At 64.5% G+C, this 56,475-nt stretch carries 52 protein-coding genes (2 of these 52 cut by a window edge); 27 read left to right on the forward strand and 25 right to left on the reverse strand.

What is annotated here, in order from left to right:
• Positions 1-782, forward strand: the 3' portion of a protein-coding gene (locus tag ABNP31_RS20300) for a formate/nitrite transporter family protein (RefSeq protein ID WP_350012704.1). It extends 115 nt beyond the left edge of the window; the window shows 782 of its 897 coding nt (coding positions 116-897); the start codon falls outside the window, past its left edge; its stop codon occupies positions 780-782.
• A 3-nt stretch (positions 783-785) separates the two neighbouring features.
• On the opposite strand, the gene ABNP31_RS20305 is transcribed toward ABNP31_RS20300, so the two are convergent.
• On the reverse strand, positions 786-1,877 hold the full coding sequence (locus ABNP31_RS20305; protein WP_085590165.1) for an MBL fold metallo-hydrolase: 1,092 nt from the start codon (positions 1,875-1,877) through the stop codon (positions 786-788).
• Between the two features lie 130 nt (positions 1,878-2,007).
• Here ABNP31_RS20305 and ABNP31_RS20310 point away from each other — a divergent pair, with 130 nt between their 5' ends.
• Positions 2,008-3,081: a diguanylate cyclase gene (locus ABNP31_RS20310; RefSeq protein ID WP_085665472.1), complete on the forward strand. Its 1,074-nt coding sequence runs from the start codon at positions 2,008-2,010 to the stop codon at positions 3,079-3,081.
• A gap of 51 nt (positions 3,082-3,132) precedes the next feature.
• Positions 3,133-5,718, forward strand: a complete 2,586-nt coding sequence (locus tag ABNP31_RS20315) for a bifunctional diguanylate cyclase/phosphodiesterase (protein ID WP_350012705.1) — start codon at positions 3,133-3,135, stop codon at positions 5,716-5,718.
• 179 nt (positions 5,719-5,897) lie between these two features.
• Here ABNP31_RS20315 and ABNP31_RS20320 read toward each other — a convergent pair whose 3' ends face one another.
• The gene (locus tag ABNP31_RS20320) at positions 5,898-6,233 is read right to left on the reverse strand and encodes a DUF2025 family protein (protein WP_238066850.1); all 336 of its coding nucleotides are present in this window, start codon (positions 6,231-6,233) and stop codon (positions 5,898-5,900) included.
• A 122-nt stretch (positions 6,234-6,355) separates the two neighbouring features.
• A complete protein-coding gene (locus ABNP31_RS20325) occupies positions 6,356-7,264 on the reverse strand; it encodes a LysR family transcriptional regulator (RefSeq protein WP_085614173.1) in 909 nt (302 codons plus the stop codon).
• A 111-nt stretch (positions 7,265-7,375) separates the two neighbouring features.
• On the opposite strand from ABNP31_RS20325, the gene ABNP31_RS20330 reads away from it, so the two are divergent.
• Positions 7,376-8,134 (forward strand): SDR family NAD(P)-dependent oxidoreductase, encoded by a 759-nt coding sequence (locus ABNP31_RS20330; RefSeq protein WP_085665469.1) that lies wholly within the window; start codon positions 7,376-7,378, stop codon positions 8,132-8,134.
• A gap of 141 nt (positions 8,135-8,275) precedes the next feature.
• On the opposite strand, the gene ABNP31_RS20335 is transcribed toward ABNP31_RS20330, so the two are convergent.
• The 7 genes from ABNP31_RS20335 to ABNP31_RS20365 form a co-directional block, all read right to left on the reverse strand.
• A complete protein-coding gene (locus tag ABNP31_RS20335; RefSeq protein ID WP_085665468.1) occupies positions 8,276-9,145 on the reverse strand; it encodes an efflux RND transporter periplasmic adaptor subunit in 870 nt (289 codons plus the stop codon).
• A 12-nt stretch (positions 9,146-9,157) separates the two neighbouring features.
• Complete coding sequence (locus ABNP31_RS20340; protein WP_046614712.1) at positions 9,158-9,364, reverse strand: DUF1656 domain-containing protein; 207 nt, start codon at positions 9,362-9,364, stop codon at positions 9,158-9,160.
• Positions 9,351-11,339, reverse strand: coding sequence for an FUSC family protein (locus ABNP31_RS20345; protein WP_085665467.1), 1,989 nt, complete (start codon positions 11,337-11,339; stop codon positions 9,351-9,353). Before ABNP31_RS20345 ends, ABNP31_RS20340 begins: the two co-directional genes overlap by 14 nt.
• A 295-nt stretch (positions 11,340-11,634) precedes the next feature.
• Positions 11,635-11,751 carry a cytochrome c oxidase subunit CcoM gene (gene ccoM / locus ABNP31_RS20350; RefSeq protein WP_025340347.1) on the reverse strand — a complete coding sequence of 39 codons (117 nt, stop codon included), beginning with the start codon at positions 11,749-11,751 and terminating at the stop codon, positions 11,635-11,637.
• A gap of 135 nt (positions 11,752-11,886) precedes the next feature.
• On the reverse strand, positions 11,887-12,048 hold the full coding sequence (locus tag ABNP31_RS20355; RefSeq protein WP_075046112.1) for a hypothetical protein: 162 nt from the start codon (positions 12,046-12,048) through the stop codon (positions 11,887-11,889).
• Between the two features lie 67 nt (positions 12,049-12,115).
• Positions 12,116-12,445 (reverse strand): aspartate-semialdehyde dehydrogenase, encoded by a 330-nt coding sequence (locus ABNP31_RS20360; protein WP_085590175.1) that lies wholly within the window; start codon positions 12,443-12,445, stop codon positions 12,116-12,118.
• A 63-nt stretch (positions 12,446-12,508) separates the two neighbouring features.
• Positions 12,509-13,204, reverse strand: coding sequence for a M949_RS01915 family surface polysaccharide biosynthesis protein (locus ABNP31_RS20365; protein WP_025340349.1), 696 nt, complete (start codon positions 13,202-13,204; stop codon positions 12,509-12,511).
• Between the two features lie 161 nt (positions 13,205-13,365).
• Between ABNP31_RS20365 and rapA the strand changes: the two genes are divergently transcribed.
• A complete protein-coding gene (rapA, locus tag ABNP31_RS20370) occupies positions 13,366-16,212 on the forward strand; it encodes an RNA polymerase-associated protein RapA (RefSeq protein ID WP_085665466.1) in 2,847 nt (948 codons plus the stop codon).
• A gap of 320 nt (positions 16,213-16,532) precedes the next feature.
• Positions 16,533-18,797, forward strand: coding sequence for a putative bifunctional diguanylate cyclase/phosphodiesterase (locus tag ABNP31_RS20375; protein ID WP_350013427.1), 2,265 nt, complete (start codon positions 16,533-16,535; stop codon positions 18,795-18,797).
• Here ABNP31_RS20375 and ABNP31_RS20380 read toward each other — a convergent pair.
• Entirely contained in the window at positions 18,697-19,584 is an 888-nt protein-coding gene (locus ABNP31_RS20380) for an NAD(P)-dependent oxidoreductase (RefSeq protein ID WP_075046117.1), read from the reverse strand. The two genes, ABNP31_RS20375 and ABNP31_RS20380, sit on opposite strands and share 101 nt — an antisense overlap.
• A gap of 264 nt (positions 19,585-19,848) precedes the next feature.
• Positions 19,849-20,160 (reverse strand): DUF2288 domain-containing protein, encoded by a 312-nt coding sequence (locus ABNP31_RS20385; RefSeq protein ID WP_025340353.1) that lies wholly within the window; start codon positions 20,158-20,160, stop codon positions 19,849-19,851.
• A 359-nt stretch (positions 20,161-20,519) separates the two neighbouring features.
• On the opposite strand from ABNP31_RS20385, the gene ABNP31_RS20390 reads away from it, so the two are divergent.
• The 8 genes from ABNP31_RS20390 (at position 20,520) to nhaA (ending at position 29,576) form a co-directional block, all read left to right on the forward strand.
• Positions 20,520-21,635 carry a branched-chain amino acid ABC transporter substrate-binding protein gene (locus ABNP31_RS20390; protein ID WP_085665462.1) on the forward strand — a complete coding sequence of 372 codons (1,116 nt, stop codon included), beginning with the start codon at positions 20,520-20,522 and terminating at the stop codon, positions 21,633-21,635.
• 185 nt (positions 21,636-21,820) lie between these two features.
• Positions 21,821-22,744 (forward strand): high-affinity branched-chain amino acid ABC transporter permease LivH, encoded by a 924-nt coding sequence (gene livH / locus ABNP31_RS20395; RefSeq protein ID WP_025340356.1) that lies wholly within the window; start codon positions 21,821-21,823, stop codon positions 22,742-22,744.
• Positions 22,741-23,997, forward strand: coding sequence for a high-affinity branched-chain amino acid ABC transporter permease LivM (locus tag ABNP31_RS20400; RefSeq protein ID WP_025340357.1), 1,257 nt, complete (start codon positions 22,741-22,743; stop codon positions 23,995-23,997). Before livH ends, ABNP31_RS20400 begins: the two co-directional genes overlap by 4 nt.
• Positions 23,994-24,761, forward strand: coding sequence for a high-affinity branched-chain amino acid ABC transporter ATP-binding protein LivG (gene livG / locus ABNP31_RS20405; RefSeq protein ID WP_025340358.1), 768 nt, complete (start codon positions 23,994-23,996; stop codon positions 24,759-24,761). Before ABNP31_RS20400 ends, livG begins: the two co-directional genes overlap by 4 nt.
• Positions 24,762-25,463: an ABC transporter ATP-binding protein gene (locus ABNP31_RS20410; RefSeq protein ID WP_013973921.1), complete on the forward strand. Its 702-nt coding sequence runs from the start codon at positions 24,762-24,764 to the stop codon at positions 25,461-25,463. It abuts the gene before it with no gap.
• Positions 25,464-25,702: 239 nt separating this feature from the next.
• Positions 25,703-26,377, forward strand: a complete 675-nt coding sequence (locus ABNP31_RS20415; RefSeq protein WP_350012706.1) for a COG3650 family protein — start codon at positions 25,703-25,705, stop codon at positions 26,375-26,377.
• Positions 26,378-26,480: 103 nt separating this feature from the next.
• A complete protein-coding gene (locus tag ABNP31_RS20420) occupies positions 26,481-28,088 on the forward strand; it encodes an NAD(P)/FAD-dependent oxidoreductase (RefSeq protein ID WP_046614721.1) in 1,608 nt (535 codons plus the stop codon).
• Positions 28,089-28,400: 312 nt separating this feature from the next.
• Positions 28,401-29,576: a Na+/H+ antiporter NhaA gene (gene nhaA, locus ABNP31_RS20425; protein WP_350012707.1), complete on the forward strand. Its 1,176-nt coding sequence runs from the start codon at positions 28,401-28,403 to the stop codon at positions 29,574-29,576.
• A gap of 69 nt (positions 29,577-29,645) precedes the next feature.
• Here nhaA and ABNP31_RS20430 read toward each other — a convergent pair whose 3' ends face one another.
• Positions 29,646-30,110: a glycine zipper 2TM domain-containing protein gene (locus ABNP31_RS20430; protein WP_013973925.1), complete on the reverse strand. Its 465-nt coding sequence runs from the start codon at positions 30,108-30,110 to the stop codon at positions 29,646-29,648.
• A 146-nt stretch (positions 30,111-30,256) separates the two neighbouring features.
• Between ABNP31_RS20430 and ABNP31_RS20435 the strand changes: the two genes are divergently transcribed.
• Positions 30,257-30,490, forward strand: coding sequence for a hypothetical protein (locus tag ABNP31_RS20435; protein ID WP_075046122.1), 234 nt, complete (start codon positions 30,257-30,259; stop codon positions 30,488-30,490).
• 143 nt (positions 30,491-30,633) lie between these two features.
• Here ABNP31_RS20435 and pdxH read toward each other — a convergent pair whose 3' ends face one another.
• The 5 genes from pdxH to dinG form a co-directional block, all read right to left on the reverse strand.
• Entirely contained in the window at positions 30,634-31,281 is a 648-nt protein-coding gene (gene pdxH, locus ABNP31_RS20440) for a pyridoxamine 5'-phosphate oxidase (RefSeq protein ID WP_085665460.1), read from the reverse strand.
• An 18-nt stretch (positions 31,282-31,299) separates the two neighbouring features.
• Positions 31,300-32,277, reverse strand: a complete 978-nt coding sequence (locus tag ABNP31_RS20445; protein WP_085614187.1) for an OmpA family protein — start codon at positions 32,275-32,277, stop codon at positions 31,300-31,302.
• A 99-nt stretch (positions 32,278-32,376) separates the two neighbouring features.
• On the reverse strand, positions 32,377-33,522 hold the full coding sequence (locus ABNP31_RS20450) for an EstA family serine hydrolase (protein WP_025340366.1): 1,146 nt from the start codon (positions 33,520-33,522) through the stop codon (positions 32,377-32,379).
• Between the two features lie 257 nt (positions 33,523-33,779).
• Entirely contained in the window at positions 33,780-36,014 is a 2,235-nt protein-coding gene (locus tag ABNP31_RS20455; RefSeq protein ID WP_085665459.1) for a beta-galactosidase, read from the reverse strand.
• 81 nt (positions 36,015-36,095) lie between these two features.
• Positions 36,096-38,240 (reverse strand): ATP-dependent DNA helicase DinG, encoded by a 2,145-nt coding sequence (dinG, locus tag ABNP31_RS20460; RefSeq protein ID WP_013973931.1) that lies wholly within the window; start codon positions 38,238-38,240, stop codon positions 36,096-36,098.
• A 98-nt stretch (positions 38,241-38,338) separates the two neighbouring features.
• On the opposite strand from dinG, the gene ABNP31_RS20465 reads away from it, so the two are divergent.
• Positions 38,339-38,803 carry a CopD family protein gene (locus tag ABNP31_RS20465; RefSeq protein WP_003258897.1) on the forward strand — a complete coding sequence of 155 codons (465 nt, stop codon included), beginning with the start codon at positions 38,339-38,341 and terminating at the stop codon, positions 38,801-38,803.
• Positions 38,804-38,953: 150 nt separating this feature from the next.
• On the opposite strand, the gene ABNP31_RS20470 is transcribed toward ABNP31_RS20465, so the two are convergent.
• The 4 genes from ABNP31_RS20470 to ABNP31_RS20485 all read right to left on the reverse strand — a co-directional run bounded on the left by ABNP31_RS20470 (position 38,954) and on the right by ABNP31_RS20485 (position 41,580).
• On the reverse strand, positions 38,954-39,712 hold the full coding sequence (locus tag ABNP31_RS20470; protein ID WP_075046127.1) for a collagen-like triple helix repeat-containing protein: 759 nt from the start codon (positions 39,710-39,712) through the stop codon (positions 38,954-38,956).
• Complete coding sequence (locus ABNP31_RS20475; RefSeq protein WP_023663398.1) at positions 39,705-39,980, reverse strand: DUF1145 domain-containing protein; 276 nt, start codon at positions 39,978-39,980, stop codon at positions 39,705-39,707. Before ABNP31_RS20475 ends, ABNP31_RS20470 begins: the two co-directional genes overlap by 8 nt.
• 98 nt (positions 39,981-40,078) lie before the next feature.
• Complete coding sequence (locus tag ABNP31_RS20480; protein WP_350012708.1) at positions 40,079-40,798, reverse strand: OmpA family protein; 720 nt, start codon at positions 40,796-40,798, stop codon at positions 40,079-40,081.
• 89 nt (positions 40,799-40,887) lie between these two features.
• Positions 40,888-41,580 carry an OmpA family protein gene (locus ABNP31_RS20485; protein ID WP_025340371.1) on the reverse strand — a complete coding sequence of 231 codons (693 nt, stop codon included), beginning with the start codon at positions 41,578-41,580 and terminating at the stop codon, positions 40,888-40,890.
• Between the two features lie 159 nt (positions 41,581-41,739).
• Between ABNP31_RS20485 and ABNP31_RS20490 the strand changes: the two genes are divergently transcribed.
• From ABNP31_RS20490 to ABNP31_RS20505, 4 genes are read left to right on the forward strand one after another with little or no spacing between them, the layout of a single operon-like run.
• Positions 41,740-42,234, forward strand: a complete 495-nt coding sequence (locus ABNP31_RS20490; RefSeq protein WP_025340372.1) for a DUF6231 family protein — start codon at positions 41,740-41,742, stop codon at positions 42,232-42,234.
• A gap of 2 nt (positions 42,235-42,236) precedes the next feature.
• Positions 42,237-42,713 (forward strand): YchJ family protein, encoded by a 477-nt coding sequence (locus ABNP31_RS20495; RefSeq protein WP_015271542.1) that lies wholly within the window; start codon positions 42,237-42,239, stop codon positions 42,711-42,713.
• A 2-nt stretch (positions 42,714-42,715) separates the two neighbouring features.
• Positions 42,716-43,201: an LEA type 2 family protein gene (locus ABNP31_RS20500; protein ID WP_013973937.1), complete on the forward strand. Its 486-nt coding sequence runs from the start codon at positions 42,716-42,718 to the stop codon at positions 43,199-43,201.
• Positions 43,202-43,208: 7 nt separating this feature from the next.
• Positions 43,209-43,406 (forward strand): SEC-C metal-binding domain-containing protein, encoded by a 198-nt coding sequence (locus ABNP31_RS20505; protein WP_003258907.1) that lies wholly within the window; start codon positions 43,209-43,211, stop codon positions 43,404-43,406.
• A gap of 54 nt (positions 43,407-43,460) precedes the next feature.
• Here the strand turns inward: ABNP31_RS20505 and ABNP31_RS20510 are convergent, their stop codons facing one another.
• A complete protein-coding gene (locus ABNP31_RS20510; protein WP_085614193.1) occupies positions 43,461-44,657 on the reverse strand; it encodes an MFS transporter in 1,197 nt (398 codons plus the stop codon).
• 155 nt (positions 44,658-44,812) lie between these two features.
• Between ABNP31_RS20510 and ABNP31_RS20515 the strand changes: the two genes are divergently transcribed.
• From ABNP31_RS20515 to pdeM, 7 genes are all read left to right on the forward strand, one after another.
• On the forward strand, positions 44,813-46,153 hold the full coding sequence (locus tag ABNP31_RS20515; RefSeq protein WP_085614194.1) for a PLP-dependent aminotransferase family protein: 1,341 nt from the start codon (positions 44,813-44,815) through the stop codon (positions 46,151-46,153).
• 103 nt (positions 46,154-46,256) lie between these two features.
• Positions 46,257-48,698: a penicillin acylase family protein gene (locus tag ABNP31_RS20520; RefSeq protein WP_350012709.1), complete on the forward strand. Its 2,442-nt coding sequence runs from the start codon at positions 46,257-46,259 to the stop codon at positions 48,696-48,698.
• Between the two features lie 106 nt (positions 48,699-48,804).
• The gene (locus tag ABNP31_RS20525; RefSeq protein ID WP_025340379.1) at positions 48,805-49,821 is read left to right on the forward strand and encodes a ligase-associated DNA damage response exonuclease; all 1,017 of its coding nucleotides are present in this window, start codon (positions 48,805-48,807) and stop codon (positions 49,819-49,821) included.
• On the forward strand, positions 49,818-51,476 hold the full coding sequence (locus tag ABNP31_RS20530) for an ATP-dependent DNA ligase (RefSeq protein WP_085665457.1): 1,659 nt from the start codon (positions 49,818-49,820) through the stop codon (positions 51,474-51,476). Before ABNP31_RS20525 ends, ABNP31_RS20530 begins: the two co-directional genes overlap by 4 nt.
• Positions 51,477-51,699: 223 nt before the next feature.
• Positions 51,700-52,815, forward strand: coding sequence for a succinylglutamate desuccinylase/aspartoacylase family protein (locus tag ABNP31_RS20535; RefSeq protein WP_350012710.1), 1,116 nt, complete (start codon positions 51,700-51,702; stop codon positions 52,813-52,815).
• Between the two features lie 67 nt (positions 52,816-52,882).
• The gene (locus tag ABNP31_RS20540) at positions 52,883-55,336 is read left to right on the forward strand and encodes a ligase-associated DNA damage response DEXH box helicase (protein ID WP_085665455.1); all 2,454 of its coding nucleotides are present in this window, start codon (positions 52,883-52,885) and stop codon (positions 55,334-55,336) included.
• A complete protein-coding gene (pdeM, locus tag ABNP31_RS20545) occupies positions 55,333-55,986 on the forward strand; it encodes a ligase-associated DNA damage response endonuclease PdeM (RefSeq protein WP_025340383.1) in 654 nt (217 codons plus the stop codon). The genes ABNP31_RS20540 and pdeM overlap by 4 nt, the downstream gene beginning before the upstream one ends.
• A 10-nt stretch (positions 55,987-55,996) precedes the next feature.
• On the opposite strand, the gene ABNP31_RS20550 is transcribed toward pdeM, so the two are convergent.
• Together ABNP31_RS20550 and dcd are read right to left on the reverse strand one after the other, a co-directional pair.
• Positions 55,997-56,224: a hypothetical protein gene (locus ABNP31_RS20550; protein WP_046614742.1), complete on the reverse strand. Its 228-nt coding sequence runs from the start codon at positions 56,222-56,224 to the stop codon at positions 55,997-55,999.
• A 93-nt stretch (positions 56,225-56,317) separates the two neighbouring features.
• Positions 56,318-56,475, reverse strand: the 3' portion of a protein-coding gene (gene dcd, locus ABNP31_RS20555; protein ID WP_003258001.1) for a dCTP deaminase. 409 nt of this gene lie beyond the right edge of the window; only the last 158 of its 567 coding nucleotides appear in the window; its start codon lies off the right edge, out of view — the gene reads right to left on this strand; it ends in the stop codon at positions 56,318-56,320.

The following is a 56,475-nucleotide window of genomic DNA, read 5'->3' on the forward strand; positions in this document are numbered from 1 at the left end:
GCGACCAGGAACTGGAACGTACACTCGCCGCACTGTGGTGGTCGGCACTGGCCGCAGGCTTGTCCATGGGGCTGTCGCTCATGGCCATGGGCCTGTTCTACGCTCGCCTGCCGGAGGGGGACAGTGCCCAGGTGGTCGCCAGCATCGGCTACAGCGCTGGCTTCCTTGCAGTGATACTGGCGCGTCAGCAGTTGTTCACCGAAAACACCCTGACCGCCGTGTTGCCGGTAATGACCGCCCCTACCCTGGCCAACTTCGGGCGCCTGCTGCGCCTTTGGGGCGTTGTACTGCTTGGCAACCTCGCCGGCACCTTGCTGGTGGCCTGGGTAATGCTGGAACTGCCGATCTTCGACAGCAAGACCGACGTGGCCTTCCTGGAGGTGGGCCGCAAGGTCATGAAGAACGATATCAGCCAGATGTTCGCCAAAGGCATCGTATCGGGGTGGATGATCGCCACGATGGTCTGGATGATCCCGTCGATGGAACACGCCAAGATCTGGATCATCCTGATGATCACCTACCTGATGGCCCTGGGCGACTTCACCCATATCGTGGTCGGCTCGGTCGAGGTGTCCTATCTGGTCTGGGCCGGCGATGAAACCTGGAGCAGCTTCTGGCTGGAGTTCGCGCTGCCGACACTGTCGGGCAACATCATCGGCGGCAGCTTCATCTTCGGCTTGATCAGCCATGCACAGGTGCGCAGCGACAGCGGCAAACCGCCCTCACGGCTACTGAAAGAGGACCGGCCACCCTCCCCGCGCCGCAACAACGGCAACAAATGAACTTCAGCGTGCCGCCACCACGCGCTCGTTCGCCTGGCCGCGCTGACGCACAGGCCGCGGCTGCCACCAGTTCTGCCCGGCGTGCGGAGAGTCGAGGCTGACCCGCTCCCCCATCTGCGGCGTGCTCAGGCGCACCTGTGCCTGGTTGGCCAACGCCAGGATGCGCTCGAACGGCTCCTGCCAGCCATGCATGGACAGGTCGAAGGTGCCGTTGTGAATCGGCAACAGCCAGCGCCCGCGTAGATCCAGATGGGCCTGCAGGCTCTGCTCCGGCTGCATGTGCACATCGGGCCAGGCGACGTTGTAGGCCCCGGTCTCGATCAGGGTCAGGTCGAACGGCCCGAAGCGCTCGCCAATCTGCTTGAACCCATCGAAGTAGCCGGTATCGCCACTGAAGAATACCCGCACATCCTCGTCGACGATCACCCACGACGCCCACAAGGTCCGGTTGCTGTCCAGCAGCCCACGCCCTGAAAAGTGCTGAGCCGGGGTGGCGACAAAGCGCACACCCTCGACCTCGCTTTCCTGCCACCAGTCCAGCTGCCGCACCTTTGCCGGTGCTACGCCCCAGGTCATCAGCAGGTTGCCTACGCCAAGCGGCGCCAGGAACACACTGGTGCGCGGTGCAAGTTGGCGAATCGCCTGTTCGTCAAGATGATCGAAGTGATCGTGGGACAGTACCACCGCAGCCAACGGCGGCAACTGGTCCAGCGCCAGGGGCGGCGCATGGAAGCGCAGTGGGCCGGCCCACTGCACCGGCGAGGCGCGCTCGGCGAATACCGGGTCGGTAATAAAGAAGCGCCCGCGCAGCTTGAGCAGTACCGTGGAATGGCCCAGGCGCCAAAGGCTGCGGTCGGGCGCATCGAGCACCTGCTGGCGGGTCATGGGCTGGAGGCTGACCGGGGTGGCCGGCCGGGTTTCCGGCGGTTTGCGCAGGAACAGGTACTTGAGCCCGATGCGCAGCTTCTTCAATACGCCATCCTGTGGCAACGACGCCTGATTGTGAAAGCGCCCTTCCCGCTGAGGCGCCGGCTCGCCGGCAGGGTTGGCCAAAGGGACCATCAGCAACACTCCGAGCAACAGGAAAGCCTTCATGTTACCCCACAGTGATCGGATCAACCGTGAATTGGCTTGTAAGGTCATTTTTCGTCGATGAAACACTGTTCAACAATATTCATGCGAGTTATGCGATAAACGGTGCTTCAGCAGAAGAACGATGACCAAGATGGATAAACGCAGCGGCAAAGGCCTTTCATTCGCCAAACGCATCTACCTGCCGCGGGTCATCGGCCTGGGGATCGGCCTGTTCAGCGTCATGGCCGCCATGGCGCCGCTGTCACCGCCCACCTGGGCATGGCTGCTGGTACTGTTCAACGGCCTGGTATGGCCGCATGTGGCCTACCTGTGGGCCGCCCGTTCAGCAATGCCCTACCAGGCAGAACAGCGCAACCTGGTGCTGGACTCCCTGATGGGTGGGTTCTGGACCGCCGCCATGCATTTCAATCCATTGCCCAGCGTGACCGTGCTGTCGATGATGACCATGAACAACGTCGCCGCCGGCGGCAAGCGCATGGTCGTTCGCGGGGTGCTGGCCCAGCTGGCGGGCATGCTCGTCGCGATCCTGCTGCTGGGCCCCGGCCTGCAACTGAATGCGACGCCCCTGCAGGTCTATGCCTGCCTGCCGATGTTGACCCTCTACCCGCTGGCGCTGGGCTGGGTCTGCTACCAGTTGGCGATCAAGCTGGCCGACCACAAGCGCCGGCTGAGCACCCTGAGCCTTACCGACAGCCTGACCGGTCTGCTCAACCACGGCGCCTGGAAAGACCTGCTGCTGCTGAAGTTCCAGGCTTGCCAGCAGCAACAGGGGCACGCGGTGATTGCCCTGATCGACATCGACCACTTCAAGACCATCAACGACACCTTCGGCCACGTGGTCGGCGACTGTGTGCTGCGCCAGCTCGGCGCCGAGCTGCGGCGCAATCTGCGCGAAGGCGACCAGGCCGGGCGTTACGGTGGTGACGAATTCTGCGTGATCCTGCCGGACACCAGCGAGGCCCAAGCCTGCCAGGCCATGGAGCGCCTGCGCGAGCAGGTCGCCAGCTACCGTAACCCGCAGTTGCCGCACCTGCGCATCAGCCTGAGCATCGGCCTTTCGGCATTCGAGGCCGACCTGGAGTCACCCGAACACTGGCTCGAACAGGCGGACAAGGCGCTGTACACCGCCAAGCATGCCGGACGCGACCAGGTCAATTTTGCCCACAGAGACGCTGCGGCGCTCAGGCTGGCCTATCCTGATTGAACCTCCTTCCTGACCAACTGGCGGGAGGCTGCCTGAAGGAGCCGCTCGCGCATGGCCAGGACCGCCAACCTTCCACCCGCCAGCCCCACACCACACTTCCAGGTGCGTCGCCTGATTGCCGGCTTCAGCGCAGTTTTCGGTCTGGCCTGCCTGATCATCCTCGGCGCCCTGTTCAATATCGCGGGTACTCTTGACCATCAGGAACGCCAGCGCAGTGCCTCGCAGGCAACCAAGGCGCTGGAGCAACGGCTGCTCGCCTCGCGCCAGTTCCTGTCCAGCTATGCCGTGTGGGATGCTGCCTTCGAACACCTGGCGGGCCAGGCCGACTGGAAATGGGCCTACGAAGAAAAGAACGTGGGCGAGTCGCTGTACAGCGCCAGCGGCTATGAAGGGGTGTTCGTGGTGGAGGACGCTCGCACCACCTACGGTTTGTTCAAAGGCCAGCCTACCCAGGCAGCGGCCAATACCTATATTGATGCAGCGCTGCAGCCAATCATCGACCAGGCTCGGGCGGCGGCCATCCCACGTGAACAGATCACCCGTTTCGTCCTGTTCAACGGTTGGCCGGCAGTGCTCAGTGCCGCGGCGGTGCGCCCGGACCGGGATGTCACCGATAGTGAGGTGCGCCAGGCGCCGGTGATGCTGTTCGTCGACCAGCTCACCGAGGAAAAGCTGGCACAGCTGAGCAGCGGTGCCGGCCTGACCGGCATGCATGTGGAAAACGATGATGTGCGGGAGCACGGGCACCTGCGCATCGACCTCGGCGATACCGGCTACCACCTGTCCTGGAGCAGCCCGCTGCCAGGACACCAGTTGCTGCGTGCAGTGTTGCCGCCGCTGGCGGGTGCCTTGCTGATACTCGGCCTGGTCATGCTGTACCTGTTCCGCCATGCCTTGCGCAGTTCGCGGGCGATCGACCTCACGCTCGCCGATCTGCAGCAGAGCAACCAGGCCCTGGAGGCCAGCGAGCAGCGTTTTCGCGCGGTGGCCGAGTCGGCCTCCGACTGGATCTGGGAAACCGATCGGCAACAACGCCTGACCTACCTTTCGCAACGCTTCGTCAATGTCACCGGCTACCCGGTGGACGACTGGCTCGGCCACCCGCTCAACCAGTTGCTGGCCTGCGATACCACGCCGCTCTCGCCGTGGCTGGATGCCCTGGCCGCGGCCGACCCGCAACAACTGGCCAACCTGCGCTGCACCTACCGCGACCAGAATGGCCAGAACCGCTACTGCCGGATATCGGCCCGCGCCATCTGGTACGACGGCAAGCCCGTCGGTTTTCGCGGCACCGCCAGCGACATCACCGACGAAGTCGACGCTCATGCGCGCATCCAGCACCTGTCGCTGCACGACCCGCTGACCGGGCTGGCCAACCGCAACAAGCTCGCCCGGCACCTCGAGCAGGCCTTGTTGCGCGGCAGTGATTCGCCGCCACTGACCTTGCTGCTGCTGGACCTGGACAACTTCAAGCCGATCAACGACTCCCTCGGCCATGCCGCCGGTGACGCCGTACTGCAGGAGGTAGCAACACGCCTGCGCGACAGCACCCGCGATGGCGACCTGGTCGCGCGCCTGGGCGGCGACGAGTTCCTCCTGGTGCTTGGCGGCATGGACAACCGCAGCGAGATCGACCGCTTCTGTGCGCGCCTGATCAGCCTGCTGCAACAACCGATCATCTTCGATAACCAGCCCCTGCACGTTGGCGCCAGTATCGGTGTCGCCCAGACCCGTACCCAAGGCTTCGATGCCGGCGAGCTGATCCGCTGCGCCGATATCGCCCTGTACCAGGCCAAGGCCGACGGCAAGTGCACCTGGCGCTATTTCGCTGCCGAAATGAACCAGCAGATCCAGTACCGCCGCCAACTGGAGAACGACATGCGGCGGGCCCTGCGCAACCAGGAATTCGAGCTGCACTACCAGCCGCGCTATCGCCTCAGCGACCTGCGCATCGTCGCGGTCGAGGCTTTGCTGCGCTGGCAGCATCCGCAGGAGGGGTTGCTGGGGCCGGACACCTTCATTCCGTTGGCCGAACAGAGTGACATCATTGTTGCGCTGGGCCGCTGGGTGCTGCGCGAAGCCTGCCGCACCGCCCATGACTGGCCCGCCGATGTACTGGTTTCCGTGAACCTGTCACCGGCGCAGTTCCTGCGCAGCGATGTGGTGGCCGATGTACGCGAGATCCTGCTGGAAACCGCCTTCCCTGCCCAGCGCCTGGAGCTGGAAATTACCGAGAACGTGATGCTCAATGACATCGAAGGCGCGCTGGGCACCATGCTGTCGCTCAAGGAGCTGGGGGTGCGCCTGAACATGGACGACTTCGGCACCGGCTACTCGTCGTTGGGCTACCTGCGCACCTACCCGTTCGACAGCATCAAGATCGACAAACGCTTCATCGGCGGGCTGAACAACACCGCTGGCAGCGACCGCGCCGTGGTCCAGGCCATCATCAACCTGGGCGAAGCGATGGGGCTGACGGTGACGGCCGAAGGGGTGGAAAGCGAGCAGCAGCTCAGGGCATTGCAGAAGGACCGTTGCCATGAAGTGCAGGGCTATTACCTGAGCAGGCCGCTGGACAGTGCGGGGCTCGAGGCGTTGTTGCAGCAGGCATCCCAGCGTTCGGCGCCCTACCTGTAGCGCGCGGACGTAACTGTCTTGTCCAGGTTTGATACTTGCACATCCCCTGTGGGAGCGGGTTCACCCGCGAAGAATGCAACTCGGTATATGGCACCGGCTTCGCCGGTGTTCGCGGGTGAACCCGCTCCCACAGTGATGGTGCAGGTTTTCGGTATTCGAGCGAGGCAGTTACTCCGCTATTACAGAGCGGAATTCCGCTGCAAGCTGCGCTCTGCCACGATTTCCGGCAGGTCGCGCCGGCGCAGGTAGGTGCGCAGCGGTTCACCGATGTTCAAACGGTCATCCACATGCTGCTCCAGCAACAGCGCCAGCCGTTCGCGGCACAGGGCCATGCGCTGCCCTTGCTCGGGCCGCCAGACAAACTCGTTGCAGGGCGTGATGCTGGCGTCGGCCACGTCCATGCCGAACGAATCTTCGGAAAAACGCACGATGTGCACACCGCGCTTGCCATGAAAACCGACGAAGCCCTTGAGCTGGTCGGCAGCGTTGCAGATGTCTTGGGAAGTGATGGCCATGACGTAACCTCGCAATGAAATCGGAAGATACGCACGCCAGGCGGGGGTGGTTGCCTCTGCCGGGCAACTCGTGACTGGCAGCCTAACGCAGGCCGTCGCACAGGCGCCACGCTTTTCATCAATCAGCGGCCACCGTCAACCTGCGAATGCAGCACCTCGCCCAGCCACTGCATGAAGGCCTGCACCCGGCGTGGCACGTGCCGTTGCCGGGCATACAGCAGTGACACGGGCATGGCCGGGGCCTGCCAGCCTTCCAGTACCGAAACCAGCTCACCGCGCTGCAGGTGCTCGGCCACGCCCACCGCCGGCACCTGGATCAACCCCAGCCCGGCCAGGCAGGCCGCCGAGTAGGCCTCGGCATTGTTGACCGTGACCACTCCGGCCATGGCCTGGAAGTGCAGTTCACCGCCCTGCAGGTATTCGAAACCGGCACTGCGCCCCCCAAGGGTGCGCACGTAATGCACCAGGTGGTGCTCGGCCAGGTCCTGCAGCGTGCGCGGCACGCCACGGCGGGCCAGGTAGGCAGGGCTGGCACAGTTGCGCATGCTCAGTTGCCCGACCGGGCGCGCCACCACGTCCAGGTCATGCAGGGCACCAATGCGCATCACACAATCGAAGCCTTCACGCAGCAGGTCGACCTGGCGGTCGGTGCAACTGAGCTCCACCTCCAGGCGCGGGAAGCGCTGCAGAAACTGCGGCAGCGCCGGGATGATGACCCGGCGGGCCATCATGGTCGGCAGGTCGACCCGCAGGCGCCCGGCCAGCTCGGCGTCGTCGGCGCAGAACAGGCTCTCGATCTCGTCCATGCCCGACAGCAGGTCCTTGCTGCGCTCGTACAGCAAGGCGCCATCCTGGGTTGCCTGCACCCGGCGGGTGGTGCGGTTGAACAGCTGCGTACCCAGCAAACGCTCCAGCGCCCTGACCTGCTCCGACACGGTCGAACGGGGCAGCCCCAGGCTCTCGGCAGCCAGGGTGAAACTGCTGACCTCGCTCACGCGCACAAAGGTGCGCAACAACTCCAGCTTGTTCACTTGAACCTCGTCTATCCGGTTTTACCGAACAGTATTTCCATATTTGCTGGATTTAACAGCACAACACCGACCAATAACCTGTGCTCATCAGCCCACCATGAGGTTTTCACCATGACCCGCAAGATTGCCCTGATCACTGGCGCCAGCCGCGGCCTGGGCCGCAACACTGCCGAACACCTGGCCGCACGCGGCATCAATGTCATCGGCACCTACCACAGCAAGGCCGAGGAAGCCCAGGCCGTGGCCGTGCGGCTGGAGCAGGCCGGGGTCAAGGCCGCCATGTTGCAACTGGACGTCAGCGACAGCGCCAGCTTTGCCGGCTTCGCCCAACGCCTGGGGGCAACCTTGCAGCAACACTTCGGTCGCGAGCGTTTCGACTTTCTGGTGAACAATGCCGGGATCGGCTTGAACGTGCCATACACCGAAACCAGCGAGGCGCAGTTCGACCAGTTGCTGAATATCCAGCTGAAAGGACCGTTCTTCCTCACCCAGCGCCTGCTGCCGCTGCTGGTCGACAATGGCCGCATCGTCAACATTTCCACTGGCCTGGCGCGCTTTGCGCTGCCGGGGTATGCCACCTATGCCGCGATGAAGGGGGCGATGGAGGTGCTGACCCGCTACCAGGCCAAGGAACTGGGCGCGCGTGGTATTCGCGTGAACATTCTGGCGCCGGGGGCGATCGAGACGGACTTTGGCGGCGGCGTGGTGCGGGACAACCGCCAGGTGAATGAATACATTGCCGGCAACACGGCGCTGGGGCGGGTGGGCTTGCCGGATGATATCGGGGCAGCGATTGCGCTGTTGCTCGAAGATGGCAATGGCTGGATCAACGGGCAACGGCTGGAGGTTTCAGGCGGGATGTTCCTCTGAAATCGAGAATCTGGGGCCGCTTTGCGGCCCATCGCGACGCAAGGCCGCTCCTACAAGAATACGCAATCGCACGGGGAATACGCGATCGCCTGTAGGAGCGGCCTTGTGTCGCGATGGGCTGCTCAGCAGCCCCCTTGGCCCTCACGGCTGATTCTGCTCCTCATGCACCTGCACACTGGCCGTCATCCCCGCACTCAGGGTCACGCCCTCCGGCACCTGGTCCAGGCGAATCCTCACCGGTATCCGCTGCGCCAGGCGCACCCAGTTGAAGGTCGGTTCAACCTCCGGCAGCAACTGGCTGTCGGGGTTGCTGTTGCGGTCGGTGATACCGCGGCTGATGCTCTCTACATGCCCTTGCATCGGCTCGCCTGCGCCCATCAGCCAGACCTTCACCGCATCCCCCACACGAATGCGCGGCAGCTTGGTTTCCTCGAAGTAGGCCTGGATATAGAAGGTTGAATCGTCCACCAGGGCCATCACCGATTCCCCGGTGTTCACATAGTTGCCCTCGGCCAGGCGCAGGTTGGTGATATGCCCGCTGCGCGGTGCCCGCACTTCACTGCGCGCCAGGTTGATTCTGGCAACCTGCAACTGTGCCTCGGCCTCATGCAGCTCACCACGGGCGATGGCCGCATTGATCTGGGCGTTTTCCCGCAATTCGGCACTTATCGCCTCCGGCCCAAGGGCGGTACGCCGGGCCGCTTCACGCTCGCGCAGGCGCAGTTGCTGACTGCGGGTCTCGGTCACCGCGCTGGCCTGGTCGAAGGCCGCCTGGAAGCGTTCGCGGTCGATGCTCATCAGCAGGTCGCCGGCCTTGACCTGCTGGTTGTCACGGGCCTTCAGCTCGCGCACCCAGCCGGACACATCAGGGGCGATCACCACCACATCGGCGCGCACACGGGCATCGCGGGTCCAGGGGGTGAGCATGTAGTACTGCCACAGCTGATAGCCGGCGAACACGGCAAGGGCCACTACACACAAGGTGACCAGGGTACGTACGGCCGCACGCATCGAAACACTCCTTTATAAAGCTCCCAGCAGTCGCACCACCAGGAACAGCACACAAACGAACAACGCCGCGTCGAACAGCGCTTCATGCCAGATCCAGCGCCCCAACGGCGTGGCCTGCACCAGCAGACGCAACAACCCGGTAAGCACCAGCGCCAGCAACACATAAACAAGGAAGGGGCTGAACAGCACGCCGCCCACTTCCCACTCACGCAACCCCATGGGCTTCCTCCTGCCAGTGGCACCACTTGCCCCAGCTCTTCTGCAGTTGCAGCACCGCCCCTTCGGCCAACCGCAGCGGATCGCTTGAGGGTAGACGGCGCAAGGCGCCAATGAACTGTTCGCTGGCGGCATCCAGGCGCTGACCTCGCCCGGGCGCCGGCCCCTTGGCCAGCACGGCCTCTACCTGCTGCAGGTATTCGCGCTCGGCCCGCCCCAACGGGGCTTGGGCAACCGCCAGGCACATGCGCAGGTGCACCAGTTCGTCGCCGATATCCAGGCCGTGCAGGCCGTCGTCCCAGCGCTTGCGTTCGCTCTCGGGCAGTTCGCCGGCATGCCGCGCCAGTTGCATCAGGCGGTCGGCCATGCGCCCGCCAAACCAGCTGTCGGCCCCGCGCAGGTCGCGCCGGGTCAGGCGCACCAGGTCGTTCTGGGTCGCCGCACGCAGGCGCCGGCCCAGCCAGGCCGGGTGGCGGAACACCAACAAACGGAAGGCCATCACCGCCGCCGATACACCCACCAGCATGGCCAAGGCACTGTTGAGCATGGTGGCCACGCCGAACTGCATGGCGTTGAGCGGCGACACCAGCACGATGAAATGCAGGCAATAGGAGGTGGCCGTGGCCCCGGTCCGCGGGTGAGCCATGCCCAGCGCGCCAAGAAACAGCGGCACGCCCATGCCCAGGCAGAGCATGGCGAAGCTGCTCCATTGCGGCAGCAGAATCTGCCCGACCAGAAACGCCGCAGGTATCGCCAGGAAAATCCCACGCAAGAAGCTCAGGCCGATCTGCGCGCCGTTCTCGCGGCTGGCGAACAGGCTGCAGACCACGCAGGTCAGCACCAGGCCACCTGGTGCCGAAGGCCAGGCGGTGGCCAGCCAGAAGCCACTCATTACCAGAAAGGCCAGCGCACTGCGTGAGCCGAACAGCAAAGCCAGCGACCAGTCGCGGTGCGCGGCCAGGCCTTGGGACACATCTTTGGGCGCCCTGCCCGCCTCCACATCGTCCAGCGCCTGGCTGGCAGCCATGGCGTAGTCCAGCAGCAGCGCCATGCGCGCCAGGCAGAAGTGCTCCGCCGGGCTGATCTGTTCATCGTGGGCAGCATCCCAGATGCGCTGGCGCAGCAACAACAGGCTCGGCTGGTCGGGCTTGCCCAGCAGTGCACGCACTTCCTCCAGCCAGGGTGCCAGGCGTTCGGCCTCGCGCTCATCAAGTTGCCGCCACTGCCGGCGCACCGAACGGGAAATGCGCAACAGCACCATCAGTTTCTGGCTCAGGCCACGAATGGCGCGAGCGCGCTGGCGCCCGCGGTTGCCTTCGAACCAGGCGTGTTCGCGTTGGCTGTCGATGGCAACGATACGCCCCAGGCTTTCCAGCAGGCCTTTGCGCGCCTCGTCTTCGCCGCCCAGCATGGCACTGGCGGCCTGCAGGCCGTTCTGCCAGGCCTGGCGGGCCTGCCCGCCCAGTTGCTGCTCTACCCGCATGGGCCAGAGCAAGGCACTGCTGGCGGTGGCACAGAAGATACCCAGGCAGATCTCGGTGCAGCGCGCCACGGCCTGGTCGAACACCTGCAACGGGTGGTCGATGGCCGGCAGGGCAATGATCGCCGCGGTGTAGCCTGCCAGCACGAAGGCATAGGCCCAGGCGCTGCGCAGTTGGGTGGAGGCGGCGGTGCACAGGGCCAGCCACAGGGCCAAGGTGAGCAGGAACAGCCATGGGGTCTGGGCAAACAGGCCGATGAACAGCACCGACGCAAACGTGCCGACCAAGGTACCGGCCAACCGCGCCAGGCCCTTCTGCACCACCATGCCCGACAACGGCTGGGCGACGATGAAAGCGGTCATCAGTGCCCAGGACGGTTGCTCCAGCCCCCAGCGCATCGCCAGCCACAGCGCCAGGCCGCCACCGAGCAGGGTCTTGATGGCGAACTTGAGGGCGAGGCTGCTGGGGGCGAACAGGGCCTGGAGGGTGATGGGCACGAGACGGACCTTGCGGGGATAGTCTTGTAGAAAGATAGACAATTGGGGAAAGGATAAAGCGGAAACGATTAATTAGCTAGCTAATCATCTTTGTTGTGGACAGGCTCTCCTGCGCTGCCCTCTTCGCGGGCACGCCGCTCCCACATGGGACCGCGCACAGTCCGAATCCTGTGAAGTCATTGTGGGAGCGGGTTTACCCGCGAAGAGGCCGGTACAGGCAACACAAAAATTGCAGGCAAAAAAATGGGCGACCGAAGTCGCCCTAAATGCCTTGCGTGCTCGTGTACCCGGAAGGTCAGCGCGGCTTGCGCTTGTTCGAGTCCTTCCAGATGAAAATGCCCAGACCGGCAAAGAAGACGACCATCAACCCGACCGTTACCACTCCGGCGATAACCACGTTGTCGAAGAACATGCTGGCCTCCCCATTCGTTTGCCGTTGTCCGATGGGTGCAAGTTAACCAATGTGGGGGCGGGGAAAATTGATCGGTGTCAATGGTGCCCGGGGCCGGGCACGCGAGGCGGGTGCAGGGTTGACCTGCGTCAAGTTTCAGCGCTTCTTCGGTTTGCCCTTGGGCTTCTTTTTCTTGGCGGTGTTCAACGGCAGGGCCTGCTCGAACGCATTGCGCATCTCGTTCAGGCGCTTTTCCTTGAGGTCGTGGACGCGCTTGGCGCGTTCGGCATCGAAATCGATGAGGTTGTCTTGGCTCATGGGTGGGCTCGACGATCAACTGAGACTTGCATGATGAAGCCAGGCGCTGGCGCTGACCAGCCCCATGTCAGACTTCGATGTCCACCAGCAGCCCCTGGCGTACATGCTCGCCCATCAACGGCGCCACCGGCACGGTGTTGTCGGCGTTGACCTCGTCACCCGGCATCGCACTGTAGCGTTCGTCGTCGCCCTTCTGCCGGCGTTGCTGCTGGCGGCGCTGCTCGTCGCGCAGCAGCAGCGCCTGCTCCTGCGGGTCACGCTGGTGCTTGAGGTCGATGGCACTTTCACCGGATGCAGGCTGCGTCGGCACCACCGGCTTGATGTCGGGTGTCGGCTTGACCGGGTCCTGTTGCGAGGTCACCGGCGCGGCACTGAGCGGAATGATCGGTGGCAGCATGGACGTTCTCCTATGCCCCCTGTATCGGCAGGCGCGGGATTATCTTGATGGCAGGCACAACACTTATTCGGCTTCGTCGTCAGGGTCGTCGTCGCTTGGCGGGCTGGCCTCGCTCCAGGGCCGCTTGTACACCTGCTGCCAGACCGCGTCCATGTGCTCGCGCAGCACCTGCGGCGCGGCCTTGAGCGAAGCGCTGTCCTCGCGCTCACCGCCGATCGGCTCTTCACCCGCCGGGGTGATCAGCGACTGGCCGGTGATGCTGTAGCTGGCCTGCCCTTCGCGCATCTCGATGGCGATGTCGTGCGGGTCGATGCCACCGCCGCAGAAGGCGTGGCTGGCGACCGTCACCTCGGCGACGCCGTCCTTGTTCAGGTCGCCGACATCGCTTACGTCGTTATAGAAGTCCACGTCCAGGTCCAGGCCCGGGCAGGTGGTTTCCTGTTCGATCTGCCAGCGCGCCTTGAACGCGTCGTTTTCGGCGGTGCGCCCGTAAAGCGTGGCCTTGAGTACCACCTTGTCCACTTCCTGCTCGCTTTCCGGGTCGCTGGCCTGGCCATCGCTGCGGCTCAATACCAGCAGGCCTTCACCGTCGCGGTCACGAAAGTGCACGCTCTTGATCGGTGTCTGCACACCCAGTACCTCGAGCTGCTCGATCGGGATGGCGGGCAAGGTCTCGAAGTTTTTCTGCTCGCAGGCGGCCAGCAGCAACAGGCTGCCCACGGCCATCGAAGTGCTGATCCAGCGGTGCTTGGCAGACATGTTGATCCGGGGCCCTCGTCGGCAGCACGGTGGGGGGCGATGAAGCGGCTAGACTGTTGCTACCTATCGCACTTCGGCACCTTTCGATGCGCTCGGCACTTTGGTCTGACCGGCCGATCCGTTAACATAACCGGCTTTTTCATCGCGGGAGTTCAGGCAGTATGGCGCAGCAGTATCAACCGGGGCAACGCTGGATCAGCGACAGCGAAGCCGAGCTCGGCCTGGGTACCATCCTGGCGCAGGATGGCCGCCTGTTGACCGTGCTCTACCCGGCCACTGGCGACACCCGCCAGTATTCCCTGCGCAATGCGCCGCTGACCCGCGTGCGCTTCTCGCCAGGTGACCAGATCACCCACTTCGAAGGCTGGAAGCTGACCGTGCGCGAGGTCGAGGACATCGACGGGCTGATGGTCTACCACGGCCTGGACGGGCAGAACCAGCCGCGCACCCTGCCGGAAACCCAGTTGTCGAACTTCATCCAGTTCCGCCTGGCCAGCGATCGCCTGTTCGCCGGGCAGATCGACCCACTGTCGTGGTTCAGCCTGCGCTACAACACCCTGCAGCACACCAGCAAGCAGATGCAGTCGGCGCTGTGGGGCCTGGGCGGCTGCCGTGCCCAACCCATCGCCCACCAGTTGCACATCGCCCGCGAAGTCGCCGACCGCAGCGCGCCGCGCGTCTTGCTGGCCGACGAAGTGGGCCTGGGCAAAACCATCGAAGCCGGCCTGGTGATCCACCGCCAGCTGCTGTCGGGCCGTGCCAGCCGCGTTCTGATCCTGGTACCGGAAAACCTCCAGCACCAGTGGCTGGTGGAAATGCGCCGCCGCTTCAACCTGCAGGTGGCCCTGTTCGACGCCGAGCGTTTCATCGAAAGCGACGCCAGCAACCCGTTCGAGGATGCCCAGCTGGCGCTGGTGGCCCTGGAGTGGCTGGTCGACGACGAAAAGGCCCAGGACGCGCTGTTCGCCGCCGGCTGGGACCTGATGGTGGTGGACGAAGCCCACCACCTGGTCTGGCACGAAGACCAGGTCAGCGCCGAATATGGCCTGGTCGAACAGCTGGCCCAGGTGATCCCGGGCGTGCTGCTGCTCACGGCCACCCCCGAGCAGCTCGGCCAGGACAGCCACTTCGCCCGCCTGCGCCTGCTCGACCCCAACCGTTTCCACGACCTGGCCGCCTTCCGCGCCGAGAGCGAGCACTATCGCCCGGTGGCTGAAGCCGTACAGGAACTGCTCGACGAAGGCCGCCTGTCGCCCAAGGCCCACGCCACCATCCAGGGCTTCCTGGGTGCCGAAGGCGAAGCCCTGCTGGCCGCGGTCAGCGACGGCGATACCCAGGCCAGCGCGCGCCTGATCCGTGAGCTGCTAGACCGCCACGGCACCGGCCGCGTGCTGTTCCGTAACACCCGCGCGGCGATCCAGGGCTTCCCTGAGCGCCAGCTGCACCCTTACCCACTGGCCACGCCCGAGCAGTACCGCGACCTGCCAGCCGGCGAACACGCCGAGCTGTACCCGGAAGTCGCCTTCCAGGCCCAGGGCGAGGTGGCCGACGACGAGCGCTGGTGGCGTTTCGACCCGCGCGTCGACTGGCTGATCGACACCCTGAAGATGCTCAAGCGCACCAAGGTGCTGGTGATCTGCGCCCATGCCGAAACCGCGATGGACCTGGAAGACGCCCTGCGCGTGCGCTCCGGCATCCCGGCCTCGGTGTTCCATGAAGGCATGAGCATCCTCGAACGCGACCGCGCCGCCGCCTACTTCGCCGACGAAGAGTTCGGCGCGCAGGTGCTGATCTGCTCCGAGATCGGCAGCGAAGGCCGCAACTTCCAGTTTGCCCACCATCTGGTGATGTTCGACCTGCCGGCGCACCCCGACCTGCTCGAACAGCGCATCGGCCGCCTCGACCGTATCGGCCAGAAGCACACCATCCAGCTGCATATCCCGTACCTGCAGGACAGCCCGCAAGAGCGCCTGTTCCAGTGGTACCACGAAGGCCTCAACGCCTTCCTCAACACCTGCCCTACCGGCAACGCCCTGCAGCACCAGTTCGGCCCGCGCCTGCTGCCGCTGCTCGAAGGTGGCGAAAGCAAGGCCTGGGAAGCCCTGGTGGCCGATGCCCGCAGCGAGCGCGAACGCCTGGAAGCCGAACTGCATACCGGCCGTGACCGCCTGCTGGAGCTCAACTCCGGCGGTGCCGGCGAAGGCCAGGCGCTGGTCGAGGACATTCTCGAACAGGACGACCAGTTCGCCCTGCCGATCTACATGGAAACCCTGTTCGACGCCTTCGGCATCGACAGCGAAGACCATTCCGAGAACGCCCTGATCCTCAAGCCGAGCGAGAAGATGCTCGACGCCAGCTTCCCGCTGGGCGACGACGAAGGCGTGACCATCACCTACGACCGTGGCCAGGCGCTGTCGCGCGAGGACATGCAGTTCCTCACCTGGGAGCACCCGATGGTGCAAGGCGGCATGGACCTGGTGCTGTCCGGCTCGATGGGCAACACCGCTGTGGCGCTGATCAAGAACAAGGCGCTCAAACCCGGCACCGTGCTGCTTGAACTGCTGTTCGTCAGCGAGGTGGTGGCACCGCGCAGCCTGCAACTGGGCCGTTACCTGCCACCGGCGGCATTGCGCTGCCTGCTCGACGCCAACGGCAACGACCTGGCGTCCCGCGTGGCCTTCGAAACCCTCAACGACCAGCTGGAAAGCGTGCCACGCGCCAGCGCCAACAAGTTCGTCCAGGCACAGCGCGACGTGCTTGCCCAGCGCATCAGCAGTGGCGAGGCCAAGGTCATGCCGGCCCACGTCGAGCGCGTGGCCGAGGCCCAGCGTCGCCTCACAGCTGAAGCCGACGAAGAACTGGCGCGTCTGATCGCGCTGCAAGCGGTCAACCCGAGCGTGCGCGACAGCGAGATCGAAGCGCTGCGCAAGCAGCGCGAAGAGGGCCTGGCGATGCTGGAAAAGGCCGCCCTGCGCCTGGAAGCCATTCGCGTGCTGGTGGCTGGCTAATACAGGTCAGACACCGCCGCCTTTGTGGGAGCGGCCTCGTGTCGCGAAAGGGCCGCAACGCGGCCCCAGGATTGACGCGCAATAGTTGAAACTGCTGGGGCTGCTTTGCAGCCCTTTCGCGACACAAGGCCGCTCCCACAGGGGGGCCAATTTTTAGAACCCGTGTACATATTCCAGCCTGCGATCAGGTTCATAACCAAATCGTAGAAATCAATGTGCCATTAGTCAGGAAGGGTTAAACACCTCTTCCTATACTGCCTCTGGACAGTCTGCACAGGGTTGTAGCGCAGACGAGTGAAAACTCGATCATGAGGCATTCCATGGAATGGCTGGGGCTGCAACTGTTCGCCGACCTGCCGGCAACCGGGCGCATCGTCATTGATTGCCGGCATGAACCGTTCCTGGTTCTGCTCGCCTACTTCGTCGCCTGTGCGGCCTGCTTCGCCACTCTGGACATGGCCGAGCGCCAATCCCACAGCGAAGATCCCACCGCCCACCGACAATGGAACATGCTCGGTGCCTGCTGCCTTGCTGGTGGCATCTGGGCCATGCACTTCATCAGCATGCTGGCCTTCCAGGCGCCAGTTGAAGTGCATTACGACGCGTCCCTGACCATCCTTTCGCTGCTCATCGCCCTGGCCGTCGCCTGGCTGGCCATGCACAGCCTCGACCGCAGTCAGATGCACACACTCCATTACCTGCAAAGTGCGGTACTGATCGGCCTGGGTATCATCGTGATGCATTTCGTAGGCATGGCCGCTCTGGAAACCGGCGCCCGCCAGTACTACCAGTCCGGCCTGCTGCTGGCCTCGGCCACCATTGCCCTGCTCACCAGCCTGACCGCGCTGTACCTGGCCCGCTACTTCCGCCATGGCAGCGGTACCCTGCACCAGGCCATGAAGTACGGCGCCAGCCTGCTGATGGCCGGCGGTATCGTCGCCACCCACTTCACCGCGATGTCGGCCATGACCCTGGTCATCCCGGCAGACACCGCCCTGCGCCTGCCCTCTGGCGATAACAGCCTGCAACTGGCGCTGGGCATCGGCTTCATCACCCTGCTGATCAGTGCTGCCAGCATCAGTACCGCGCTGGCCGACAAGAAGCTGCAAAGCAAGGAGCACGACCTGCGCCGGGTCAGCGTGCTGCTCAGCCAGCTCGACCAGGCCCGCGCGTCGCTGCAGCAGGCCGCGCACTACGATGCCCTGACCAGCCTGGTCAACCGCCGCGGTTTCAACCAGGTGTTCGCCGAACGCCTCGCCGAACACCAGGCCACGCAAAGCCACCTGGCAGTGATGTTCCTCGACATCGACCATTTCAAGCGCATCAACGACAGCCTCGGTCACGACGCCGGTGACGAACTGCTCAAGGTGATCGCCAGCCACATCAAGGCCGCCACCCGCAACCACGACCTGGTCGCACGCTTTGGCGGCGACGAGTTCTGCGTGGTCACCAGCCTCAACAACCGCGACGAAGCCCGCCACCTGGCCCAGCGCATCATGCAGAGGATGAAAGAGCCCATCAACCTGGGCGGCCGGCGCATGGTCATGACCACCAGCATCGGTATCAGCATCTTCCCCGACGACGGCACCACCGCCGAAGAGCTGCTCAAGCATGCAGACCTCGCCCTGTACCAGTCCAAGGGCAACGGGCGCAACAGCCTGAACTTCTTCAACGACAGCCTGAAGACCCAGGCCTCGATTGCCCTGCAACTGGAAGAGGAACTGCGGGTGGCCCTGCTCGAGGAGCATGGGCTGTGCGTGCACTACCAGCCGATCTTCGACCTGCGCAGCAGGCAAGTGGCCAAACTGGAGGCCCTGGTGCGCTGGCGACACCCGCAACACGGCCTGCTCGGGCCCGATCGTTTTGTCGCCATCGCCGAAGCCAACGGGCTGATCATCGACCTCGACCTGTGGGTGCTGCGCCACGCTTGCGCCGACCTGGCCTACCTGCAGCGCCACGGCCATGGCAACCTCAAGGTCACGGTCAATTGCTCGGCCGTCACCCTCAGCCACGATGAACTGCCCAACGAAGTGGAAAAGGCGCTGTTCCACGCCGGGCTCGCATCCCGGCAGCTGGAACTGGAAGTGACCGAGAACGCCCTGATGGGTGATATCCAGCGCACGGTCAACCTGCTCAAGCGCGTGCGCGCCCTGGGCGTGGCGCTTTCGATCGATGACTTCGGCACCGGCTACTCGTCACTGGCCTACCTCAAGCGCCTGCCGCTGGACGTGCTGAAGATCGACCGCAGCTTCCTGCAGGATGTGCCGGGCAGCCAGAAGGACCGCGAGATCGTCCAGGCGATCATCGTCATGGCGCATACCCTGCATCTGCAGGTGGTCAGCGAGGGCGTGGAAACCGCCGAACAGCTGGCGTTTCTCGAAGCCCACGGCTGCGACTACCTGCAGGGCTACCTGCTGGGCCGCCCGGAGCCGCTGGCCGAACTGCGCTCGCTGCTGGAGCGGCTGCAGCACCAGGGCGGCGTGTTCAGCCCTTGCTGCGATACAGCTCAACCAGGGTCGCCGGATCTTTTTGCAGGTAACCCTGGCTTGCGTGCAGGCGCATCAATTGTGCAGCAAGGCCACTGAGCGGCGTCGCCGAGCCTTGCTCGCGGGAAAACTTGACCGCGCCATCGAGGTCCTTGAGCAGCGTGCGCACGTGCCACTTGATCGGCTCGAAGCGGCTTTCGGCCATTTGCGGAGCGAGGATCTGCAACGGTTTGGAATCGGCAAAGCCGCCCGCCAGCGCTTCGGCGATCAGCGTCGCGTCGACCCCGGACTGTTCAGCCAAGGCCACCACTTCGGCGATCACCAGGGCATTGCAGGCCACGATCATCTGGTTGCAGGCCTTGGTCACCTGGCCTGCGCCCACCGCCCCCATGTGCGTCACCCGCTGGCCGAGTACCTGCAGTACCGGGCGCGCACGCTCCAGGTCGGCCGCCTCGCCACCGACCATGATCGCCAGGGTGCCGGCTTCGGCCCCCGGCGTGCCGCCGGAAACTGGCGCGTCCAGCCAGGCCATGCCGCACAGCGCTGCCAGTTCGGCGGCCATTTCACGGGTGGCGGTTGGCTCCAGGCTGGAGAAATCGATCAGCAACTGGCCGCTGCGTCCGCCCTGGGCGATGCCTTGCTCGCCGAACACCACTTCGCGGACCACGGCCGTGTCGGCCAGGCACAGCAGCAGCATGTCGCTGTCGCGGCACAGTTCGGCAGGGCTGCTGGCCAGGCGCGCGCCGGCGGCGACCAGTGCAGCGCACTTGTCCGGGCTGCGGTTCCATACCGTCAGCGGGTAACCCGCGGCCAGCAGGCGGCGGCACATGGGCAGGCCCATCAGGCCGATGCCGGCGAATCCAAGCGAAGGTAGTTTTGAGTTCATCAATGACTCCGGACAAATTCGATATCGATCCGGGCCGCTTTGCGGCCTTCGCGGGCGCGCCCGCTCCCACGGGACCAGCGCTGGTCTGAAGAGCAGCATCTGACCTGTGGGAGCGGGCATGCCCGCGAAGGGCTGCAAGGCAGCCCCCATTACGCATTCCGTAAACTGTTACCGCCACGCCGAATTGTTACTTCCCTCTACCCGCCTTGAGCGCCTTCGAGCACCAGAACGGGGCTGCTGCGCATTTTCGCGCACCAAAAGCGATCACGCCTCTGCCGGGGGCTTCACCTGGATCACGATGAACGGCGAAACCACCACCGCCCAGATCTCTGGATCGCGGCTTTGCAGGTCATGGGCCTGCTCGGCGGTCACCGGCCCAACAGTGCCATCACTACGCCACTTGGCGAAGATCTCGCTGCGATTCTCGGCCATCGCCTCGGCAACGGCGATCAGGTCGAGGCTCGGGTCGACCCAAATCAGGTCACCCTTGGCCCAGAAACGCTCCAACGCTTTCCACTCGATGATTGCCGTCTCGCCAAGCAATTTGGCATAGAGGGTGCTTGTTTGATCAGTCATGGGTGGTTTCCGCAAAAATCGGCCAATAAAAAAGGTCGGCATTTTTGCAGAAAAACCCGGTTTCAAATATGTAATTTGGTCGATTGATCCCGAACTTGTGGGGCGGGGTCGCAGATGCAGGCAGTTTGATGGCGCCTTTCTGTATCTTTGTGTCGACCATGCGACAACCCAGGAAGCAGGCACTTTTCGACCGCTTTTCAAGCGCTCGAACAGCGCTCTACACTGTACCGGTACAGTTCCGGGACATGTTCCGGGGGAAGGTGGGCTTGCGCGTTGGCATGGCCACGCCGCAAATCCCGCCCGGTCTGTAGCCCTGGCCGCCAGGACTATAAGAATTACAACAGAATGAGTGGAGCACTATGATCAAGATTTCCAAGCTGTTCGCCGCAATGGTTCTGGCAGGGGTAGCCAGCCATTCGTTTGCCGCCGATACCATCAAGATCGGGATTGCAGGTCCCAAGACCGGCCCTGTGACCCAGTACGGCGACATGCAGTTCATCGGCGCAAAGCAAGCCATCAAGGATATCAACGCCGCGGGCGGCGTGGATGGCAAGATGCTCGAAGCCAAGGAATACGACGACGCCTGCGACCCTAAACAGGCCGTTGCAGTCGCCAACAAAGTGGTCAACGACGGCGTCAAGTTCGTCATCGGCCACCTGTGCTCCAGCTCCACCCAGCCTGCGTCCGACATCTACGAAGACGAAGGCGTGATCATGATCACCCCGGCCGCCACCTCCCCGGAAATCACCGCCCGTGGCTACAAGCTGATCTTCCGTACCATCGGCCTGGACAGCGCCCAGGGCCCGGCTGCCGGCAACTACATCGCCGACCACGTCAAGCCGAAGGTGGTCGCCGTCCTGCACGACAAGCAGCAGTACGGTGAAGGCATCGCTACCGCGGTCAAGCAGACCCTGGAAGGCAAAGGCACCAAGGTTGCCGTGTTCGAAGGCCTGAACGCCGGTGACAAGGACTTCTCCTCGATCATCCAGAAGCTCAAGCAGAACAACGTCGACTTCGTCTACTACGGCGGCTACCACCCAGAGCTGGGCCTGATCCTGCGCCAGGCTCAGGAAAAGGGCCTGAAAGCCAAGTTCATGGGCCCGGAAGGCGTGGGTAACGACTCCATCTCGCAGATCGCCCAGAACGCCTCCGAAGGCCTGCTGGTGACCTTGCCGAAGTCGTTCGACGCGGACCCTGCGAACAAGAAGATCGTCGACGCCATCAAGGCTGACGGCAAGGACCCAAGCGGCCCGTTCGTGTTCCCGGCCTACTCAGCTGTCGAGCTGATCGCCCAGGGCATCAAGGCCGCCAAGTCCGAAGATACCGACAAGGTGGCAGCCGCCATCCACGCCGGCACCTTCAAGACCCCGACCGGTGACCTGTCCTACGACGCCAAAGGTGACCTGAAAGACTTCAAGTTCGTGGTCTACGAATGGCACTTCGGCAAGCCGAAGACCGAAGTCTCCCCTCAGTAACTGCGTGACTAATAGCTGACCGTAGAAGCCCACTGTGCGAGCAGTGGGCTTTGTTTTACGAGGTTCATGGGCCTGATCCCCGCGATCCGGGGGCGGGCTCACCTGAAAATCTTAAAACCGTCACCCGCGGTTTCCTGGCCTACCCCCGCCAGCGAAATGCAAATCAGGTTTTTAGGAGCGCTGTAATGCCTGAGATCTACCATTTCTTCCAACAACTGGTTAATGGATTGACCATCGGCAGCACCTATGCCTTGATCGCCATCGGCTACACGATGGTGTACGGCATCATTGGCATGATCAACTTCGCCCACGGCGAGGTGTACATGATCGGTTCCTACGTGGCCTTCATCGCCCTGGCGGGCCTGGCCATGATGGGTATCCATTCGCTGCCGATCCTGATGACCGTCGCCTTCGTCGCGACGATCTTCGTCACCAGTGCCTATGGCTACAGCATCGAACGGGTTGCCTACCGCCCCCTGCGCAACAGCAACCGACTGATCCCGCTGATTTCCGCCATCGGCATGTCGATCTTCCTGCAGAACACCGTCTTGCTTTCGCAAGACTCCAAGGACAAGTCCATCCCCAACCTGATCCCCGGAAGCTTCTCGTTCGGGCCGGGCGGCGCGGAGGAAGTACTGATCAGCTACATGCAGATCCTGGTGTTCGTGGTCACCCTGGTGGCCATGACCTGCCTCACCCTGTTCATCTCCCGTTCCCGCCTGGGCCGCGCCTGCCGCGCCTGCGCCGAGGACATCAAGATGGCCAACCTGCTGGGCATCAACACCAACAACATCATCGCCCTCACCTTCGTCATCGGTGCCGCCCTGGCGGCGGTGGCGGCCGTGCTGCTGAGCATGCAGTACGGGGTGATCAACCCCAACGCCGGTTTCCTGGTGGGCCTGAAGGCCTTCACCGCGGCGGTGCTGGGTGGCATCGGCAGCATCCCGGGCGCCATGCTCGGCGGGCTGGTGCTAGGCGTGGCCGAAGCGTTCGGTGCCGATATCTTCGGCGACCAGTACAAGGACGTGGTGGCATTCGGCTTGTTGGTTCTTGTCCTGCTATTCCGGCCGACCGGCATCCTGGGCCGCCCGGAGGTTGAAAAAGTATGAACAGAAATCTCAAACAGGCGTTCTTCAGCGCCTTGCTGGTATGGGCCGTGGCCTTCCCGGTACTGGGCCTGAAACTGAGCATCGACGGCATCAGCCTGTCCGTGCACAGCCAGGGCTCGTTCAACCTCAGCATCATTGCCCTGTGCTCGGTGCTGATGTTCCTGCGCGTGCTGTTCGACAAGCAGTGGAACTCGGTAATGGGCCGCCGTTCGGATCGCAAGCTGATCCCGCCGGCGGTCAGCAACTACCTGACCCTGCCGAAAACCCAGCGCTACGTGATCATGGGCCTGATCGTCGCGGCACTGGTATGGCCGTTCTTCGGCTCGCGCGGTGCGGTCGACATTGCCACGCTGATCCTGATCTACGTGTTGCTGGGCCTGGGCCTGAACATCGTGGTCGGTCTGGCAGGCCTGCTCGACCTCGGTTACGTCGGTTTCTATGCCGTCGGCGCCTACAGCTACGCCATGCTCTCGCACTACCTGGGCTGGAGCTTCTGGGTATGCCTGCCGATCGCCGGCCTGATGGCCGCTACCTTCGGCTTCCTGCTCGGCTTCCCGGTGTTGCGCCTGCGCGGTGACTACCTGGCGATCGTGACCCTCGGCTTCGGCGAGATCATCCGCCTGTTCCTGCGTAACCTCACCGACTGGACCGGCGGCCCCAACGGCATCAGCAACATCCCCAAGCCAGAGCTCTTCGGCCTGACTTTCGAACGCCGTGCCGCCGAGGGCATGCAGACCTTCCATGAGTTCTTCGGGCTGGAATACAACTCGATCAACAAGGTCATCTTCCTCTACCTGGTGGCCCTGCTGCTGGCCCTGCTGGCGCTGTTCGTGATCAACCGCCTGCTGCGCATGCCGATCGGCCGCGCCTGGGAAGCCCTGCGCGAAGACGAGATCGCCTGCCGTGCACTGGGCCTGAACCCGACCGTGATCAAGCTGTCGGCATTCACCCTGGGTGCCTGCTTCGCCGGTTTCGCCGGCAGCTTCTTCGCTGCGCGCCAGGGCCTGGTGACGCCGGAGTCGTTCACCTTCATCGAGTCGGCGATCATCCTCGCCATCGTCGTGCTCGGCGGCATGGGCTCACAACTGGGCGTGATCCTCGCGGCCATCGTGATGATCTTGCTGCCCGAGCTGATGCGTGAGTTCAGCGAATACCGGATGCTGATGTTCGGTGCGCTGATGGTGTTGATGATGATCTGGCGTCCGCAAGGCCTGCTGCCTATGCAACGTCCACACATGGAGCTGCGTCGATGAGCCGCGAAATTCTGCAAGTCAGCGGCCTGAGCATGCGCTTCGGCGGCTTGTTGGCGGTCAACGGCGTGGGCCTGACCGTCAAGGAAAAACAGGTGGTGGCACTGATCGGCCCGAACGGCGCCGGCAAGACCACGGTGTTCAACTGCCTGACCGGCTTCTACAAGCCCAGCGGCGGCACCATCCTGCTCGATGGCCAGCCGATCCAAGGCCTGGCCGGGCACCAGATCGCCCGCAAGGGCGTGGTGCGGACCTTCCAGAACGTGCGCCTGTTCAAGGAAATGACCGCGCTGGAAAACCTGCTGATCGCCCAGCACCGCCACCTGAACACCAACTTCTTCGCCGGCCTGTTCAAGACCCCGAACTTCCGCCGCAGCGAGAAGGAGGCCATGGAGCGCGCGCAGTACTGGCTGGAGAAGGTCAACCTGACCGAGTTCGCCAACCGTACCGCCGGCACCCTCGCCTACGGCCAGCAGCGCCGCCTGGAAATCGCCCGCTGCATGATGACCCAGCCGCGCATCATCATGCTCGACGAACCGGCAGCGGGCCTGAACCCGAAGGAGACCGAAGACCTCAAGGCGCTGATCGCCTACCTGCGTGAGTCGCACAACGTCACCGTGCTGCTGATCGAGCACGACATGAAGCTGGTGATGAGCATTTCCGACCATATCGTGGTGATCAACCAGGGCACCCCCCTGGCCCACGGCACGCCGGAAGAGATCCGCGACAACCCTGACGTGATCAAAGCCTACCTGGGGGAAGCGTAAATGCTGAAGTTCGAGAACGTTTCCACCTTCTACGGCAAGATCCAGGCGCTGCACAGCGTCAACGTGGAGATCAACCAGGGCGAGATCGTTACCCTGATCGGCGCCAACGGTGCCGGCAAGTCGACCTTGCTGATGACCCTGTGCGGCTCGCCGCAGGCGCACAGCGGCAGCATCAAGTACCTGGGTGAAGAACTGGTCGGCCAGCCGTCCTCGCACATCATGCGCAAGAGCATCGCGGTGGTGCCGGAAGGCCGCCGCGTGTTCTCCCGCCTGACCGTCGAGGAAAACCTGGCGATGGGCGGTTTCTTCACCGACAAGGGCGATTACCAGGAGCAGCTGGACAAAGTGCTGCAGCTGTTCCCGCGCCTGAAGGAGCGTTATATCCAGCGTGGCGGCACCATGTCCGGTGGCGAGCAGCAGATGCTCGCCATTGGCCGGGCGCTGATGAGCAAACCCAAGCTGCTGCTGCTCGACGAGCCCTCGCTGGGCCTGGCGCCGATCATCATCCAGCAGATCTTCGACATCATCGAACAGCTGCGCCGTGATGGCGTGACGGTGTTCCTGGTGGAGCAGAACGCCAACCAGGCGCTGAAGATCGCTGACCGGGCGTATGTGCTGGAGAACGGCCGGGTGGTGATGCAGGGTACTGGGGAAGCACTGTTGACCGACCCGAAGGTGCGCGACGCGTACCTGGGGGGTTGATGGGAAAAGGGCCTTCGGGCCCTTTTTTCTGCCTGCCGGTTTTGTGTCGCCTGTGCAGCCCTCTTCGCGGGTAAACCCGCTCCCACAGGTACGGCGCCACACTCAAGCCTTGCACTATCTCTGTGGGAGCGGGTTTACCCGCGAAGAAGCCAGCACAGTTGACCGAAAACTTGTGATCCCGGCAAAGCCTGAGTAACGTGGCCAGCTCCTTGGCAAAAGATCCCCCCGGAGCCCGCCCCATGCGCCTCACCCCCACCCTGCTGCTCACCGCCCTGCTGCCCCTGTTCGCCGGCTGCCAGCTCATGGCTGACGCCCCCAGCGACCCGAACATCGGCACCACGCGCATGCAGGGCGAGTTGCGTGCTGCCGGTGGCCAGCTGCTGTTCAAGCCGTGCAGCGAAAGCCGCACTTTCGTGATCAACGACGTCGCCGCCACCGGCATCCTGCAGGAAGCCGCCAACCTCGCCAAGGACGCCAACGACAAGCTGTTCGCCGACGTCCGTGGCCGCCTCACCGGCAGCAGGCAGGCCAACAACGACGGCCAGCTGGAAGTTCGTCGCCTGTACCGCCTGGAACCTTCCACCCGCGCTTGTGAAGACCCCAACTTCAAGCAGCTGACCCTGCGCGCCAACGGCCATGAGCCGGAATGGGACATCAAGGCCAGCGGCAAAGGCATGGTGCTCAACCGCGTCGGCCAGGAACCCCTGCCCCTGCCCTTCCTGGAAGAAGAAGTGCCCGGCGGCGGCCTGACCCTGACCAGCGAAGCCAACGGCCAGCACGTGGAGCTGTGGGTCGCGCCACAACGCTGCGTAGACACCGCCACCGGTGCCATCCACCACCTGCGCGCCGAACTGCGCATCGACGGCAAGACCCTGCAGGGCTGCGGTTACTACGGCGGTGCGCGCGACAACTGATCGCCGGGCGCTTTTATCCTGCCAGTCGGGGCGGCGAACAGCTTATACTTGGCGGTTTGTGTAAAGCCGCCGGCCGCCCATGGCCGGGATACTGGACCCTGCCATGCTACGAATCACCGAACTGAAGCTGCCCCTGGACCATCCCGACGAAGCCCTGCGTGAAGCCATCGTCCAGCGCCTGGGCATCCGCGACGAGCAACTGCTCAGCTTCAACCTGTTCAAGCGCAGCTACGATGCGCGCAAGAAGAACAGCGAACTGCTGTTCATCTACACCATCGACCTGGAAGCCAGCAACGAAGCCGAACTGCTCAGCAAGTTCGCCGACGATCGCAACATCGGCCCGGCGCCAGATGTGACCTACAAGTTCGTCGGCCAGGCCCCTGCCGATCTGCAGGAGCGCCCGATCGTGGTCGGCTTCGGCCCGTGCGGCATCTTCGCCGGCCTGTTGCTGGCACAGATGGGCTTCAAGCCGATCATCCTCGAGCGCGGCAAGGAAGTGCGCCAGCGCACCAAGGACACCTGGGGCCTGTGGCGCAAGAGCGTGCTCAACCCCGAGTCCAACGTGCAGTTCGGCGAAGGCGGCGCCGGTACCTTCTCCGACGGCAAGCTGTACAGCCAGATCAAGGACCCGCAGCACCACGGCCGCAAAGTGCTGGAAGAGTTCGTCAAGGCCGGTGCGCCAGACGAAATCCTGTATATCAACAAGCCGCACATCGGCACCTTCCGCCTCACCGGCATGGTCGAGCAGATGCGTCAGGACATGATCGCCCTCGGCGCCGAAGTGCGCTTCCAGCAGAAGGTCACCGACCTGCTGATCGAGGATGGGCAGCTGACCGGCGTGGTGCTGGAGAGCGGCGAACAGCTGCACTCGCGCCATGTGGTGCTGGCCCTGGGCCACAGTGCCCGCGACACCTTCCGCATGCTGCACGCCAAGGGCGTGTACATGGAAGCCAAGCCGTTCTCGGTGGGTTTCCGCATCGAACACCCGCAAACGCTGATCGACAAGGCGCGCCTGGGCAAGTACGCCGGTCACCCGAAACTTGGTGCCGCCGACTACAAGCTGGTGTACCACGCCAAGAACGGCCGTTCGGTGTACAGCTTCTGCATGTGCCCGGGTGGCACCGTGGTCGCCGCCACCAGCGAGCCAGGCCGGGTGGTTACCAACGGCATGAGCCAGTACTCGCGTAACGAGCGCAACGCCAACTCCGGCATCGTCGTCGGCATCGACCCCGAACGCGATTACCCGGGCGGCCCGCTGGCCGGCATCGAGCTGCAGGAGCGCCTGGAAGCCCACGCCTACGTGATGGGCGGCAGCAACTACCAGGCCCCGGCGCAGCTGGTGGGTGACTTCGTCGCCGGCCGGCCGTCGACTGCACTGGGCAGTGTCGAGCCGTCCTACAAACCGGGCGTGACCCTGGGCGACCTGGCGCCGAGCCTGCCGGACTTCGCCATCGAGGCCATTCGCGAGGCACTGCCGGCGTTCGACCGGCAGATCAAGGGCTACAACCTGCATGATGCAGTGTTGACCGGGATCGAGACCCGCACCTCGTCGCCGCTGCGCATTACCCGCGGTGAGGACTTCCAGAGCCTGAACCTGAAGGGGCTGTTCCCGGCGGGTGAAGGGGCTGGGTATGCGGGCGGGATCCTGTCGGCAGGTGTCGATGGCATTCGTATCGCCGAGGCGGTGGCGCGGGATATGCTCGGCCTCTGAGCCTTTATTACATGCCAGGGCCTCTTCGCGGGTAAACCCGCTCCCACAGGTACTGCACAGGTATTGCAGACTGTGAAGTACCTGTGGGAGCGGGTTTACCCGCGAAAGGGCCACTGCAGACATCAGAAAAATCCACAACAAACATCAGACTTCCCCTCCCCACTCTTTCCCCATCTGCATCTAGGCTTCCCTCAGCCCAGCCAGTAACAACATATAACAAAAACGAATATAGTTTTTGTTTGAAAGCATATCGTCACAGGCTAGGGTGTACGCCCGTTCCATCGTCAACTGCTCATGGAGAGCCTATAGCCCGTGCGTAGCCTGTTCACCCGCTTCTTCCAGCTCGAAGCCGCCAGCGGCCTGTTGCTGATCGCTGCGGCCATCCTGGCCCTGGTCATCAACAACTCGCCGCTGTCCTACCTGTACAGCGGCCTGCTCGACGTCCCCGTCGCCGTCCAGGTCGGCGCGCTGCACATCGCCAAACCGCTGCTGCTGTGGATCAACGACGGCCTGATGGCCCTGTTCTTCCTGCTCATCGGCCTGGAGGTCAAGCGCGAGGTGGTCGACGGCCACCTGTCCAAGCCCTCCCAGGTGATCCTGCCTGCCACCGCCGCCGTGGGCGGCATGGTGATACCGGCACTGATCTACTGGTTCATCAACCGTGACAACCCGGCGGCCGTGGCCGGCTGGGCGATCCCCACCGCCACCGACATCGCCTTCGCCCTCGGCGTACTGGCCTTGCTGGGCAAGCGCGTGCCGGTGTCGCTGAAACTGTTCCTGATGACCCTGGCGATCATCGACGACCTGGGTGCGATCATCGTCATTGCCCTGTTCTACTCGGGCACCCTGTCGAGCGTGTCGCTGCTGCTGGCCGCCGCCTGCCTGGTAGTGCTGGTGGCCATGAACCGGCTTGGCGTGGTCAAGCTTGGGCCGTACATGGTAGTTGGCCTGATCCTGTGGGTCTGCGTGCTCAAGAGCGGTGTGCATGCCACCCTGGCCGGGGTTGCCCTGGCCCTGTGCATCCCGCTGCGCACGCGCCATGCCGAACGCTCGCCACTGCTCGCCCTGGAACACGCCCTGCATCCTTGGGTCGCCTACGCCATCCTGCCGCTGTTCGCTTTCGCCAATGCCGGTGTATCGCTGGCAGGCATGACCGTAGAAAGCTTCACCCACCCGGTGCCACTGGGCATCGCCGTCGGGCTGCTGCTGGGCAAGACCGTGGGTGTCTTCGGCCTGACCTGGGTCGCGGTCAAGCTGCGCCTGGCCGCGCTGCCTGCAGGCGCCAGTTGGGGGCAATTGCTGGGTGTGGCGATACTTTGCGGTATCGGCTTCACCATGAGCCTGTTCGTTGGCTCGCTCGCCTTTGTGCCTGGCAGCAGTGATTACGCCGGAATGGACCGCATGGGTATTCTCACCGGCTCGTTCTTCGCCGCCGTGATCGGCTATGCGGTAACCGCCATGGCCAGCCGCAAGCACAACGTCGGCTGACCTGGCCGCAGCATGAAAAAACCCCGACTGGCGAGCGCCATGTCGGGGTTTTGTCTTGTTGGGCTACGGTCAGTGCGTGACGCGGCTGGTGCCATCGACGGTCATGATGCGCACGCGGTCGCCAACGCGGAAGATCTCATTCTGCTGCACGGCCTGCACATAGGCACGCATGCTGCCATCATCCTCACGCACGGTAATTTCGACACCCTGGGTACGAGTCAGGCCTTCTTCGGCGGCGGAACCGGCCAGGCCACCGGCAACGGCACCAATCACGGCGGCGACGATGCTGCCACGGCCCCCACCCACGGCGCTGCCGGCCACGCCACCGACGATGGCGCCAGCACCACCGCCGATCGGGGTCTTGGTGCCTTCGATCTTGACCGGGCGCAGGGACTCGATGGTGCCCATGCGCACGGTTTGCACGCGGCGGGCCTCATCACGGGAGTAGCTGTCACCGGTCAGGCTCGAGGCACAGCCACCCAGCAACAGCGACATGGTGGTAAAGGTCGCCACCAGCAAAGCGGATTTACGCATGGGTAAAGTCTCCATAAGTCAGGTGCTCATTAGACGCTGCACGTTGACGGCTGTCACGGTACAAACGTAATAAAATTGTTTTCATTCAGCCAAGGGACAGCCTGCGTGGCTGTGTCGAGGCCTTTCAAGTGAGACCAAGGATAGCCATGGATTACTTCATCGTCGTGGTCACCACCGTTGCGGGGTTGTACTTCCACTGGTGGCTGTATGTGCGCATGCGCCGCTGGATGGACCGTGACCTGGCGTTGTCGCTGGCTGGGGCGGACCCTGCAAAACGCACGTATATGCTGCAAAGGCTGGAGCAGGCGCGGGTGGAGAAGGTGGGGCGCAAGCAGTTGGCGGGGTGGTTGGAGCGGGCGGCTGCGGGGTATCCGGGGTAGCCTGATGGAGTGCCGGGGCTGCTGCGCAGCCCTTTCGCGACACAAGGCCGCTCCTACAGGGGATCGCGATCCCGGCAACTGACGCGGCTCCCTGTAGGAGCGGCCTCGTGTCGCGAAAGGGCCGCAAAGCGGCCCCAACAATCTCAGGGCGCCAACCGCTCCCGCAGCCATTGCCCATCCACCAGCCGGTAGTTCAGTCGGTCATGCAGGCGGCTGGCCCGCCCCTGCCAGAACTCGATGCGTTCAGGCAGCAAACGATACCCACCCCAATGTTCCGGGCAATGCGGCTGGGTGTCGGAAAAGCGCGCCTCGGTGGCCTTGACCAGCCCCTCCAGCTCCTCACGGCCGGCAATCACCTGGCTCTGCGGCGAAGCCCAGGCCCCCAGGCGGCTGCCCAGCGGGCGCACCTGGTAGTAGGCGTCAGACTCCTGGGGCGTGACCTTTTCCACCCGCCCTTCAATGCGCACCTGGCGCTCCAGTGCCGGCCAGAAGAAGGTCATGGCGGCGAAAGGGTTGACCAGCAGTTGCTGGCCCTTGGCACTATCGTAGTTGGTGAAGAAGGTGAAACCACGCTCATCGAGCCCCTTCAGCAGCAAGATACGGCAGTGAGGGCGGCCGTCACCATCGACAGTGGCCAAGGTCATGGCGTTGGCCTCCACCGGTACCTGCTCGGTTTTCACCGCATCGGCGAACCACTGGTGGAACAGGGCGAACGGCTCCCCCGGGGCCTGGGCTTCGGCCAGGCCATCACGGGTGTAGTCGCGGCGCATATCGGCCAGGGATTGGGTCATTGCTGCGTTCCTTGACGATCAGTTGGTCTTCGCAGGGCTGTTGGCAGCTACTTTCTTGTCAGTGGTAGCTTTCTTGGCGACGGGCTTGGCCGGCGCGGCTTTTTTCTTGGCCGTGGTCTTGGCTGGCGCCTTGGCCTTGGCTTTGGTTACAGGCTTCTTCGCCGCAGCCTTGGTGGCCGGCTTGCTGTCGGCAGGCTTGGCGGCAGGCGCCTTGACGTCCTGCACCGCCACCATCGGGGCCCGCGCCGGGGCGGCTTGCTGGTACTTGGCCAGCAGGGCGACCATGGTGTTCTGCGGGGTCAGCAGCATTTCCACACGGCGGTTCAGGGCACGGCCCTCGGCGCTGTCGTTGGCGGCGCGCGGCATTTCCGAGCCCATGCCCTTGAGGTTCAGGCGATCACGCTGCAGGCCGCTGAGGCGGAAAATGGCCGACACCGAAGCGGCGCGCTCCAGGCTGAGCTTCTGGTTGGCGGCAGCGACACCGCTGCTGTCGGCATGGCCGAGCACCAGCACGGCGGTCTTGGCATCGCCCTCGACAGTCTTGGCCACACGAGTGATCGGGCCCAGAGTCATCGGCAACAGCATGTTCGGACGATCAGGGTTGTACGAGCTGTCCACCGGGATGGTTACGGCCAGCACGTTGTCACGGCGCTCCAGTTCCAGCTTGCTGCCCTTGATCGCCTCACGCAGCTTGGGCTCGTACTCGTCCAGCCAGGCCTGGGTGGCCTTCTGGTCGATCTTCGGTACCACCGGCCCCTTTGCCTGCTTCTCTTCACCGCCGAACGGCCACCACCAACGGCTGGCGTTGTCGGACTTGGCGTCGGCCTTGGCCACGTTTTCCGTGACGGCTTGCTTCACTTCCTGCTCGGCAACCTTGTCCGAACCGAAGGGCCACCAGCTCGAGGCGCTGTCCTTCGAGCCGTCCTGGGGGTGACTGGCGCAGCCGGTAACGGCGGTCAGGCACAGGGCGAGTGCTAAGGTTTTGTGTGAAGACATCAGCGATACACCATGAAATAGAAAGAAATTTTGCCTACGCCTTTCAGGCGTTGGCATTGAGGATAGTCAAAGGGGTGGGGCAACACCCGCATTACCCGATCAAAGGCAACTGGCAAGGACGCGTACCAGTTTCTGGGCTCGCGGGTCCATGAGCACATAAGGGCCAAGGGTATTGACCACGAAACCGAAGGCCACATCGTGTTCCGGGTCAGCGAAACCGACCGAGCCACCAGCACCTGGGTGGCCGAAGGCGCGGGCCCCGAGGCCGAACGTGGCATTGGCCACGTCGGGCTGGTCGAGCATGCAGCCCAGGCCAAAACGGGTCTGGGTGAGCAGGGTGCGATCCTGCCCGAGGCTGTGCTCACGGGTCAGTTCGTCGAGCAGTTCGGATTCGAGCAGGCTGCCGTCAAGCAACCCGGCATAGAAGCCCGCCAGGCTGCGCGCATTGCCATGGCCATTGGCCGCTGGCTGCTGCATGCGCCGCCACTCCGGCTTGTTGGTACTGGTCAGGATCGCCGGCGGGTTGGTGAAGGCACGGGTCGACAGGGCCTCGGGCTCGCGCATGGTCACCTGCAGCAGGCGCTGCGCCGCAGCGTCCCCGGCGTTGCCCTTGCCACGGGCGATGTGCGCCACGCGATAAAACTCATCGTCCGCCAGGCCGACATGAAAATCCAGCCCCAACGGCCGAGCGGTACGGGCCACGATCGAGTCGCCGGGGCCACGGCCGTCGGCACGGCGGATCAGCTCGCCGATCAGCCAGCCGTAGGTAATGGCGGCATAGCCGTGCTCGGTGCCGGGTGTCCACCAGGGCGTTTCGGCAGCCAGCGCATCGACCATGGCCTGCCAGTCATACAGCGCTTCGGCCGGCAGCAGCTCACGGATGGCCGGCAAGCCGGCACGGTGGCTGAGCAGCTGGCGCAGGGTGATCGCCTGTTTGCCTGCCTGGGCGAACTCGGGCCAGTAGTTGGCCACCGGCGCATCGAGGGCCAGCTTGCCCTCGCCGACCAGTTGCAGGGCGGTGACAGCGGTGAAGGTCTTGGTGCAGGAGAACAGGTTGGCGATGGTATCGCTGTGCCAGGCCTGCTGGCCGTCCTTGTCGGCACTGCCGGCCCACAGGTCGACCACGGTTTCGCCACCAACCTGGATGCACAGCGCGGCGCCACGCTCCTGGGGATCATCGAACAGCGCGGCAAAGGCTTCGCGCACTGCTTCGAACTTCAGCTCATAGTGACCCTGGATCTGCACCCGCTGTTCTCCGTACGACCAATTCCGAAAATGGTGTGCATTGTTTCAGTAGTTGCGTGTTTTGCAAACTGGCTTGGGCCAAGTGGTCGCGACGAATGGCAGCCAGGACGAACGGTGCTCCTGTAGGAGCGGCCTTGTGTCGCGATGGGCTGCGCAGCAGCCCCGGCAAATTGTGCATTGCGGCGGAGATCCTGGGGCTGCTGCGCAGCCCATCGCGACACAAGGCCGCTCCTACACCAGACCGCGTCAGCCGGTTGCTAGGGCGCCGGTTTTTCCAGTTGGGCGCGCAGCTGGCTCATTGCCTGCAAGTTGCTCTTGCGCACGGCATCGACAAACCCCGGGTATGGCATATCGGTGATCGCCACCAACCCGAGGTGGCCGTTCTCGCCATCGAGCAGGCGGCCGCTGGCCGGCTGGTCGAGGTACTGGAACCAGTGCGCGCCAACGATCATCGGCTGCGCCAGGGCCGCCTTGAGGAAGTTGCCGTAGGCCGGGCCACGGTCTTCTTCCCGCGCCACTTCCAGCGGCCCCGGCCAGAACGGCCCGCGATCGCGCGAGCCGAACTGGAACTCGGACACCAACACCGGCTTGTCCAGCTCGGCCAGGCGGGCGAAGTCGTAGCCATCCTGCGGCTTGAGGGTATAGAAGTTGAAGCTGAGCACATCGCAGAACTCCGCGCAGGCCTTGACCGCCTCCGGCGTGCTGACGGCATAGCGGCCCCCCAGCAGCAGGTGATTGGGCGCATGCCACTTCAACGAGTCGGCAATGGTCCTGAAGTAGGTTTCGGCGAACACCTGCTGGAAGTGCTGGTAGTCACGCTCGATTTCCGGGTGCTCCGGGTCGGGCAACGGTGCCTCGAAGCCCGGGTCCTCCATCAGTTCCCAAGCGGTCAGCTCGATGCCCCAGGCCTTGGACAGCCCTTCCTGGTTGCGGTACTTGTCACGCAACTGCTTGAGGAAGGCGCGCTTGGCCGGTACATCGGTGGTCAGGCGCAAGGTACCGTAGGCCAGGCCGTAACGCGCCTTCGGGTCGCTACCGGGGGCGGCCCAGGCCAGTTCGTTGTCGGCGAAATAACCGATCAGCCAGGGGTCGTCACGGTGATCGCGGGCGGCAATGGCCACGGCGCGCTCGGTAGCCATGGCAAAACGCGGGTCGAACGGGTCGGGCATGCGGCCCCACCAGTCCATGCCGGTGCTGATGCTGGCGTAATCCCCCACGATCGATAGCGGCAAGGTGTACGGTATACGCCTGGCCTGGCCCAGGGCCGGCTCGCTCCAGTTTCCGACCGTGTTGAAACCCCAGGCCTGCAGGCGGTCGAGCGCATGCGCCTGCCAGCGTGCGCTATCCAGCGCCAATGGTGGGCAGTTGGCCGGCTGCCCTTCTACGGCGGGCGGGCAGGGTTTGCCATAGGTGCGCTGCAGGTTGGCGGCATAGAAATCGAACCAGCGCCCCTGTTTGAAGTTGCGCCCTTGCGACGAGGGGTTGCCGTCGTCGTTGTTGCCATCGCCATAGAATGCGGCCAGTGCATCACCCTCGCCCGGCAACGCCTTGAACATCCCCTCACGCCCGGCGACGTAGGTACGCCCGCCATCCGCGGCCACGGCATTCACCCCCAGGGAATAGAACGGATGCCCCTCGGGCGTTACCAGGTACCAGCGGCCGTCACGCTTTTCGGTGCGGAAGAAGCCTTTGGCCTCGAACGCCGGCCCGGCCAGCAGGCCACCGTATGCATCCAGCTGCTGCTTGCCGCGCTCTGCCAGCCAGCCTTTGAGCTGTTGCTGCTCGCGTGCATCGGCCGCCTTGAGCTGCTCGTCATTGGCAACCTTTTCAGGCCAATGGCCGCGGGTGTACTGGCCATAGGCATCGATCAGCTCATGGTAGGCCGCCTTGTAGGCCTGGTCGTCATCCTGGATGCCAACCCGCTCGATCAGCAGGTTCTGCGCCACCTTGGGGTTGGGGATACTCAGGCTGACCGACGCCACCTGCTTGAGGTCGACCGCGCCGGCGCTGCTGGTCAGCAGCAGGCGCTGGCCGCCATGGTTCCAGGGCATGGGCGGGCCGGCGCGCATGCCCTGGCTCAGCGGCGAGCTGGCCGTCAGCGGTACCATCACGGTTTGCGCAGGACCGGCCGGAAGGTCAATGCGGCTGGTCAACGTGCGGCCATCACTGCCCTGCACCATGACGTCCACGGTCAGCGCCCAATCCATCGCGCTTTGCAGGCGCAAGGTCAGGAACTGACCGCCGGACCAATCCCACACACCGCTTTGCGGGCTGAGGCGCAGGGTCGGCCGCTGGGCCGGGTTGAACACCACGCGCCGCAACACTTCGCCTTCGGCCGTCTGCTCCGCGTTGTACTGCGGCATGCCGGCATCCTCGGTCGCCACGTTGACCACCGAGGCCGGGCGCACGAAGCTGAACAGCGTCTGCTGCCCAGCCAGCAAGGGCGAGCTGAACAACAGGGCGAAAATGGCGGGCAGGGTACGGCGGACCATAAGGCTGGGGCTCTCCTTCAGGGCCCTCATGGCCCACGACTGAGTAATGGACATCGCGCCGGAGCAAGTGTGCTCCGGCGGTCAGGAAATCTCCCGCCGGAACGGCGGCAGCGCATTGAGAATAGCCTTGCCGTAGCGCTGAGTGACCAGGCGCCGGTCAAGCAAGGTGATGACACCGCGATCCTGTTCGGTTCGCAGCAGGCGGCCGCAAGCCTGGATCAGCCGCAGCGAGGCGTCGGGCACGGCAATTTCCATGAACGGGTTGCCGCCGCGAGCTTCGATCCACTCGGCCAACGCCGCTTCGACCGGGTCGTCGGGCACGGCAAAGGGAATCTTGGCGATCACCACGTGCTCGCAGTAGGCACCCGGCAGGTCGACACCCTCGGCAAAGCTGGCCAGGCCGAACAGCACGCTGTGCTGGCCATCGTCGACCCGCGCCTTGTGCTTGTTCAGGGTTTCCTGCTTGGACAGGTTGCCCTGGATCAGCACCAGCTTGCGCCAGTCACGGTCCAGGCCATCGAACACGTCCTGCATCTGCTTGCGCGAGGAGAACAGCACCAGCGCGCCGCGGGCATCTTCGACGATGTTCGGCAGTTCGCGGATGATCGCTGCGGTATGCGCGGCCGCATCCCTCGGGTCGGCCTTGAGGTCGGGGACCCGCAGCAGGCCGGCATCGCCATGCACGAACGGGCTGGGCACCACGCAGGTGACCGCGTCACGCGGCAACCCCGAGCGCATGCGGAAGCGGTCGAACTTGCCCAGCGCGGTCAGCGTCGCCGAGGTCACCAGCGCGCCATGGGCCACGCTCCACAGGCTGCGGCGAAGCATTTCGGCGGCCAGGATGGGGCTGGCGTTGACTTCGATATCGAACAGCGCACCGCTCTCGGCCAGGGTCAGCCAGCGGGCCATGGGCGGGCTGTCTTCCGGGTCTTCGGCGGTAAAGGCCGTCCACAGCTCCCAGTTGCCCTGGGCACGGGTGACCAGGCTACCGAACAGCGGGTACCACTCCTCGGCCTGATGGCTGGCGATGCCGATGTTGACCTCACCGTCCATGCCCTCCTTGAGCAGGTCGGCCAGGCGGGTGAACAGGTCGTTGAGGCGGGCAAAGCCCTTTTTCAGCTCGATGCCCACTTCGCGAATCTGCTCCGGCACCACGCCGCCTTCGAAGCGGTAGCGCGGGCGCTCACGGCCTTCGTTGTCCTCGCTGGGGCGGAAGTCGGCAACCTGCTCGCACAGGGTGAACATGAACTGCTGCTGGGTGCGCACTTCCCGCGCAAGCTCCGGCACCTGTTCGATGTACTTGCCCAGGTCACCGGGCAGCGGGTGCTGGGCCAGCAGCTTGGTCAGGTTCTTGGCGGTCTGCTCCAGCCAGTCGGCAGTGGAACGCAGGCGCGAATAGTGGGCGAAATGGCCAATGGCCTTGTCCGGCAGGTGGTGGCCTTCGTCGAACACGTACATGGTGTCGCGCGGGTCGGGCAATACCGCGCCGCCGCCCAGGGCCAGGTCGGCCAGCACCATGTCGTGGTTGGTGACGATCACATCGACCTTGCCCATGCCTTCGCGGGCCTTGTAGAACACGCACTGCTGGAAGTTCGGGCAATGACGGCCGGTGCACTGGCTGTGGTCGGTGGTCAGGCGCGCCCAGTCCTGGTCTTCCAGGGCTTCGGGCCAGCTGTCGCGGTCACCGTCCCAGCGGTTGCCGGCAAGCTTCTCGATCATGCTGTTGAACAGCTTCTGGCTGCGCTCGTCGACTTCGATGTGGAAGCCTTCTTCCTCGAACAGCTGGGCGGTGGCCGATTGGGCGTGGCCCTCCTGCAGCAGGATGTCGAGCTTGGACAGGCACAGGTAGCGGCCACGGCCCTTGGCCAGGGCGAAGCTGAAGTTCAGCCCGCTGCTGCGCATGAGGTCGGGCAGGTCCTTGAAGACGATCTGCTCCTGCAGCGCCACGGTGGCGGTGGCGATCACCAGGCGCTTGCCGGCGGCCTTGGCGGCCGGAATGGCAGCCAGGCTGTAGGCCACCGTCTTGCCGGTACCGGTGCCCGCCTCCACTGCCACCACGGCAGGCTCGCCGGCACGGCGGCCTTCTTCGTCGCAGGCGATGTCGCCGAGCACCTTGGCCACTTCGGCGATCATCAGGCGCTGGCCATAGCGCGGCTTGAGGCTCTTGGCTTCGAGAAAACGCGTATAGGCGCCCTGGATGGTGGCTTTGAGTTCGTTGCTGATCATGGTCTGCAGGCGCCCGGAGGGCTGGATATATTTTCAGTGTTTCGCATGGGGCGGCTATCATACCCCGCTATTGCCCTTTATGCCGCATGGAGATCCGGATGCTTGCCTTTGCCCTGCCCTACACACTGCATGTCCTGGCCGCCCTGGTGTGGGTCGGCGGCATGTTCTTCGCCTGGCTTGTGCTGCGCCCGGCAACGGTTGCAGCCCTTGAGGGGCCTGCCCGGCTGCGCTTGTGGGTGGAAGTTTTCCGACGCTTCTTCGGTTGGGTCTGGCTGGCCGTGGCGATTTTGGCGATAAGTGGTATCGGCATGTTGCACATGCGCTTCAGCGGCTTCGAGACTGCACCGAAGTATGTGCAGGTGATGATCGGTGGAGGCATCGCCATGTTTGCCCTGTTCATGCGCATCCAGGCGTTGCTGCTGCCGGAGTTGAGGGCGGCGGTGCAGGCCGAAGACTGGCCGGCAGGTGCGGCAGTGCTGGGGCGGATTCGGCGGATGGTGGGGATCAACCTGCTGCTGGGCCTGGCGGTGGTAGCCGTGGCCAGTTCGCGGCTGATGCTCTGACAGGATCTGCGCGGCCCCTGTAGAAGCGGCCTTGTGTCGCGATGGGCTGCGCAGCAGCCCCGGCAATTTGTGCGAAGGCGCTGAAATCCTGGGGCTGCTGCGCAGCCCATCGCGACACAAGGCCGCTCCTACAGGGGGCGCGGCAAGGCTTCAGAGGCGCTGCAGAATCAGCTCACCTGCAGCGCCGGCCAACCCAGGCTGGCCCGGCTGCCCCGGCCGGCCATTGGCGCCGGCGTCTGTGCGGTACACCAGGCAACCCTTGCTAGCCCCGCCCTTGCCGGCCTTGCCAGCAGCCCCGGCCTTGCCCGGTGCGCCGCCGTCCAGGCGCACCACGATGCGTTCTTGCGGGAAGCCCTGCGGCACGCTCAAGCGGATGCGCCCACCCGGCGCACCATCGTGCCCGTTGCCGCCGTCATCGCCATTGGCACCGCGGCTAGCCTGGCCCCAGGTGCAGCCACCGGCCTGGCCGTTGGCGCCATCGAGCCCCACGTACCCCGGCGCACCGGCACCGCCACGGGCATCGATGGCCAGGCGCTCGGCATCCACTTCAGCCAGTTTCAGGTCCAGGCTGCGGCCCGACCGGGCTCCCCGCTGGTAAGTACCCGCCGCTCCCGGCGCACTGAATTCGCTACCCTCCCCCAGCCGCGCACTGCGCGCCTCGATCAGCAACGGGCTATCGGAAGGTGCAATGGCGATACGTGCATCGCGCCCCAACTCCAGCTGGTCGACCTTCAACTCAGCGAGCGTGGCAGGCAGCAGCAGGGTTGCGGCATCGGCGACACGCAACTGTGCCAGGTGCACGCTTGCCGACTTGTCGGGCAGGCGCAGCATGGAATTGGCAGCGACCTCCAGGCTTTCGGCCTGGGCCAGGGGAACGGCCAACATGGCCAGCAACATCAGATTACGCATTTCGCGGCGCCTCCTGCACACGGGGGATGGACATGACATGGAAGATACCCGTCAACAGGATCTGCAAACGATCGAACCAGCGGTGGCTGCGCCCGCGCAGGCTGCCATTGAAGAACAGCACTTCGAGCAGGTGCAGGCCCAGCAAGGTGATGCCGGCGGCGTTGATCAGCAGATTGAAGGGCAAGGGTTGTGGCATCAACTGATTGAACAACACCACACCCCAGAAAGCGACTGTCAGGACCTTGCCCAAGCCCAGGATGAACCTCATATCCCGCCCCCATGAATTGTTGTTATGTCGAGACGGCCCGTTCGAGCGGGCCGTGCGACCAACATTAACTGCAATGCCAGGACAGGCGCCAGCACCACTCAGTTGAGGTGCAGTTCCACCCGTCGGTTGCGGGCGCGGCCCTCCCCGCTTTCGTTGTCGGTGAGCGGCTCACTCTCACCACGCCCCTGGCTGGTGACCTTGCCCGCCTCCAGCCCCTGGCTGATCAGGTAAACGGCCACGCTGCTGGCGCGGCGTTCGGAAAGTGCCTGGTTGTAGCTGTCGGAGCCTACGTTGTCGGTATGCCCGATCACGCTTACTTTCGCCACTGTCGGTGAATCGAGCTTCGCCACCAGGCCTTGCAGGCGCTGCTGGGCCGCCGGGGTCAGCTCGGCGGAATCGAAGGCGAACATCACCGCGCCGTTGTCATCCAGGATGATCACCTCTGGCGAGGGTTCAGGTTCAGTGGCAGGCGGCGATGCGGGGTACACCTTCAACGGGCAACCCATGTGGTCGACCGCAGTGTTGGCGGGGGTATCGGGGCAACGATCGCGGCGGTCGAAAATACCGTCGCCATCTTCGTCGCCATCCTGGGCGTAACAGATCAGGCCCCCGGCAATGGCGCCAAGGGCACCGCCGCCAGCCGCCCAGCTCGAACTTTCGATGGCGCCCAGGCCACCACCGACCAGGCCGCCGAGCAGGCTGCAGATGGGCCAGGTCCTCTGGTTGAGCGGCGCGCTGCCATCGCTGTGGGTGGCGCAGCCCGCGAGCAGGCTGGCAGCCACCAACAGCGGCAGCGCCGCCTTCGACGTCACACTCATGCTGAATGCTCCTGTGTCATTGGCCACGGACGGTTGACCGCCGTGAAGGCGCGCCCGTGCCACTGCTCAAGGCACGGGCGCACGCCGCTCTACCGCTGGATCTTGATCTCGGTACGGCGGTTCATGGCGCGCCCATCGGCCGTGGCGTTGTCTGCCACCGGCTGGGTTTCACCGGCACCGACCACCGAAACGAAGCTGCTGCGCGGCACACCGCTCTCGACCAGGTAATCGGTCACCGAGTGGGCACGGCGCTCGGACAGTTTCTGGTTGTAGCTGTCGGAGCCGACGCTGTCGGTATGGCCGCTGACGCTCAGGCGGGCGGACGGCGCTTCCTGTTTCAGGCGCGTGGCAATGGTGTTGAGGCGCTCCTTGTCGCTGGCGGTCAGGCGCGCAGAGTCGAACTCGAAGTGCACATCGCGGATGACGATGACTTCTTCCTTCTGCACCACCACTTCCTCGACCACCGCGGCCGGCTCTGGCGGGCAGCCGTTGGCATCGACCTGCACACCGCGCGGGGTGCCTGGGCACTTGTCACGGCTGTCCGGCACGCCGTCGCCATCCTCGTCGCCATCGCCATGGGCCCAGCAATAGCCCGCCGCCAGGCCACCGCCCAGCAACGCGCCCCAACCAGCCCAGCTGGAGCTCTCGATGGCGCCCAGGGCAGCGCCGCTTACACCCCCGACGGCGGCACATTTCGGCCAGTCGGTCTTTTGCAAACCTGCACAACCAGTCAACACACTGGTGAGCAGAACCAGGGGTATCGCTGTGCGTACTATGCTCATTTCATTGCTTCTCCTAGGGGGAATCGGCATAAGGCCGATTTCAGGGAGTAAAGACCGAGCATCTGATCCCTGCCACCAATAAGCCACGACACAGTCACATGCCTCTTTGCCCGCACGCTGCGGCCCGCTAGTCTTGGACGACTTCAACGAGGATTGCCAATGACCGACGGTTTTTCCCAGCGCACCCCGCAGCAGGCCCTGGCGGCCCTGCTCGAGCGCTTCACCCCGCAACGCCTGCTGCTGGTGGGCACGCGCTTCCCGGCGCTGGACGCCTTCGCCCAGGCGCACCCACAGGTAACCATCGCCACGGCCGCCCCAGGCCCGCTGCCGGCCGAACTGGCAGCCCAGCGCTTTGACCTGGCGGTACTGGTGGACTGCCTGGAGCACCTGCCCAAACGCACCGGCCTGGAATTGCTCGGCGGCATTCGCAACCTCAATGCCAGCCGGGTCGCGGTGCTGGCCGACCTGGCCGCCTGTGGCTGGCAAGACACCGATTTCTTTGCCCTGGCCCTGTCGGCCAGCGAGAAATTCCGCCGTGACCAGCAGGTATTGAGCCTGTTCACCTATGATCTACATGACTACAAGCAGGTACCGGACTGGCTGAATGCCAAGTTCTGGGCCAACCCTGAAAACTTCGGCAAGTACTGGTGGTGATGATGAGTGTCTCGGTCTGCCCTTGTGGCAGTGGCAACCTGCTCGACGCCTGCTGCGGGCATTACCATGCCGGCACCCCGGCACCGGATGCCCAGGCGCTGATGCGCTCACGCTACAGCGCTTATGTGCTGGGCCTGGTCGACTATCTGGTGGCCACCACCCTGCCCGCCCAGCAAGCCGGCCTGGACCGTGCCGCCATGGCCGCCTGGAGCGCCCAGAGCACCTGGCTGGGCCTGGAGGTGGAAAGCGCAGAGGTGCTGGGCGGCCAGCCGGAGCACGGTTTTGTCACCTTCACTGCACGCTGGCACGACCAGGAGGGTGACCATCAGCACCGCGAGCGCTCGGCATTCGTCCAGCATGCCGGGCGCTGGTACTTCATCGACCCCACGGTCGGGCTCAAGGCCGGGCGCAACGACCCCTGCCCCTGCGCCAGCGGCCAGAAGTTCAAGAAATGCTGCGCCAGTTACGTGGGTAGCTGAACATGATCGCTCGCACCCGCCCGCTGCTGCTCGCCACCTTGATGGCATGGCTGGCACTGCTGGCGGGCTGCGCCAGCTGGGGCAGTGACGACTGGCGCGAACCCGAGGTGCACCTGGTCGAGGTGGAGACGGTCAAGGCCAGGTTGCTGGAGCAGGAGTTCGTGCTGCATCTGCGAATCGACAACCCCAATGACAGCCGCCTGTTCATCCGCAACCTGTCGTATGCCATACGCCTCAACGACCTGTTGCTGGTGCAGGATGAAACCAGCGTGTGGCGTAGTGTCGGCGGGCATGCCCAGCGTACTTTCAAGATCACCGCGCGGACCAACCTGTGGCAGCACCTGAAACCACTGGCCAAGCTGCTGAAAAGCGAACAACCGCTGCACTACAGCCTGCAGGGCGAGCTGGCGACCGGGTTGCTCATCCATCGGGACCTGCACTTGTCGCGCAGTGGTGAGATAATCCCCGGTGATTACAAACCGGAGTAACCCTGCAATGTCCCAGCAACCCCACGTTCATGGCCCTGACTGCAACCACGATCATGATCACCACCACGATCATGGCCATGTACACGGCCCGCACTGCAACCACGGCCACCAGGAGCCGGTACGCAACGCCCTGAAGGACGTTGGCCGTAACGACCCGTGCCCGTGCGGTAGCCAGAAAAAGTTCAAGAAGTGCCACGGCGCCTGACCTGAACAGCACTTGCGCGTCCCTGCCGCGGGCCGCGCAGTGGGTAGCCGGGGCCTAGCTGGCCCTGGCAGGCCCTGAAACCTTGCGCTGCAGCACCCCTGCGGTGGCCATGAGCAGCACGATGCACAGGGCCATGCAGATGGCATTGGTGCCATCCCAACCGACCGTGCCCAGCAACAGCGACGGGCTGAATGCGCCAATGGTCGCGAACACCGCAATGGCCAGATCGTTCTTCCCCTGCATCTGCATCGCTGCCGGGCTGTTTTGCAGCGTCTGCGCCAACAGCGCCCCACCGCCCACGTAGGTCAGGTTCCAACCCAGGCCCAGGGCTATCAGTGACAAGGTCATCATCGCGTAGCTGTGCGACCACATGTTCATGGCCGTGCAACCGATCAGCAGGCCCAGGCCGAGACAGATGGTGGCCCTGATGCCGAGTTTGTGGATGATGGCGCCGGTGAAGAACGACGGCGCAAACATGGCAATCACATGCCATTGAATCGCCAGGCGAACGTCGGAAAAGTCCTCATGCATGTGTTTCATGTGCATGGACGCCTGGATCATCAGCAAATTCATGATCCCATAGCCCAGCGCGGCCACTGCCATGGCCACGGCAACCACCGGGCTCAGCGGCTCGGCGGTCGTGCCAGCCGGTTTCGCTGCACGGTCGTTACTGGCGGTGCCGGTATCGCCGGGCAGGCAGGCCGCTGTCAGCAACGACATCACCGCCAGGCCGACAAAAGCGGCGTAGCACAGCGAAAACAGCGGATACCCACCAACGTCCCTCAGCCACTCGGTGAGCGCCGGCCCGACCACGGCAGCGATCACCCCACCGGCCACCACCAGGGAAAGCGCCTTGGGCTTCAGGTTCTGAGCCAGATTGTCGGTGGCCGCGAAGCGATTGAAGTTGGCAAACGCAATGTAGATGCCCAACGCCGAATGGCTGATCACCAGCGTCGGGAAGTGCTGGTACTGCACAGCCAGGTAACCACTGATGCCAGACACCGCCAAAGGGATCGAGCCCAGCATGAAGGCGCGCTTGCGCCCAATACGGCTCATCAGCCTGGAGACCGGATAGGTGGCCAGCATCAGGCAGAGGAACTGGAAACCATAGGGCACGGTGGACCACGTGGCGGCAGGCGCCAGCGCCGCCCCGACAATGGCCGCCATGGTCACGGACATGACCGCAGTCGTCAGGTTGATCGATTGCGCAGTGAAATACAGGTACGTGCGCCGCGGAAGTGTGCTCGACATAGCGTGTGCTCACGGTTGGTGGACGGGTCGATTTCGGTATTGGGAAAGATGCCGACAGGTGCATGGTCGCATCTGCCACGCCCTGAAATTCGAACAGTCGACGCGCTTTCCGGTTAACTGTTAGGCTGCTTTTTCTAACAGCTGCTGGACCCGCCATGCGCCCGCACAGCCTTCATGACCAGTTGAAACAGCGCCTCGAAGCCGGCGAATGGCTGCCCGGCCAGCGCATGCCGTCCATCCGCAAGCTGACGGCGGCGGCTGGCTGCAGCTACCACGATGTCGTCTCCAGCTATGCCCGGCTGGTCAGCGAAGGTGTGTTGACCGCCATTCCCGGCCGCGGCTACTTCGTCGCCAGCCACACACGGCAAACCAGTGCGGTGGATGCGCCCGCAGGCATGGCCGGCGACCCGCTGTTCAAGCTGCTGCAGGGGGGCCAGCACTACATCAAACTGGGCAGCGGCTGGCTGCCACCCGCCTGGCGTGACACCGAGCTGCTGGCCAAGGCGATTCGGCGCACGGCGCGGCTGGAGCAGAGTTCGCTGGCGGAATATGGCGACATCCAGGGCTACCTGCCCATGCGCAAACAGCTGTGCGTGCACCTGAAACGCCTGACCCGTGTCGATGCCCGGCCAAGCCAGTTGCTGACTACGCTGGGCGCCACACAAGCGCTGGACCTGGTGGCGCGGTTGTTGATCAAGCCAGGCGATCACGTGTTCGTCGACGAGCCCGGCAACGGCAACCTGATCAAACTGATCCAGTTGGCCGGCGGCCACGTGGTCGGGGTGCGCCGAACCCAGGACGGACCAAGCGTGGAAGACATGCAGGAGCACCTGGCCAGGCACAAGGTCAAGGCGTTCTTCTGCAACAGCACCTTCCACAACCCGACCGGCGGCAACATCAGTCCGCACAATGCCTTCAGCGTCCTGCGCCTGGCGGTGGAACACGACTTCTTCGTGGTCGAGGACGATGTCTACGGCGACTTCAGCCCGGGTGTGCGCCAGACCTTTGCCGAACTGGACAACCTTGAGCGGGTCATCTACATCGGCAGCTTCTCGAAATGCCTGTCCGCTTCATTGCGCGTGGGCTACATCGCCTGCTCGGCAGAGCTGATAGAGCCGCTGACGCGCCTGAAGCTGCTGACCTGCGTGGCGGTGCCGGCGTTTTGCGAACGCTTCGTCAACACCATCTTGTCCGACGGCACCTATGCCCGGCACATGCAAGACCTGCAGCAGCGCCTGATCCGGCAGCAGGCGCAGACCCAGCAGTTGTTGCGGGCGCGTGGCTGGCAGTTCGACATAACGCCCCAAGGCGGCATGTTCCTGTGGGTCTACCACCCCGAACTGGCCGACCTGCAGCCTTTCATGCGTCGCCTGGAACAGCACAAGGTGCTATTGATGCCAGGCTCGGCCTTCGCCGTCAGCCGTGACTATCAACGCCTTGCTCGCATCAATTGCACGCACTTTTCCGACGCCGTGGCCGAACATTTCAAGGTTTGAGTCGACACTGGCAAATAAAGCGCCCAGGGACCTTGCACGGCGCCTGCGCGCTCACTACCTTAGCGCCTTTCGAAACCCGCCACGCCTTGCAGGAGCCCTTGTCATGGCCGCCTCCGCCTTTCCTCCATTCCGCCCGCGGTTCGCAACCGCTGCCACGCTGCTCGGCATGCTCGGGCTGGCCGGCTGCCAGACGGGCGGCTACCAGGGCAGCGTGCCACCGACCAGCGGCGTGCAGCCGCTCAAGGGCCTGGCGCAGAACGTCTCGGTACGGCGCAACGCAATGGGCGCACCACTGATCGAAAGCAGCAGCTTCCATGACGCCCTGTTCAGCCTGGGCTATGTGCATGCCGGCGACCGCATCGAGCAGATGGTCGCCATGCGCCTGCTGGCCCAGGGCCGCCTGGCAGAACTGGCCGGCAGCGACGCGCTGGACATCGACCGCCTGATGCGCGCGGCCAACCTCAAGCAGAGCGCCGCCCAGCAGTACGCCGACGCCTCGCCAAGGCTCAAGCGCTTCTTCGAAGTGTATGCACGAGGGGTCAACGCTTACCTGTTCCGCTACCGCGACAAGCTGCCCGCCGGCCTGGCCAGCAGTGGCTACCGCCCCGAATACTGGAAGCCCGAAGACTCGGCACTGATCTTCAGCCTGTATGCATTCAGCCAGTCGGTGAACCTGCAGGAAGAACTGAGCGCCCTGACCCTGGCGCAGAAAGCCGGCAGCGACAAGCTGGCCTGGCTGCTGCCCGGTGCCCCGGACGAGCCGTTGGCCGAAGCCGAAGTAGACAAGCTCAAGGGCCTGAACCTGGCCAGCCAGTTGCCGGGGCTGCCGGCCCTGGCAGCTGCCAGCCAGAAACTGGCCGACCTCGACCTTCTGGGTAGCCCGGGCTCGGCCAACCTGGCCCTGGCGCCGCAGCGCAGCCGCAGCGGCAAGAGCCTGCTGGCCAGCGACAGCCGAGCCGCCTGGGCCCTGAGCCCGGTACAGATCCACACCGGCAAGTACCAGGTCGCCGGCCTGTCGTTGCCCGGCCTGCCGATCGTGCTGGCCGGCTACAACGGCAAGCTGGCCTGGAGCAGCAGCGCGGTCATGGCCGACAACCAGGACCTGTACCTGGAGCAACTGCGCCACCAGGGCAGCCAGCTGAGCTACCTGGCCGACGGCAAATGGCTGCCGGCCCGCGCCCGTAGCGAAACCTTCTTCGTCCGCGGCCAGCGCCCGCTGCGCGAGGTGATGTACGACACCCGCCACGGCACCCTGCTGGCCCAGCCAGGCAATGCCAGCCTGGGCCTGGCGCTGAACCTGCCACAGTTCAAGAGCGACCGCAGCCTGGATGCACTTTTCGACCTGACCCGTGCCAAGAGCGTGGAGCGTGCCTTCGACAGCACCCGTGAAGTGACCGCCGCCGCCCTCAACTTCGTCTTCGCCGAACCCGAGCACATCGGCTGGCAAGTCAGTGGCCGCTACCCCAACCGCCGCGAAGGCCAGGGCCTGCTGCCCTCGCCGGGCTGGGACGGGCGCTACGACTGGGACGGCTATGCCGACCCGATGCTGCACCCTTACGATCAGGACCCGCCCGCCGGCTGGATCGGCCACGCCAACCAGCGCAGCCTGCCGCGTGGCTATGGCATGCAGCTGTCCAGCACCTGGTACTACCCCGAGCGCGCCGAGCGCCTGGCCCAGCTGGCCGGCAATGGCCGCCACGACAGCCGCAGCCTGATGGCCCTGCAGAACGACCAGAGCACACTGCTGGCCGACAAGCTCAAGCAGATGTTCGACGCCCCGGGCATGGCCCAGCCGCTCAAGCAGGCGATCGACGCCCTGCCCGCCGCACAGCGCGACAAGGCCAGCGACGCGCTGGCCCGGCTCAAGGCCTTCGATGGGCGCCTGAGCCCGGTATCGGCCGATGCCGCACTGTACGAACTGTTCCTCCAGGAAGTGGCCCGGCAAACCTTCCTCGACGACCTGGGCCCGGAATCCGGCCCGGCCTGGCAGGCTTTCGTCAGCAATGCGAGGTTGTCGTTCTCGGCGCAGGCCGACCACCTGCTGGGCCGCGACGACAGCCCGTTCTGGGATGACCGCAGCACGCCGCAGACAGAAGACAAGCCGGCCATTCTCGCCCGCAGCCTGGCTGGCGCGGTGGATGCCGGCACCGCGCAACTGGGCGCCGACCGCCGCGCCTGGCAGTGGGGCAAGCTGCACCAATACCGCTGGCCTGCACCGGCCTACCATGGTCTGGGCGACGCCCTCGGCCGCTCGCCGCTGGCTGCCGGTGGCGACTTCACCACCCTGGCCCTGACGCCATACGCCTGGGGTAGCGGCTTCGACACCCGCCTGCCGGCCTCGGCGCGGATGATCGTCGACTTCGGCCAGGCCGAGCCATTGCAGGTGCTGACCAGCAGCGGGCAATCCGGCAACCCGGCCAGCACGCATTACAGCGACGGGCTGGATGCCTGGTTCAAAGGGCGCTTCATGAGCCTGCCACTACAGCAGCAGAACTTCGGGCGGGCGTATGGCAACCAGCGTTTGACGTTGGTGCCTGGGAAATAAACAATGGCGCCTTTGTTGGGGCCACTTTGTGCCCCAACCATCTCCAGTCGAACTTCCCGCACCTACCATGGTTCCTAACTGGTAACTCCAAGCCAGCGCCCATGCCATGGACCTCGTCATCGCCCGCCCCGAAGGCCTGTACTGTCCGCCCGGTGATTTCTACATCGACCCCTGGCGGCCAGTGGAGCGTGCCGTCATCACCCACGGCCACGGCGACCATGCCCGCGTCGGCAACCGCCATTACCTCACCGCCGCCCCAGGCGCCGGCATCCTGCGCAGCCGTCTGGGCCAGGACATCAACCTGCAAACCCTGCCGTACGGCGAACGCCTGCTGCACCATGGCGTAACCCTGAGCCTGCACCCGGCCGGGCATGTACTGGGCTCGGCGCAAGTGCGCCTGGAGTACCAGGGCGAGGTCTGGGTCGCCTCCGGCGACTACAAAGTGGAACCCGACGGCACCTGCACGCCGTTCGAACCGGTGCGCTGCCACACGTTCATCACCGAATCGACCTTCGGCCTGCCCATCTACCGTTGGCCCAGCCAGGGCGAGATCTTCACCGGCATCAATAACTGGTGGCGCGCCAATAGCGAACAGGGCAAAGCCAGCGTGCTGTTCTGCTATGCCTTCGGCAAGGCCCAGCGAATCCTCCACGGGCTGGACGCCAACATTGGTCCTGTCCTCGTGCATGGCGCTGTCGAACCACTCAACCGGGTGTACCGGGACGCTGGCGTCTACCTTCCGCAAACCCGCTATGTGGGCGATATCCCACGCAACGACCCGCTGCTGCGCCAGGCACTGGTCCTGGCACCGCCTTCGGCGGGTGGCAGCAGCTGGATGCGCCGTTTCGGCGACTACAGCGATGCCTTTGCCAGTGGCTGGATGCTGTTGCGCGGCACCCGCCGCCGGCGCGGGGTAGACCGAGGTTTCGTGCTCTCGGACCATGCCGATTGGCCGGGGTTGCTCTGGGCCATCGGCCAGACTGGCGCAGAACGCGTGATGGTCACCCATGGCTCAGTCAATGTGCTGGTGCGCTACCTCATCGAACAAGGCCTCGATGCCCGCGCCTTCGTGACCGAGTACGGCGAGGAAGATGACGTGGTAGCCGCGGAGCCAGACGCATGAAGGCATTCGCCGAGCTGTACCTGAGGCTGGATGCGACCACATCCAGCACTGCAAAGCTCACGGCGCTACGCGACTATTTCAGCACCGCCCCGGCTGTGGATGCCGCCTGGGCGGTGTACTTCCTGGCAGGTGGCCGCCCCCGCCAACTGGTGCCTACACGCGTGCTGCGGGAGCTGGCCGGCAGATTGGCGGGGCTGCCTGACTGGCTGTTCGAGGAATGCTACCAGGCCGTTGGCGACCTGGCCGAAACCATTTCCCTGCTGGTACCGGAAAGCCACCACCCTGGCGACGAGGGCCTCGCCCGCTGGGTCGAAGCCCATCTGTTGCCATTGCGTGGCCTGCCGGTCGAGGAGATCCAGCAACGCCTGCCGCCTCTTTGGGCCCAGTTGGACCGCCCCAGCCTGATGCTTTGCCTGAAACTCATCACTGGCAGCTTTCGCGTGGGGGTATCGAAGCTGTTGGTCACTCGCGCCCTCGCGCAACTGGCCGGGCTGGATGCCAAACGCGTGGCCCAGCGCATGGTTGGCTACACCGACATCAGCCACCGCCCGACGGCAGCCAGCTATCAACGGCTGATAGCCCCGGAATCAGACGATGAACATAGCCAGCGTGGCGGCCAGCCCTACCCGTTTTTTCTGGCCCACCCCCTGCAGGTACCAATCGAACAGCTCGATGCACTGCTCGGGCCGCCGAGCGAATGGCAGATCGAATGGAAATGGGACGGCATTCGCGCCCAGGTGGTCAAGCGCGAAGGCCAGCTGTGGGTCTGGTCGCGCGGTGAGGAACTGGTCACCGAACGCTTCCCCGAATTGCACAGCCTGGCGCAGACGCTACCCGACGGTGTCGTGCTCGATGGCGAGATCCTGGTGTGGAAACCCGGCGGCTCAGCGGCTGAACTGGCTGTACAGCCCTTTGCCATGTTGCAGCAGCGCCTGGGTCGCAAGACCTTGGGCAAGAAGCTGCTGAGCGACGCGCCGGTCGTGCTGCAGGCCTACGACCTGCTGGAATGGCAAGGCGAGGACTGGCGCAGCCGGCCGCAGCATGCACGCCGCCAACAGCTGGAACACGTGCTTGAGCAGCACCCATTGGCCCCGGTGTTGCTCTCGCCTCTACTCGAAGGCCGGGACTGGGCCGACCTTGCCTGCCAGCGCGAACAGTCCCGCAGCCTGGGGGTGGAAGGGCTGATGCTGAAACAGCGCGAGGCCTTGTATGGCGTGGGGCGCACCAAGGACATGGGCACCTGGTGGAAGTGGAAGATCGACCCGTTCAGCGTCGATGCCGTGCTGATCTATGCCCAGCGCGGCCACGGCCGGCGGGCCAGCTTGTACAGCGACTACACCTTCGCCGTGTGGGACGCGCCAGCCGGTACGCCGGGGCGGGCACTGGTCCCCTTTGCCAAGGCCTATTCAGGGCTCAGTGACGAAGAGATGCGCAAGGTCGACGCCATCATCCGCAAGACCACGGTTGAAACCTTCGGGCCGGTACGCAGCGTGACGCCGACGCTGGTGTTCGAGCTTGGCTTCGAGGGCATCGCGCTGTCGAGGAGGCACAAGAGCGGCATTGCCGTGCGCTTTCCACGGATGCTGCGCTGGCGGCTGGACAAGCCAGTGGAAGAAGCGGATGACCTGGCTACATTGCAGGCGCTGCTGGCCTGAAACAATTTCTGGACCGTGCTGGCTTCTTCGCGGTTAAACCCGCTCCCACAGGTCATGCACAAAAGCTGAGTTTTGTACGATCCCTGTGGGAGCGGGTTTACCCGCGAAGAGGCCAGGGCGGTGGCCAGGAGGGTACCGATGCAGGCGCAAGGCCAAAAACTGTGCTTCTATCTGTGTGCCGCCCCGTGTCGCAGACCGTTTTCGCCACGCACCCAGGACCACCATGCACCATTCAACTCACGACCTGCTCTCGCCCGTTCCGGGCATTACCCGCCAGTTGCACAGCTTCCACTTCGGACCTCGCGGTGGCGGCAAAGTCTATATCCAGGCCTCGCTGCATGCCGACGAGCTGCCCGGCATGCTGGTGGCCTGGCACCTCAAGCGCCGCCTGGGTGAACTGGAACAGCAAGGCCGCCTGCAGCGCGAGATCATCCTGGTGCCGGTGGCCAACCCGGTCGGCCTGGAACAGGTGCTGCTGGACGCGCCGCTGGGGCGTTTCGAACTGCAAAGTGGCGAGAACTTCAACCGTAACTTCGTCGACCTTTCCGACAGCATCGGCGACCAGATCGAAGAACACCTGACCGAAGACCCGGCACACAACCTCGCACTGATCCGCGAATACCTGCGCCGGGGGCTGGACGCACACCCGGCGCGCACACCGCTGCAGGCCCAACGCCTGATACTGCAGCGCCTGGCCTGCGATGCCGACATGGTGCTGGACCTGCACTGCGACTTCGAGGCGGTCGAGCACCTGTACACCACGCCAGACGCATGGCCGCAGATCGAACCGCTGGCCCGCTACCTGGGTGCCCAGGCAAGCCTGCTGGCCACCGATTCGGGCGGGCAGTCGTTCGATGAATGCTTCAGCCTGGTGTGGTGGCAGTTGCAGCAACGCTTCGGCAAACGGTTCCCGATTCCGCTGGGCTGCTGCTCGGTCACCGTCGAGCTGCGCGGCCAGGCCGATGTCAGCCACGACCTGGCCAGCAAGGACTGCCAGGCGATTCTCGATTTCCTGACCCATGCGAGGGTCATCGAAGGCGCCAGCCCGGCCTTGCCCGACTTGCGCTGCCCGGCCACGCCGCTGGCCGCCGTCGAACCGGTGATAACGCCACTGGGCGGGCTGCTGGTGTACCACGCCCGGCCAGGCCAGCACCTGGAAGCGGGCCAGTTGATCGCTGAAGTCATCGACCCGCTCAGCGACCGGGTGACTGCCATCCACAACAGCCAGCCCGGCCTGCTGTATGCACGTAACGTACGGCGCATGGCTACCGCCGGCATGGTCATCGCCCACGTCGCAGGCGAGCAGGTGTTCCGCAGCGGCTACCTGCTGGCAAACTGATCCGGTAAAACCATTGCACCTGGCTGGTTGTCTGTAGAAACACAGCCACCGAAGGACCCTATGCCCCATGCCCGCCGCCACCGACCTCGCCAAGGCCTGGTTCGCCAAGCGTGGCTGGAAGCCTTTCGCTTTCCAGCGCCGTGTATGGGCAGCCGTGGACCGGGGCGAATCCGGCTTGCTGCATGCCAGTACCGGTGCCGGCAAGACCTACGCCGTATGGCTCGCCGCGCTGCGGGCCTTCAAGGCCGAAGCCCAGGGGCGTCATGCTGCACCCTTGCAGGTGGTGTGGGTTACCCCCATGCGTGCCTTGGCCGCCGACACCGCCCGCGCGCTGCAGTTGCCGCTGGACGACCTGGGCCTGCCCTGGAGCGTGGGCGTTCGCAGCGGCGACACCGGCAGCGCCGAACGTGCCCGGCAAGCACGGCGCCTGCCCAGCGTACTGGTCACTACCCCTGAAAGCCTTACGCTGCTGTTGACCCGGGCACAAGCCCGCGAAGACTTCGCCACGCTGCGCCTGGTAGTGGTGGACGAATGGCACGAACTGCTGGGCAACAAGCGCGGGGTACAACTGCAACTGGCGCTGGCCCACCTGCGCCACTGGCACCCGAGCCTGCCGACCTGGGGCCTGTCCGCCACCCTCGGCAATCTTCAACATGCGCTGGACGTATTGCTGCCACAAGGCGGCTTGCTGGTACAAGGCCGACAAGACAAGCCGCTGCAGGTCGATACCCTGCTGCCAACGGCCATCGAGCGCTTCCCCTGGGCCGGGCACATGGGCTTGAAGATGCTCGACCAGGTCAGCCGGGAGATCGATGCCAGCACCAGTTGCCTGGTATTCACCAACACGCGGGCACAGGCCGAACTCTGGTACCAGGCCCTGCTCGAAGCACGCCCCGACTGGGCCGGCCTGATTGCCTTGCACCATGCCTCGCTGGCCCGCGATACCCGTGACTGGGTCGAGCGCAGCCTCAAGCAAGGCAGCCTGAAGGCAGTGGTCTGCACCTCCAGCCTGGACCTGGGGGTGGACTTCCTGCCCGTGGAGCGAGTACTGCAGATCGGTTCCGCCAAGGGCATTGCCCGCCTCGTGCAACGGGCCGGGCGCTCCGGCCACGCGCCGGGGCGGCGCTCCCGGGTTACTCTGGTGCCCACCCACAGCCTGGAACTGGTGGAAGCAGCCGCCGCCAGGCAGGCCCTGGCAGCCGGGCACATCGAGGCCCGTCATTCGCCGCGCTTGTGCATGGACGTGCTGGTGCAACACCTGGTCAGCATGGCCCTGGGCAGTGGCTTTCACCCGGAGCAGTTACTGGCCGAAGTGCGCAGCACCTGGGCCTTTCGCGAGTTGCGCGACAGCCAGTGGCTATGGGCGCTGGACTTCGTCTGCCATGGCGGCAGTTCACTCAGCGCCTACCCGGACTACCAGCGCGTCGAGCGCCAGGCCGACGGTGCTTACCGGGTTGCCAGCGAACGCCTGGCACGTCGCCACCGCATGAGTATCGGTACTATCGTCAGCGACGCCAGCCTGCAGCTCAAGTACTGGAGCAAGGGCGGCGGAGGCAAGGCGCTGGGCAGCGTCGAAGAGGCGTTCATTGCCCGTTTGCGCCCTGGCGATACCTTGGTGTTCGCCGGGCGAGTGCTGGAACTGGTGCGCGTGGAAAACATGACCGCCTACGTACGCCGCAGCACCGCGCGCAAGGCAGCGGTCGCTCGCTGGAATGGTGGCCGCATGCCGCTTTCCAGCGAACTGGCCGACGCACTGGTCGAGCAGCTTGGCGCAGCATCCCAAGGGTGCTACCAAGGCCCGGAGATGCGTGCAGTGCGCCCTCTGCTGACCTTGCAGGCGCTATGGTCGGCGCTGCCCACCCCCGGCACGCTGCTGGCCGAGACTTTCAAGTCGCGCCAAGGTTGGCACCTGTTCCTGTACCCGTTCGCCGGACGCATGGCCAACCTTGGCCTGGCCAACCTGATTGCCTGGCGAGTGAGCCGCGTGCAGCCGCTTTCGGTTTCGATTGCCGTCAATGACTACGGGTTCGAACTGCTCAGCCCGGGCAACGTGGACTGGGCAACGCATCTGCCACAGGCGCTGGTTACCGAACACCTGCTGGAGGATGTGCTGGCCAGCCTCAATGCTGGAGAAATGGCATTGCGCCGTTTTCGCGAGATCGCGCAGATTGCCGGGCTGGTGTTTGGCGGGTATCCGGCGGCGCAGAAAAGCCTGAGGCAGATCCAGGCCTCCAGCGGTTTGTTCTATGAGGTATTTCGCAAGCACGACGCCGGCAACTTGCTGCTGGCTCAGGCACGGGACGAAGTGCTGAATGAGGAACTGGAGATCGAGCGGCTGCACCGTCAATTGCTGAAAATGGGGCAGTTACGGCTGGAGCTGCGCCAGCTTGAGCGGCCCGGGCCGTTGGCATTTGCCTTGCTGGTGGAAGGCATGCGCGAAACGTTGAGCACCGAGAAACTGGCGGACCGGATTGCCAGGATGGTCGCGGAACTGAACAGTGCGGCGGACGCTACGGAATGACCAACTTCCTATCCATCGAACACCATGGCCAGGTGCTCTGGCTGCTTTCGGACAAGGCCATCTACTGGCCAGCCCGCCGTGCCCTGCTGGTGGCCGACGTGCACATCGGCAAGGCAGCAAGCTATCGCGCCCTGCACCAACCGGTACCACGCGGCACCACCGAAGCGACACTCGAGCGCCTGGATGCATTGCTGGCCGCGCATGATTGCGAGCAACTGATCGTTCTTGGCGATTTCCTGCATGCCCGAACAGCGCGGGCGCCGGCAACGCTCACCAGGCTGCAGACATGGAGGGAACGGCACAAGGCCCTCAAAATCGTGCTGATACGCGGCAATCATGATCGCAACGCCGGTGATCCACCCGTGTCGCTCGAAATAGAAGTCATGAACGAACCCTGGCTGCTTGAACCCTTCGCGCTCCAGCACGAACCCGAACCGCACCCCAGCCACCCGGTACTGGCAGGCCATGTACATCCGGTATTTGTACTGCGTGGCAAGGCTCGGCAACGCCTGCGACTGCCCTGCTTCCTGATCGATGGCCAGGTCAGCCTGTTGCCGGCGTTCGGTGAATTCACCGGGGGTTGGGAAATCGCGCCCACGAGCGCCAGCCGGGTGTACCTGGCAGGGGCAGACCGTGTCTGGGCGCTCTAGCGGAGTTAACTCAGGCTACAGGCGCCGGAGGAGGCTCATCAGGCAAGGTTGGCTCGCCCGGTTCCATGGGTGGTGTTTCACCGGGCTCCGGCGGTTGCGGGGTATCCGGGTCAGGCTGGTGGGGCACGCCGCCCGCCTGCATGGGCAGCGGGTGTGCCAGCAGTGACCATGGCAGCAACCCGACGTGATTGGGCTGCAGAACTGCCAGCTTGGCACTGATTGCGGGGTGGAGTTTCATTGGCTGCTCCTGACAAGGCCGCTGCGCATCATGCGCACCGGCGTTATCCAGTTGGAGTGCCAAAGGCGCGGGGAATTCCCCGCGCTCGTCGGTTCAGGTACGCGGCAGGGTGACGCCGCGTTGGCCCTGGTACTTGCCGCCACGGTCCTTGTACGACACTTCGCACTCTTCGTCGGACTGCAGGAACAGCATCTGGGCCACACCTTCGTTGGCGTAGATCTTCGCCGGCAGCGTGGTGGTGTTGGAAAACT

Source organism: Pseudomonas asiatica (genome assembly GCF_040214835.1).
Classification (GTDB): Bacteria; Pseudomonadota; Gammaproteobacteria; order Pseudomonadales; family Pseudomonadaceae; genus Aquipseudomonas; species Aquipseudomonas putida_Z.

Coding starts and splice junctions, on each gene's coding strand:
- pdxH (WP_085665460.1), bottom strand. CDS start 31,281: ATGACCCAATCCCTGGCCGATATGCGCCGCGACTACACCCGTGATGGC.
- ABNP31_RS20505 (WP_003258907.1), top strand. CDS start 43,209: ATGTCCCAGCAACCCCACGTTCATGGCCCTGACTGCAACCACGATCAT.
- ABNP31_RS20540 (WP_085665455.1), top strand. CDS start 52,883: ATGCCCGCCGCCACCGACCTCGCCAAGGCCTGGTTCGCCAAGCGTGGC.
- ABNP31_RS20355 (WP_075046112.1), bottom strand. CDS start 12,048: ATGAGCCAAGACAACCTCATCGATTTCGATGCCGAACGCGCCAAGCGC.
- ABNP31_RS20500 (WP_013973937.1), top strand. CDS start 42,716: ATGATCGCTCGCACCCGCCCGCTGCTGCTCGCCACCTTGATGGCATGG.
- ABNP31_RS20415 (WP_350012706.1), top strand. CDS start 25,703: ATGCGCCTCACCCCCACCCTGCTGCTCACCGCCCTGCTGCCCCTGTTC.
- ABNP31_RS20510 (WP_085614193.1), bottom strand. CDS start 44,657: ATGTCGAGCACACTTCCGCGGCGCACGTACCTGTATTTCACTGCGCAA.
- ABNP31_RS20315 (WP_350012705.1), top strand. CDS start 3,133: ATGGCCAGGACCGCCAACCTTCCACCCGCCAGCCCCACACCACACTTC.
- ABNP31_RS20335 (WP_085665468.1), bottom strand. CDS start 9,145: ATGCGTGCGGCCGTACGTACCCTGGTCACCTTGTGTGTAGTGGCCCTT.
- ABNP31_RS20340 (WP_046614712.1), bottom strand. CDS start 9,364: ATGGGGTTGCGTGAGTGGGAAGTGGGCGGCGTGCTGTTCAGCCCCTTC.
- ABNP31_RS20480 (WP_350012708.1), bottom strand. CDS start 40,798: ATGAGTGTGACGTCGAAGGCGGCGCTGCCGCTGTTGGTGGCTGCCAGC.
- ABNP31_RS20410 (WP_013973921.1), top strand. CDS start 24,762: ATGCTGAAGTTCGAGAACGTTTCCACCTTCTACGGCAAGATCCAGGCG.
- ABNP31_RS20320 (WP_238066850.1), bottom strand. CDS start 6,233: ATGGCCATCACTTCCCAAGACATCTGCAACGCTGCCGACCAGCTCAAG.
- ABNP31_RS20535 (WP_350012710.1), top strand. CDS start 51,700: ATGCACCATTCAACTCACGACCTGCTCTCGCCCGTTCCGGGCATTACC.
- ABNP31_RS20365 (WP_025340349.1), bottom strand. CDS start 13,204: ATGTCTGCCAAGCACCGCTGGATCAGCACTTCGATGGCCGTGGGCAGC.
- ABNP31_RS20485 (WP_025340371.1), bottom strand. CDS start 41,580: ATGAGCATAGTACGCACAGCGATACCCCTGGTTCTGCTCACCAGTGTG.
- ABNP31_RS20330 (WP_085665469.1), top strand. CDS start 7,376: ATGACCCGCAAGATTGCCCTGATCACTGGCGCCAGCCGCGGCCTGGGC.
- ABNP31_RS20430 (WP_013973925.1), bottom strand. CDS start 30,110: ATGCGTAAATCCGCTTTGCTGGTGGCGACCTTTACCACCATGTCGCTG.
- ccoM (WP_025340347.1), bottom strand. CDS start 11,751: ATGTTCTTCGACAACGTGGTTATCGCCGGAGTGGTAACGGTCGGGTTG.
- ABNP31_RS20550 (WP_046614742.1), bottom strand. CDS start 56,224: ATGAAACTCCACCCCGCAATCAGTGCCAAGCTGGCAGTTCTGCAGCCC.
- ABNP31_RS20310 (WP_085665472.1), top strand. CDS start 2,008: ATGGATAAACGCAGCGGCAAAGGCCTTTCATTCGCCAAACGCATCTAC.
- ABNP31_RS20530 (WP_085665457.1), top strand. CDS start 49,818: ATGAAGGCATTCGCCGAGCTGTACCTGAGGCTGGATGCGACCACATCC.
- livH (WP_025340356.1), top strand. CDS start 21,821: ATGCCTGAGATCTACCATTTCTTCCAACAACTGGTTAATGGATTGACC.
- pdeM (WP_025340383.1), top strand. CDS start 55,333: ATGACCAACTTCCTATCCATCGAACACCATGGCCAGGTGCTCTGGCTG.
- ABNP31_RS20305 (WP_085590165.1), bottom strand. CDS start 1,877: ATGAAGGCTTTCCTGTTGCTCGGAGTGTTGCTGATGGTCCCTTTGGCC.
- ABNP31_RS20465 (WP_003258897.1), top strand. CDS start 38,339: ATGCTTGCCTTTGCCCTGCCCTACACACTGCATGTCCTGGCCGCCCTG.
- ABNP31_RS20385 (WP_025340353.1), bottom strand. CDS start 20,160: ATGACTGATCAAACAAGCACCCTCTATGCCAAATTGCTTGGCGAGACG.
- ABNP31_RS20445 (WP_085614187.1), bottom strand. CDS start 32,277: ATGTCTTCACACAAAACCTTAGCACTCGCCCTGTGCCTGACCGCCGTT.
- ABNP31_RS20520 (WP_350012709.1), top strand. CDS start 46,257: ATGGCCGCCTCCGCCTTTCCTCCATTCCGCCCGCGGTTCGCAACCGCT.
- ABNP31_RS20390 (WP_085665462.1), top strand. CDS start 20,520: ATGATCAAGATTTCCAAGCTGTTCGCCGCAATGGTTCTGGCAGGGGTA.
- ABNP31_RS20475 (WP_023663398.1), bottom strand. CDS start 39,980: ATGAGGTTCATCCTGGGCTTGGGCAAGGTCCTGACAGTCGCTTTCTGG.
- ABNP31_RS20400 (WP_025340357.1), top strand. CDS start 22,741: ATGAACAGAAATCTCAAACAGGCGTTCTTCAGCGCCTTGCTGGTATGG.
- ABNP31_RS20375 (WP_350013427.1), top strand. CDS start 16,533: ATGGAATGGCTGGGGCTGCAACTGTTCGCCGACCTGCCGGCAACCGGG.
- ABNP31_RS20420 (WP_046614721.1), top strand. CDS start 26,481: ATGCTACGAATCACCGAACTGAAGCTGCCCCTGGACCATCCCGACGAA.
- ABNP31_RS20380 (WP_075046117.1), bottom strand. CDS start 19,584: ATGAACTCAAAACTACCTTCGCTTGGATTCGCCGGCATCGGCCTGATG.
- dinG (WP_013973931.1), bottom strand. CDS start 38,240: ATGATCAGCAACGAACTCAAAGCCACCATCCAGGGCGCCTATACGCGT.
- ABNP31_RS20360 (WP_085590175.1), bottom strand. CDS start 12,445: ATGCTGCCACCGATCATTCCGCTCAGTGCCGCGCCGGTGACCTCGCAA.
- rapA (WP_085665466.1), top strand. CDS start 13,366: ATGGCGCAGCAGTATCAACCGGGGCAACGCTGGATCAGCGACAGCGAA.
- ABNP31_RS20470 (WP_075046127.1), bottom strand. CDS start 39,712: ATGCGTAATCTGATGTTGCTGGCCATGTTGGCCGTTCCCCTGGCCCAG.
- livG (WP_025340358.1), top strand. CDS start 23,994: ATGAGCCGCGAAATTCTGCAAGTCAGCGGCCTGAGCATGCGCTTCGGC.
- ABNP31_RS20525 (WP_025340379.1), top strand. CDS start 48,805: ATGGACCTCGTCATCGCCCGCCCCGAAGGCCTGTACTGTCCGCCCGGT.
- ABNP31_RS20490 (WP_025340372.1), top strand. CDS start 41,740: ATGACCGACGGTTTTTCCCAGCGCACCCCGCAGCAGGCCCTGGCGGCC.
- ABNP31_RS20455 (WP_085665459.1), bottom strand. CDS start 36,014: ATGGTCCGCCGTACCCTGCCCGCCATTTTCGCCCTGTTGTTCAGCTCG.
- ABNP31_RS20495 (WP_015271542.1), top strand. CDS start 42,237: ATGAGTGTCTCGGTCTGCCCTTGTGGCAGTGGCAACCTGCTCGACGCC.
- ABNP31_RS20515 (WP_085614194.1), top strand. CDS start 44,813: ATGCGCCCGCACAGCCTTCATGACCAGTTGAAACAGCGCCTCGAAGCC.
- ABNP31_RS20435 (WP_075046122.1), top strand. CDS start 30,257: ATGGATTACTTCATCGTCGTGGTCACCACCGTTGCGGGGTTGTACTTC.